Genomic DNA, 57,671 nt, shown 5'->3' on the forward strand with positions numbered 1-57,671 from the left:
CATAAAAGAGCCCATCGCAAGAACAAAAAGGGCTCTTATTACAAAACGACAAAAGAGCGCACTGTCAAAACAACAAGGGGAATTTCTTTAAAAACAAAATAGAGAGCGCTAAGAAAGAGGATTGGATAGAGACGATGAAAATTAATGGCAACGAAATTCGCCCTGGCAATGTCATTGAACATCAAGGCAGCTTATGGGTCGCTGTTAAATGCAATGCTGTAAAACCAGGAAAAGGTGGTGCATTTAATCAAGTTGAAATGAAAAATTTAATCGATGGTACAAAACTCAATGAACGATTTCGTGCCGCTGAAACAGTTGAACGCGTGCGACTGGAACAAAAGGATTTTACTTTCCTTTATGAACAAGGTGAGGCTCTGGTTTTTATGGATTCCCAATCCTATGAACAACTTGAATTACAAAAAGATTTTGTTGGCGAGCGTGCCGCTTTTCTACAAGATGGCATGACTGTCACTGTTGAACTTTATCAAGAAAAGCCTATCGGCATATCACTTCCTGATCAAGTCACAGTGACGATTGCAGAGGCTGATCCTGCCATTAAAGGACAAACGGTCACCTCCTCTTATAAGCCTGCTGTTCTTGAAAATGGTATGCGTATTCTTGTGCCACCTTTTATTAATGCTGGCGAACGTGTCATTGTCGATACCAATGAGCTGATTTATTTGCGTCGTGCAAATGAAAAAGGATAAATAAAGGAAGAAAAGATGGCCCATTCTGCAATCATGAATGTCATGGTGCAAGCCGCGATGAAAGCTGGACGCTCATTGGTGCGTGATTATGGTGAAGTACAAAATTTGCAAGTCTCTTTGAAAGGACCAGCAGATTATGTAAGCCAAGCCGATCGTAAAGCTGAAAAAATTATTTTTAATGAATTGAGCAAAGCACGGCCAACATTTGGGTTTCTGATGGAAGAATCTGAAGAAATCATTGGTGAAGATTCACAGCACCGTTTCATTGTTGACCCCTTGGACGGCACGACAAATTTTCTTCATGGCATTCCTTTTTTTGCTGTTTCCATTGCTTTAGAAAGTCAAGGAAGAATCGTTGCTGGTGTTATTTATAATCCTGTGAGTGATGAACTTTTCTCCGCTGAACGCGGTGGTGGTGCTTTTTTTAATGACCGGCGCTGTCGGGTTTCAGCACGTAGAAAATTAGAAGATTGCGTTATTGCCACAGGTATGCCTCATTTGGGCCGTTCAGATCATGGTGCCTATCTTATTGAATTGCGCAATGTAATGGCAGAAGTTGCGGGCCTTCGTCGTTTTGGAGCAGCGGCTCTTGATTTGGCTTATGTTGCTGCTGGAAGAACCGATGGATTTTGGGAAGATAATCTACAAATTTGGGATATGGCCGCTGGAATACTGATGGTACGCGAAGCTGGTGGTTTTGTCACCGATAAAGAAGGAGGCGACGCGATATTTCGCAAAAAGAATATCATCGCCGGCAATGAACGCATCCGCAGCAAATTAGAAGAAACACTCAAAAAAGGTCTTTAAACCTCAAAAGAAGCGTTTCCCTAAAGGCAAGATTTGAGAGCATCACTCTCCACTTTCTAAACAAGAATGTTGTTGGTTCGCAAAACTGATAATTTTATCACCAATAAAGCAGGCGGAAACGCGATATTTCGCAAAAAGAATATCATCGCCGGCAATAAACGCATCCGCAGCAAATTAGAAGAAATACTCAAAAAAGGTCTTTAAACCTCAAAAGAAGCGTCTCCCTAAAGGCAAGATTTGAGAGCATCACTCTCCACTTTCTAAACAAGAATGTTGTTGGTTCGCAAAACTGATAATTTTATCACCAATAAAGCAGGCGGAAACGCGATATTTCGCAAAAAAATATCATCGCCGGCAATGAACGCATCCGCAGCAAATTAGAAGAAACACTCAAAAAAGGTCTTTAAACCTCAAAAGAAGCGTCTCTCTAAAGGCAAGATTTGAGAGCATCACTCTCCACTTTCTAAACAAGAATGTTGTTGGTTCGCAAAACTGATAATTTTATCACCAATAAAGCAGGCGGAAACACTCTATTTCGCAAAAAAAATATCATCGCCGGCAATGAACGCATCCGCAGCAAATTAGAAGAAACACTCAAAAAAGGTCTTTAAACCTCAAAAGAAGCGTCTCTCTAAAGGCAAGATTTGAGAGCATCACTCTCCACTTTCTAAACAAGAATGTTGTTGGTTCGCAAAACTGATAATTTTATCACCAATAAAGCAGGCGGAAACACTCTATTTCGCAAAAAAAATATCATCGCCGGCAATGAACGCATCCGCAGCAAATTAGAAGAAACACTCAAAAAAGGTCTTTAAACCTCAAAAGAAGCGTCTCCCTAAAGGCAAGATTTGAGAGCATCACTCTCCACTTTCTAAACAAGAATGTTGTTGGTTCGCAAAACTGATAATTTTATCACCAATAAAGCAGGCGGAAACGCGATATTTCGCAAAAAAATATCATCGCCGGCAATGAACGCATTCCTATAAAGCAGGAAAAAACACCTCACAAAAAACATTGATCTTTCAACTATTCGAGCCCTCTATCCTATACTTTCCATAACAGTAATATTTCCCCCATTTCAATCCAAACAGTTTAATACACCAGATTTAAAAGCCCTCAATTTTGCTAAAGCTATGATTGAAGCTACCAAGCTCGCTGCCTTTCTCTCATCTTTCTGCAACACCATCAAAAAAACCATCCCACGCACATCTTACCCCCTTACGTTTTACTCTCAACATTTTTCACCAAAACACGCGAGTAAGGGCAATTTCCATCAATTTACCCATTCATATGGTTGTCACATACCTACCTTTATTTTTCGTTTTCGAGATAGCTTATGAAATGCAAGCAGGATAGATCGTAACGAAAATCTTTTTTTCAGCAATTGCTTCCTGAAATTCTCTTGTAACCTGTTCTTGTCCTTTTTCGATAAACTCTTCCAGTGCTTCCACTTTCTTCTCACCCCAAATGATTTGTAACTTTTTTTCGCGTTTTCTATTTTTATAAGCCTATTCCAAAAAGCCAACTGATTATCAAATTTCTCATTTGCTACATTCATCCACTCTATGACTCCCAATTTATAAGTTTTCTCAAATGTTGAAGTCCCTATAAAAACAGGAGAATCTTTTTTCCTGTTTTTGTCTAACTTTTTATACTCATCGAATTTATGTTTAACCATCGAGGGACAACAATCTTTGCTAAAAGCAATATAGCCCTCTTTTACCGTATCAATCAGCATCTTATAGTGAATGAAAGCTTCTCTTGCCGCCTCATAAGTATCGGAAATATCATATAATAATGACAAGATATCCTTTTTGTTATATAATGGCACTTTATGTTCCCAAGACAGAGAATCTAAGTTATTTAATATTTTCTCCATCTCTTCATGTTGTCTATTTGTAAATATGTTGTTCTGACAACTCCCGGTAGCTACCTGCTTTCCATTCACGCTCTTAGATTTTGTTTTTTCTTATTGTCTTGTCAAATCTATGATCGTATCATCAACCACATACAACCACCAATGAAGTAATAACACCGTAGGTGCAATCCGTTCTTTGTTAATACGAGAATCTATAAACTTTTCCAGAATTATTTCATTATTTTCCATTAAACGCACTGTTTTTACATAATATTCCTTATGATAAGAAAAATTCTCTAAAAGGTCCCATACTTTTTTACAATGCTCATCAGTAAGTTCTTTTTCAAATGTATCGTACAATGAACACGCTTCTTTTTTTCCCTGAACACAAATATCTCATACCAATGGAGGACAATCTCCACTGACTTGCATATTTTTCCTAGTTTTTTTATCTCGAATATACTCCTTTCCCACTGTTTTACTCCCTCATTCCATTTTCTAATCCATTCTTGCAATATTTTTTGCGTTTCTTGAAAAAGCTTTTCGTTCCTTTTTTCAATGATTTCTCAGTATATCGCTACCTCTCGATCGTGTCGTTGCTTAAATTGTTTTTTCTGATAATTTGCTAATATAAACATTAAAGTTACAACAAAATACGCTAGAATTGCCGTACCTAACAAAACGTTTTTTGAAGCTTCCAAATACCAAAGCACTCCCATCAATATAATGAATAAAATGATACTTGTAATTGCCTCCCAACATCCCTTTCTTTTCTTCAAAAGAGATACAACTATAGGTGGTATTAAGCGTATTATTATAGGGGTTATTGAGGCTATTACTCGTTCTAGTTCAATTCCACGCATTATATTATATGCTCTCTTCTTTTAAAAATATTTGTACATAACAACAATTGTACGATTCTCTAAATAATTCAGCCTCTTAATATCATTATGTATTATTTGTGATTTTAAAATACTAGATATACAATCTATAAAAAAATAATACAAATTATAGATTTGTATAAGAATCAATATAAAACAAATTGTATTTAACAATGCCGTCCTCTTTTGTCATATGATCTCTCATAGGGTGGGTGCACCCTTAAAATCCGCAAAACGCGCGCGTTTTTATCATTGAGAGATGTGTTCCTTACCAACAACAGCCCCCCAGAAAAAGCTGAAAAAGGACGTGCAATTGTCAATAACACTCTGAAAAAGACGGACCTTTATGAGAGAACTTATTCGTGTGCAAATTGTAATTTAGCGAGGTAGGCATAGACACCGTTTTTTGCAACAAGTTGCGTATGCGTCCCTTCTTCAACGATCATCCCCTTATCCATCACCAAGATACGATCTGCTTTCAAAATTGTTGCCAAACGATGAGCGATGACTAGGGTTGTGCGATTTTGCATCAATCCTTCTAAGGCTTCTTGTACCAATTTCTCACTGTTTGCATCTAAGGCTGAAGTTGCTTCATCAAGCAGCAACAGGGGCGCATTTCGTAAAATCGCCCGAGCAATACCAACACGTTGTTTTTGCCCACCAGAAAGCATTGTCCCGCGCTCTCCGACTTGGGTATCAAAAGCATTGGGTAACGCTTCAATAAACTCAAGTGCATTGGCTGTTTTCGCCGCAGCAATAATCTGCTCTTCATGGACGTTTTCAGTACCAAAAGCAATATTATCACGCAATGTGCCATCAAAAATAGCAACCTCTTGGGGAACATAAGAAATGGCACCGCGTAAATCTTGCAAAGAAAGACGATTTGTCTCCACACCATCAAAGCGAATTTTCCCGCTGATTGGATCATAAAAACGAAGGATTAAAGAAAAAAGCGTGCTTTTTCCAGCACCAGAAGCACCAACAAAAGCCACCGTTTCTCCCGCTTTGATAGAAAAAGAAAGAGAACGCAAAACCTTCTCTTTTGGTCTGGAAGGATAACTAAAATCAACCTGATCAAAAACAATTGCGCCTTGGACAGGTTGAGCCAATGGCACGGGAACTGTTGGTGTTGAAATGGTCGGTTGTTCTTGCAACAATTCAGCAAGCCGTTCAGCAGCGCCTGCCGCTTGGATAAGTTCGGCACCAAGTTCCGATAATTGTGCAAAGGTTGTCGCTCCAAAAACGGCATAGAGAACAAATTGACCTAAAGCTCCTGCTGTCATAGTCCCATTCAAGACATCTCGTGAACCAATCCATAAAACAGCAACCACACTGCTAAAAACCAGAAAAATCGCAAAACCGGTAAAAAAGGAACGCAAAATTACAGAAGCACGTGCGGTCTGAAAGGCACGTTCAATCAACTGTGAAAAATGTGTCGCAACGCGCCTTTCAGCGGTAAAAGCTTGCACAGTACGAATAGCGCTTACCTGTTCGGTTGCCAACGCATTGGCATCTGCAACACGATCTTGTGCTGCGCGTGTGCGTGTACGAACCCTGCGCCCAAAGACAACCAATGGAATAGCAACAAAGGGAATAGCAAGCAGCACCAGCGCAGATAATTTAGCATTGGTAATAACCATCATCACGATTGCCCCAATCACCACAATCAGATGGCGTAAAGCGGTAGAAGCAGTGGAGCCAACGGCTAACTTTATTTGCGTTGTATCAGTAAGCAGCCTTGAAACAAGTTCACCAGAATGAGATTTATCAAAAAAAGCTGATGAGAGCTTCATAATATGGACAAAAACATCACGCCGTAAATCAGCAACAATGCGTTCTCCCAAGGTGATGACGCAATAATAACGGCAAGCCGAAGCAAGTGCGAGAAGCAAAGCTAAGACAAATAAAATAAAAAAATAAAAATTGATATGGCCGTGACTTGAAGTGGAAAAACCATGATCAAACATTTTACCAATAGCAACGGGCAACGCTAATGTGACAAGGGCAGCAACAGTCAAAGCCAGAAAGGCAAAGATAAACAACCAACGATAGCGTAAAAAATAAGGACGAAAAGTCGCAAGCGAAGACAATGAAGGTTTCGTCGTGGAAGATTTTATCGATTTTTCTGAATGATTGAAAAAATTCATAGGCTTTCACTCACTTTATGAGGTTATCTATAACACTTGATGCAATGATGTATCTTGAACACTTGTTTTTTGATGCGTGCTCAGTTATAGGAATGGTACTTTAATCAATTTATCAAAAAGATAAGAGAAACGCACTTAAAAAGTGAAAAAGTGCCATTTCATTTTATAAACGCAAAAGGTTTGCCACATGAAAGCGAATATTCATCCAGACTATCACAAAATTACCGTTGTCATGACGGATGGCACTCAATATACAACACGCTCCACTTGGGGGAAAGAAGGTGCTGTCCTTAATCTCGATATTGATCCAACAACCCATCCCGCTTGGACGGGTGGGTCTCAAACCCTTGTAGACCGTGGTGGACGCGTCTCTAAATTCAAAAATCGTTTTGGAAACCTCGGCTTATAAAAGCCTCCTTTTGATTGTAAAAGACTCAACAATTTTCTTGAGACGCATGGTTATTCAAAGGAAGCGCCTGTTATAAACCTCGAGGAGAATGTGTTTTTAGAATTTTTACAATGAAGATTTTTTTAAACCTTTCTCATCAGTACCAAAAACCCACTTTAAAGTGGGTTTTTTGCATATTAGAGATAAATAAAAGCTGATTATAGTTGTATAAGCAGCAATGATATAGAAAGAAAAACCACCCTCGAAACATGAGAAAAAAACGCACCCATAGCGAGATCTCAAACGCTGAGAGATTACCGATGGGGGTAGATATCCATTTAAGAAATTTTTTAAATTTCTTGGTGTGGATTAGCCATGCAAACACTTCTTTGGCCATATAAATATTTCTTTGTCATTGTGAAATCACTCAAAGAGCATGCAAAGAAAGCAATTAATCACAAAAAGAGGTCAATCCATTTGTCGTCGTAAGAAGAATGTTTAAAAAAAAGTACTGTTTTATGTACTCTTCCCAATGATAAAAACAATTACTTTTTTCTTGATAAATATAGGAGCTTTTCATGCCCTTTAAAATGGCAACCAACGTTTCTTAGCAAGATGTGACATGCCTCCATATTATGAAATAACAAAAATTCTTTGAACGCCTTTTGGCTTCTTATAACTTTTACACAAAACACTGATTTATAATGATAATTTATCATTTTTCATGTTGAATAAGAGTCCCGAATATCCTCAGATTCTCTCATTTCAAACCTGCTTATGTTGAATCAATTAAAATCATCCCCTTGCACATCACAAGTGGAATTAACGTGTGGATAAAAAAACCTTTAGAAAGGTGTAAAAACGCCTCTCAATGAATCGTCTCAATACCAAGAGCTGTCGCAACATTGGAGTCCAATAAAGAGTATGATGGCGCCGACTTGTATAAAATCTCACAAACGGCATCATTTTGTAATGCACCAGCTGATCAAAACATTCGTAAAGAATGATTAAAAATGATGTGCCAATTTCCATTGGTAGTTATGAACCAAGTGATCTCAAGATCTGCTTTTAACGCATAAGATGTATCATACAAAAACCACGTGATGAGAGAGCACTCTTAAAAGCCCCTAGAAGTGACCTTCGTTTTTCAATAGAGAGGATTTTTGATTTATTGTCTTAATTTTGTAAAATCTTTAAGCCCTTTATCTTCAAACAACGCAACCATAACTGGTTTATAAATCAACAACATATTGATTTATAATGATAGTTTATCTTTTGGCATGTTAAATAAGACCCCCGAATACCCTAAGATTCTCTCATCTCAAACCTGCTTTATGTACAATCAATCAAAATCATTTATTTACACGTCATAAGTGGGGCTGTCGTGTGGGTAAAAAACTCTAAAGAAAGGAGTAAAAATACTTCTTAATGAATCGTCTTCATGCAAAGGCTGTTACAACATTGGCGGCTGACAAAGTGTATGATGGTGCTGGTTTGCTAGGGATCGTTACGAGATATAATAAAAATCTATTCCTTATAGGAAAAACCAGTTTTTTCTCTATAACACACGCTCAAGTGCCATTGAGACACCATGAGAAATTCCCTTTATATCCTAATTTTAGAGCTGCGTAAGAAAGACAAAACAAGCCATCTCAATGCTAGAACAAAAAGGGCGTCAAGTGCACTGGAGGAGTTTTCTTGACCTTAACCAAAGACTAATCCCTTCATTCTCTGTTCGTCACGTCATTAAAGAGAAACCTAATATCAAAATTTTGCTAAACTTTCATAAACTTTTGAAAAGCAAAAAGCCTCTCATTTTGATTTGGACATCAACGAAGCGCTCTCTCAATTTATTGAAAGAGTATAAGATCATATTCAGGCGGTGCTAAACGGAATAAGAGAGTATCATACCCCCAACTAGCCCACATACAGGAAACAGAAAGAACACCTTCACCAATCGCTGTTATTAATGCGAGCGATATACCCGGCATGATCTGCTATTGCGTCATGGATTCTAAGAAATATCCAAAAGTAAAAAATAAGCACGCTATAGCACCCCAAAACGCAAAGAAATTTAGTGCAGTATGAATTGGTCTACGAAAGAATAACAGGATAAAAAAATAAGTAAAATCCGTTGTTTTAATATCCAAGTTCATATTCTCCATATTATTTTAAATATCCACGCTAATATTATACGCATTATCTTGAGCGTTTTTCGCATTATTATTAAAGAAACACTCTGTTTTGCATCTGGATTTTTTCTTTGCTGCTTGTCTTCTCAGCAGATATATTGTCCACAGCGCCCCCATTTTTAAGCTCCGATCCTATAAAATGAGTCATGGATAATTACAGCATCATAAAAGGCAAGAACACTTTATTCGTTTTAACGACAAAATAACTGAGAGCAAACGACTTCTTTTACAAACAAGCAATAAGTGACATGAAAAAGAAAAAGACCTTCATATCAAACTCTCTAATACGGCAATCACGTTATGATTTCACCCCAAAAGCCAATATCCACCTCTAAACCACACCATAAAATGATACCACGCCATGATGCCACCCCATATGAACTTTAAAGTAACATCTTCCCTTCCCCCAGCCATACTTCTCAACAGCCATTATGCTCCACCATCTTTACGCTTATGAAGAAGCAAGCCGACATCATCATACGCTTTACCGCCTCTCTATGATTTCACCCCAAAAGCCAATATCCACCTCTAAACCACACCATAAAATGATACCATGCCATGATGCCACCCCATATGGACTTTAAAGTAACATCTTCCCTTCCCCCAGCCATACTTCTCAACAGCCATTATGCTCCACTATCTTTACCCTCAGAAGAAGCAAACCAGCACCATCATACACTTTACTAGCCCTCAATGTGCGACAGCCTGTTCATTGAGACGATTGATAACAGGCATTTTTACCCCTTTCTCAATGTTTTTCCCCTCACATCAGCCCCGCTTATGACGGGCAAAGAAATGATTTTATTGAATTGAATAGAAGAAAGATTGAAATGAGAGGATTTAAGATAAGAGTATCTTGCGATATTCATCTCTCTCATTCAATAAGCAAAAAAATAAATGATCGTTATCAATCAATATGTTGATAGTGCCCATAAAGACATTCCCCTCAAGATATAAACAATGGCTAGGGAAAAAATTATGAGAAAACTTTTAAGACAAAAACCTTCCCCACCATTTTTATTATGATGGGGACACCACAAACCATACAGAAACAGGCAAAATTTTTCTGCATTTCAGCATAAAACTTATTTTCTAAGCACAAGATTGCTCATGTTCTTTTGTCCATTGTCCCAAAGCAGCCAGATGGTTCATTCGAGCACGATGACAAAAAGCCTTTTGCGCAACAGCAATATTTTCAGCTTTTCCAGCCCATGCCTTTAAGGCAGCAGCTTGCAAAGCACGTCCATAAGAAAAGGTCAATTTCCAAGGCAATGCGCCCAAAGCATTCATAGCAGACAAATGCGCCGTTGCTTCCTGATCGGATTGTCCTCCAGAAAGAAAAGCAATTCCTGGAACAGCAGCGGGAACCGTTTGTTTAAGAACCTGAACCGTTTTTTCCGCCACCTCTTCAACAGAAGCTCTGCGAGCATCTTTTCCATCAATCACCATATTGGGTTTTAAAATCATACCCTCTAAGCTAACCCGCGCCTCAAACAATTCTTTAAATACCGTATGTAAGACAGCATGTGTCACCTCAAAGCAGCGCGCAATAGAATGCTGACGCGAAACCCCATCCATCAACACTTCCGGTTCAACGATCGGCACAAGTCCAACTTCTTGACACAAAGCAGCATAACGCGCGAGCGCTTGTGCATTTTGGCGTATTGCTCCTCTTGTTGGCAAAGCCTGTGCATCAATTGCAATCACCGCCCGCCATTTAGCAAAACGTGCTCCTAAAGCATAATAGTCTTTTAACCGCTCACGAAGACCATCCAACCCTTCTGTTACCGTTTCCTGAGAAAAAGCGGCCAAAGGTTTAGCCCCACTATCAACTTTAATACCGGGTAAAGCGCCCGCCTCACGAATAAGATCTGTTAACATTTGCCCAGATGAAGCTTTTTGACGAATGGTTTCATCAAATAAGATAACACCAGAGATGGCACTTTCCATGGTTTCTTTTGCGCTAAAAAGCATTTCACGATAAGTGCGGCGATTCTCTTCATTGGATTCAACACCAATGCTTGCAAAGCGCTTTCCAATCGTCGCAGTGCTTTCATCAGCAGCCAAAATACCCTTACCAGCACTCACCAGAGCAAGTGCTCTCTCTTCAAGACGTTCATTCATAAAACATTCCTCATTATTCTGTCTTCACTTCCAAAACTGAGCAGCATAACCAATGCATTGAGTTTATAAGTTATCATTTTCCTTCATATTTTCTCAAACAAGCGCTTGAATCCTGCATGAGGGCAAGAATACCAGGAAGAACCTTCCCTTCCATCCACTCTAAGAAAGCACCTCCAGCTGTTGAAAGATAAGTAAAATCATCAGCAACACCCGCTTGATTTAGCGCAAAAACCGTATCTCCCCCTCCAGCGATAGAAACCAATTGTCCTGCCAAACTCCGTTCTGCCACATAGCGAGCAACAGCAATCGTTCCTTTATCAAAGGGAGGCATTTCAAAAACCCCAAGCGGTCCATTCCACACAAGAGTAGCAGCTTTATCAATCACAGCATTAATATTCTTAATAGAGCGTGTTCCAATATCCAGAATCATACCCTCCTCAGGAATATCTCCGATATCATAGAGACGATGTGGCGCATTTTTTTCAAAGCGAAATCCAACCATTGCATCCACAGGAAGCAGAATGGTACATTGGCATTGCTGTGCTTTTTCAATAATTTTTTTCACTGTTTCTATGAGCGCATATTCACACAGTGATTTTCCAACACGCACACCTTTTGCTGCGAGAAAGCTGTTGGCCATACCGCCACCAATCACCAAATAATCGACCTTTTCCAGCAAATGATTAAGCACAAACAACTTACTAGAAACCTTTGCCCCTCCAACAAGTGCAACCACTGGACGCGCTGGATAACCCAGCCCTTTTTCTAATGCTAGCAATTCATATTGCAAAGAACGGCCTGCGTAGGAAGGCAATAAATGGGTTATTCCTTCCACTGAAGCATGGGCACGATGAGAAACTGAAAAAGCATCATTCACATAGAGATCACCATGATCGGCTAAGGCACCAGCAAAAGAACAATCATTTTTTTCCTCCCCTGAATGGAAACGCACATTTTCAAGCAGCAAAATACCACCATTTTTCAATGCTTCAATCGCGATCTGCGCTTCTGAACCAATGCAATCTGATGCAAAAGCAACCGGCTGATTCATTATTTTTTCCAACACTGGCACAACGGGATGAAGAGAAAACTCTGGTTCCACCTTTCCCTTAGGGCGCCCACAATGAGAAAGCAGAATAAGCTTAGCATCCCGCCTTTGCAGTTCCATCAGTGTCTCTTTATGTCGTTTGAGACGCGTATCATCACAGACCTTACCCTGCGCCATAGGAACATTAAAGTCGACCCGTACAAGAACACGTTTTCCCGCAACATCAACATCATCAAGTGTACGAAACCCCATCACCGCTTCCTCTTCACTTGTCGTTGTTCAAAACAAACGCACCCATTCAACTTTTTCTCCAGACAATTTTCTTCTTATCTTCAATGAAAAAAAATCCACATCGATCTTTTCTCACTGTTTGTTTTATTTAGTTCTCACGCTTTCAAATCCTGCTCTTTCCTGTTGATGTAAAGATGTGAAAACAACACACAACCCTATCACAACACGTTCTTACACAGTCACGTACATCTTTCTATCGCACAAACAACGATCACCGAAAACAGTCTCTTTCTTTTTTCAAAAAAACTACGCCATCATGTTCTTTTATAAAACGCAACTTTAATGATTACAACAAAAAGGACCCGAAGGTCCTCTTTTATAGTGTTTTAGCAAAAGCGACTGCTGTATCACTCATGCGGTTAGAAAACCCCCACTCATTATCGTACCAAACCAGCACACGACAGAGTTGACCATCGATCACTTTCGTTTGATCATTGTGAAAAATAGCCGAATGCGGATTATGATTAAAATCACAACTGACAAGCTTTTCCTCTGTCGTATCCAAAATTCCCTTGAGAGATCCGCGTGCAGCATTAAAAATAGCTGTATTAATTTCTTCAACTGTTGTGGAGCGCTTAGCCGTAAAGGTCAAATCCACTACGGAAACATTAGGGGTTGGCACACGAATCGACACACCATCAAGCAAGCCCTTTAATTCCGGCAAAACGAGCCCTACAGCTTTCGCAGCTCCTGTTGAAGTAGGAATCATCGAAAGAGCAGCAGCACGCGCACGATAAAGATCACGATGCATTGTATCGAGCACAGGTTGATCACCGGTATAAGAATGAATGGTTGTCATAAACCCCTTTTCAATACCCACTGTGTTGTGCAAAACTTGTGCAACAGGCGCCAAGCAATTGGTCGTACAAGAAGCATTTGAAACAACACGGTGCTCTTTGTTTAAAGACTGATGATTAACACCATAAACCACGGTGAGATCAGCGCCTTCAGAAGGTGCAGAAACAAGAACACGTTTTGCCCCAGCATTTAAATGAACACTTGCTTTATCACGGGCAGTAAAAAGTCCTGTACATTCTAACGCGATATCAATATCCAAAGCTTTCCAAGGCAATTGTGCTGGATCACGCTCTGCCAACACCTTTATCAAACCACCCTCAACATCAAGAGCATCACCAACAACCTTAACAGATCCAGGGAACCGTCCATGGACTGAATCATAGCGCAATAAATGGGCATTGGTTTCCACCGATCCTAAATCATTAATAGCCACGACTTCAATATCTTTTCGCCCACTTTCCACAATAGCACGCAAAATATTACGCCCAATACGACCAAACCCATTAATTGCCACGCGAACAGTCATTTCACATTTTCCTTGATCAAATTTTAATGCAACACATGAGCATTGGCTTCCACCAATCCCAAATCCTCAACCACCACGACTTCAATATCTTTTCGCCCACTTTCCACAATAGCACGCAAAATATTGCACCCAATACGACCAAACCCATCCATTGCTATGCAAATAGTCATTTCATATTTTCCTTGATCAAATTTAACGCAACACATGAGCATTGGCTTCCACCAATCCCAAATCCTCAACCACCACGACTTCAATATCTTTTCGCCCACTTTCCACAATAGCACGCAAAATATTGCACCCAATACGACCAAACCCATCCATTGCTACGCAAACAGTCATTTCACATTTTCCTTGATCAGAGTTTAACGCAACACATGGGTGTTGATTTTCACCGATTCCAAAGCATGAACCATAATAACTTTCAAGAACTTGTCCTATCATTTTCCATAATGGTAAGCAAAATATTATATCGAAAGCAAGCAACCCCATTCATTGCCATGCTCATCATTTCACATTTTTCTTATGGATCTTTTCAAGCTCTTTTTCAACAGTCGCAATCACATTCTCACAAGTGATATTAAAATGCGAATAAAGTGTCTCCATTGTTCCACTCGCACCAAATCCATCCATACCAATAAACACACCATCACAACCGATAAAACGGTCCCATCCTTGCCGAACAGCAGCTTCAATAGCAATTTTCATTGGTGCATCTCCAATAAGAGCACGTTGATAGGAAAGCGATTGCTGCGCAAAGAGTTCAAAACAAGGCACGGAAACGACACGCGTTGGGATACCCTTTTCTTCTAATATTGCATGGGCTTTAACAGCGATTTGCAACTCTGAACCGGAAGCAAATAACGTCACTTGCGCATCATCACTGGCAGTTAATAACTCGTAAGCGCCAAGCATACAGAGATTTTCTTCTTCATGCTCTTGACGCAGAAGCGGTAAATTTTGTCTGCTCAAAGCCAAAGTAGAAGGTGTATTGCGTACTTTCAAAGCCAATTGCCAACATTCGACAGTTTCAACAGCATCAGCCGGGCGGAACACAAAGTGATTAGGCATTGCCCGCAAAGAAGCCAAATGTTCCACAGGTTGATGGGTAGGACCATCCTCACCAAGACCAATAGAATCATGGGTCATGACATAAATCACCCGCAATCCCATTAAAGAGGAGAGCCGCATAGCAGGACGCATATAGTCAGAAAAGCATAAAAAGGTTCCGCCATAAGGAATAAAACCACCATAAAGAGCAAGACCATTCATGATAGCGCCCATGGCATGTTCACGAATTCCATAATGGAGATAGCGTCCTGAAAAATCTTCAGCAGAGATACTTTTCATCTGGCTGCTTTTTGTATTATTGGATCCCGTTAAATCCGCTGAACCACCAATCGTCTCAAGAACAACCCCATTAATAACTTCAAGCGCCATTTCTGAAGCTTTACGCGTAGCAACAACGGGACGCTCTTCAACAAGTTGCTGTTTATAAGCATCAATAGCGCCATCAAACCCGCCCAACAAATCACCCCGCATCAGTCTTTCAAACTCTAACCGTTCTGCGACAGGAAGATCGGCAAATTTTTCTTCCCATTTTTGCCGCCTTTTAGCAGCGTTAAGACTAGCCAAACGCCAACTATCGAGAATATCCGCTGGAATAACAAAAGGTTCGGCATCCCACCCTAAAGCAATACGGGTTCCAGTAATCTCTCGCACCCCCAAAGGTGCCCCATGCACTTTATTGGTACCCGCTTTACTTGGTGCCCCAAAACCAATGGTTGTTTTACAAGCAATAAACGTTGGTTTATCAGAATCTCGTGCAGCCTCAAGAGCGCGTGCAATTGCGGCTTGATCATGTCCATTCACTTTGTGTGTATTCCACCCAGAAGCTTTAAAGCGTGCTATCTGATCTGTACTATCAGCAAGAGAGATCTCTCCATCAATAGAAATATTATTATCGTCCCACAACACGATAAGCTTATTGAGTTTTAAATGACCCGCAAGAGACAATGCTTCTTGCGATATCCCTTCCATCAGGCACCCATCACCTACCAACGCATAAGTATAATGACTAATAAGATCGCCAAAACGGGCATTTTGCAAACGCTCACCAAGAGCCATTCCCACAGCATTTGCCAACCCCTGTCCCAGAGGTCCAGTGGTTGTTTCGATTCCGGCAACATGCCCATATTCTGGATGCCCAGCAAGTTTTGACCCTATTTGGCGGAAATTTTTTAGATCTTCAAGGCAAATATCTTCATAACCAGAGAGATAGAGTAAGGCATAAAGCAGCATAGACCCATGCCCAGCCGACAGGACGAAACGATCACGGTTGGGCCAACGAGGATTTTTAGGATCATGGGCAAGGAATTTTGTATAAAGGACGGTAGCAATATCGGCTGCCCCCATAGGCAAACCAGGATGACCAGAATTTGCTTTTTCAATCGCATCAATAGCAAGAAAACGGATAGCATTGGCCATCTGATTTTGTTGTTCAGTATTTGTCATGAATAATAGACCACTTTGTTAAACACATCTGTTGATTGCTTCCTCCGCATTCTTTTCCATTTTTAAAGAAATACTTTTCAATTTTTTAAATTGTTAGCATGAAACTTTTCATTATCACTTAAATAACGCTCCCCTCACAGTTTTTATGCCCTATCATTTATGCCAATACGCTCAAAAAATCCAGCTTTTAATTAACATACCTCATCTGCTTTGCTTGCTAAAATGTTCTAGATATTTAAAAATAAAATTTACACAAGAAAAGAAAACGAGTGATTCGTTTTTTATAAAAGCTAATAAGGGATACCATTACCCAAAGGATAAAAGCATCATGAACCAAGAAATGACGGTTCTCCCATACGCTTTAGAAAGATTAGAAAAAGCACTAAGAACCTTAGAGATCACCATTATCAACCGCAACGCTGTTATTGATAAAAGCAATGAATGGGAAGAAGAAATTCAACGAATGAATGCGGATCGCAGCCATCTTGCTCAAGCGCTTGATAGAGCCGAAGCCCAAGTTGAACGGTTAGAGGTGGTGAATAAAGAAGTTTCCAAACGTCTCGTTAAAGCAATGGAAACGATTCGTGTTGTACTCGATAGATAAAGGTTTGAATGTATGGAAACTGTTTCCGTCACCATTGATGGTAAAGTTTATCGCATGGCTTGCGATAAAGGACAAGAGAACCATCTTATTGCACTTGCCGCTCGATTGGACCAATATATCACACATCTAAAAACCAATTTTGGTGAAATCGGTGACCACCGTTTATCGGTTATGGCTGGTATTATGATACTCGATGAGATGGAAGAAATAAAACGAGAAAAGAAAAAACTCTACGAAGATTATGAAAATCTTTTACGAATCCACAATGAAAGAGATCGTGCCATAGGAAAGATTATGCAAGATACCACGGAACGTATTGAAAAACTCACCGCTCAATTGCTTAAAGATGATCAACCCAATCTTGGCCTTGAAGAACAAGAAAATTCATAAACAAGCATATTGCCCCAGCAACAAACAAAAGACATGCCCTCTAAGAAAAAGAGCAGCGCGCATATTTCACCCAAGCTGCTATCATCGCATCAAAAATATTTCTCCATGATCCCATAACCCCATGAATGGTATTGATAAAAAATCCATGAGATACCGCCATCTTTACATTTAACATTATCCTTTTTCATTTAATAAATAAGGAAACCAGCCCTTCATTTTCTTCAGTCTCTGACCAATATTTCAACTTTTTTCAATGTTGCGGCACACTTGTCTTAAAATAACTTACTGAAAAGGATGCTAACCCCTTTCAAATAATTTTATTCCCATATGAATTCCTGTTAGGGCACATAAACAAATATTTTTTACCTCTGCGTAAGAGAGTTAAAATAAAAAAACAGTCCTCTCTTCGAATTACTCATTGAAACTCTAAAATCATGAATTATCATGACAAATCAATCTATTGACCGTATAATAGCTTATATAAAAAATTTCAAAAAGGCGAGAGACTACAAATATCCCATTGGGATACTAAAATCCGTTATAAGCACAGCATTTTCAGGATAAAGACCAACGACCAATTGAGCAAATGAAACCGCAACTGCTGCTCTCTGCAGCAATGGCTCCACATAAAATATTTTTCCCCCTTATATACGCCCCCTGTTCCCCCTATGGACTCATTAAAAAAACAAAGAGCATATTGCGCATCAATATTCAAATGCCCTTGTACCATCTTGAGAAACCGAAGCGATACGCAATAAGTTGGTAGCACCTGGTGTACCAAGAGGAATCCCTGCTGTCACAAGGAATCGGTCTCCGGTTTGGCAAAAACCTTCTTGAAAAGCAATGGCTGCCGCACGATCAACCATATCCTCTAAGTCTCGTGCATCTTGTGCAACCACACGAAGAGCAATCCCCAAACCAAAGCCAAGCGCCGTGCTGTTGCCACGATGGGTGATAAAGCAATAATCGGTCTGTTTGGGCGCTCACGTGAAGCACGCACCACCAAAGTACCTGATGCAGTATAAGCAACAATAGCTGACAATTGAAGTGTTTCGACGATCTGACAAGCCGCAAGAAAAATCACATCGAATCCTAGAGAAACAACATCATATTCTAGAAAAGTCGCATTGCTTCCTCAGGAAAATAAGGTCCCCTTAAACCGCCTTTGTGCCATCTTGAGAAACCGAAGCGATACGCAATAAGTTGGTAGCACCTGGTGTACCAAGAGGAATCCCTGCTGTCACAAGGAATCGGTCTCCAGCTTGGCAAAAACCTTCTTGAAAAGCAATGGCTGCCGCACGATCAACCATATCCTCTAAGTCTCGTGCATCTTGTGCAACCACACGAAGAGTAATCCCCAAACCAAAGCCAAGCGCCGTGCTGTTGCCACGATGGGTGATAAAGCAATAATGGGTCTGTTTGGGCGCTCACGTGAAGCACGCACCACCAAAGTGCCTGATGTAGTATAAGCAACAATAGCTGACAATTGAAGTGTTTCGACGATCTGACAAGCCGCAAGAAAAATCACATCGAATCCTAGAGAAACAACATCATATTCTAGAAAAGTCGCATTGCTTCCTCAGGAAAATAAGGTCCCCTTAAACCGCCTTTGTACCATCTTGAGAAACCGAAGCGATACGCAATAAGTTGGTAGCACCTGGTGTACCAAGAGGAATCCCTGCTGTCACAAGGAATCGGTCTCCGGTTTGGCAAAAACCTTCTTGAAAAGCAATGGCTGCCGCACGATCAACCATATCCTCTAAGTCTCGTGCATCTTGTGCAACCACACGAAGAGCAATCCCCAAACCAAAGCCAAGCGCCGTGCTGTTGCCACGATGGGTGATAAAGCAATAATCGGTCTGTTTGGGCGCTCACGTGAAGCACGCACCACCAAAGTACCTGATGCAGTATAAGCAACAATAGCTGACAATTGAAGTGTTTCGACGATCTGACAAGCCGCAAGAAAAATCACATCGAATCCTAGAGAAACAACATCATATTCTAGAAAAGTCGCATTGCTTCCTCAGGAAAATAAGGTCCCCTTAAACCGCCTTTGTGCCATCTTGAGAAACCGAAGCGATACGCAATAAGTTGGTAGCACCTGGTGTACCAAGAGGAATCCCTGCTGTCACAAGGAATCGGTCTCCAGCTTGGCAAAAACCTTCTTGAAAAGCAATGGCTGCCGCACGATCAACCATATCCTCTAAGTCTCGTGCATCTTGTGCAACCACACAATGTAATCCCCAAACCAAAGCCAAGCGCCGTGCTGTTGCCACGATGGGTGATAAAGCAATAATGGGTCTGTTTGGGCGCTCACGTGAAGCACGCACACCCGTTGTACCTGATGCAGTATAAGCAACAATAGCTGACAATTGAAGTGTTTCGGCGATCTGACGAGCCGCAAGAGAAATCGCATCGGTTCCTGTTGACTGAGGAACAGGGTGCTGCGCACCCATCTGCGCTTCATAAGTAGGATCTTGTTCGATTTGTCGTGCAATGCGGTCCATCATAAGCACCGCTTCTTCAGGATAAAGACCAGAAGCAGATTCTGCCGACAACATCACCGCATCACTCCCCGCATAAACCGCTGTAGCAACATCAGAAACTTCTGCGCGCGTTGGAACAGAGGATGTCATCATTGATTCGAGCATTTGTGTTGCCACCACAACAGGCTTTCCCGCTAAACGACAAGCTTTTATGAGTTCCATCTGCAATGCAGGAATCCTCTCTAAGGGCATTTCCACACCGAGATCTCCCCGGGCAATCATAATCCCATCAGAAATATGAATAATCTTTTCTATGTGCTCTAGGGCTTGAGGTTTTTCGATCTTAGCCATCAAAGACACTTTGCTTTTTGTCAACCGGCGCACCGCCATCATATCTTCTGGACGTTGAATAAAAGAAAGTGCTACCCAATCAACAGGCTGTTGCAAAACCGCCTGAAGATCAACCTCGTCTTTTGGCGTCATCGCACCAAAAGGCAAAATCGTATCGGGAAAACTCACGCCTTTTCGATCAGAAATACGGGTTCCAGCAACCACACGGCACACGAGTGAATGATCATCACACAGCTGTACACACAATTCTAGTTTTCCATCATCGAGCAACAGCCGATCTCCGGGCTTAACAGCGGCAAACACCTCCTTGTGTGGAAAAAAAACACGTTGCCCATTACCAAGGACATCACGATCATCCAATGTAAAGCTTTGCCCTACATGCAAATCCTCTTGCCCCTTCGCAAAACAGCCAATACGCAATTTTGGCCCCTGTAAATCCACTAAGATACCAATGGGTCGACCAACAGTTTTTTCGACTTCTCGTATTCGTTTCACCAAATCAGCCATTGTTTCACAATCGGTATGGCTCATATTCAGACGAAAAACATCCGCTCCTGCTTTAAAGAGTTTTTCAATCATTGCAGTGGAAAAAGAAGAAGGACCAAGAGTAGCGATAATTTTTACTTTACGTGTACGTCTCACGGTGGCGAATCTCCTGAAAGAGGAGAAGACTTTACAACCGAATCATTGAACAAAGACTCTTCGGTTAACTGCACCATCCAACTGGTTTGATTGCCTGTATCAATTTCCTTAAACGCAGCCTTTTGATAGCCTCTAGGGAAACAATCATGAACCCCTTCAATGGTAAATTGGCTATCTTGTACACACATGGTTACGGAACCAGACCAGCTGGCTTTTTTCTGTTCTCCCTCTGCATAAAAATAATAATAGCGTGAAGACAATGGCCCCTCAATTAAAGTTTTACACTCTGTCACTGGGACCATCCACCACCCTTCACTCACCCAACCTGAAAGCGTACGATACCCAAGAGCAACCCCTACAGACTGTTGCGTTGTATTACACACTCTAAAGTCAGCCTTTGCAAAAACAACAAGGGAAAACGAGAGCAGAATGCTCAAAAGCAAAGCCCCCAACCCTCTCCGAAAGATCCACCACTGTCTTTGAAAAACCACAAAACCACTCATATAATGCAAGCCCTTGAGACAAAACATACATTCCTTTTCTGCTCTTTTTCAAGCACCTTTTCAGTGTATAAATATCTTTTTTATTCTTTTCTGCCTTTTATAGGCAACCTTTTATCACCTTTTTATCGATATAAATATTTTAAACTTTTACAAAATATTTTAAAGTCAATTTGTAAAAAAACTGTACAGCTTGAGTCACTTTTTGTTTTTCAAGCTTTTCCAATCAAATTTATCGTCGCAACAACAGCTTAAAACATAAACTATGGAGAAAAATGCAATGAATAATACAGTGAGTGATCAAACACATGCTATATCAGTCAATCAATTACGTGCTTTTATCGAACGTATTGAACGGCTAGAAGAAGAGAAAAAAACCATTTCTGATGATATTAAGGAAGTTTATGCTGAACTTAAAGGCTCTGGTTTTGATAGTAAAGCTGTTCGCAGCATTATAAGATTGCGTAAAAAAGAAGAGCACGAACGAATGGAAGAGGAAGCCGTCATCCAGCTCTATAAAAATGCACTTGGTATGAGTTAACGCAAAAGCGTTTCTTTCCACGGAAAAGTTTAAGTTCCAACCATTGTTCTTTTTGCGCACAAGAATTTTCCTTTTCTTAACAGCACTGTCATGCGTTGCAGAAACGTGAAACCTACGAACGAATGGAAGAAGAATTGATCCGATTCTCTACAATGTCTGTAAGGAACTGTAAAGGTCTTTGGTCGTGTTTGTGGGCGTGCAAAACTCAATCGACAAAGTGAGATAAGAGAGGTTCCAAAAAATAAAGAGTTTAATAAGAGCGATATTCTTATAGAGATTGTTGATACTAAACGCCATTGAGAACATAAAATCTTTTCTCAAAATTAAAATGAAGAGAAAATGAAAAAACGAATAATGGACATGAATTTTTGCCAGAAATTTTTGCAATTTTTGCAATTTACGAGAACAACATCCGCAAGACATCAAACAATTCTAGTATGAAACGCAATTTTGGCATAAATCTTTGCAAGGACATCAAAAGTAAAAAGCATAAAATCGAAGACATAACAAGACCACACAATGTCCCTTATACCCAAAAGGGTTCTTATCTTTTCATCAACCCTTGCGTGATGAAATGCAAGAAAAAAGATGGGTGTAAATCCATTTACTATCGAGTATTTTGTAAAAATCAAAAGACGCAACACAGCATCAACATTTTGCACATTACAGATTTATGCATTACAAATTCACATACATTGGCAACCCTTGAACGCTCCCATTCGTATAACATTCTCGTAAACGGACAAGTTGAGCATAAAAAGAAAGCCTCTCAACAGTAAGAGGAGGAGCGTATTAATATTGATTTATAATGATAATTTACTATTTTGCATATTGAATAAGAGTTCCGAATATCCTAAGATTCTCTCATTTCAATCTTGTTTATGATGAATCAAATCAAACCATCCCCTTACACGTAACAAGTAGGATTATCGTGTGGATAAAAAACAGAGAAGAAAAGAGTAAAAATACCTCTTATGAATCGTCTTCATGCAAGGATTGTCGCAACATTGGGGGCTGGTAAAGCGTATGAGATGGTACCGGCTTATAGCTTCATAAGCGTTGACACGAATAAAATGAATCTCTTCATTAACAAATCAAATGAGAGATATGAAACAGAAGACCATGGCAATCACAACAAAACGAACAATTTCCACATTGATCAATGGTAAGGATGCTGGTGAACTGTCTTCCTATTACCTGCGCAATGCGGACTTTCTTCGTCCGTTCGAACCACTAAAATCTGATGATTATCATAGCCTAACAGCTTGGAAAAAGCGAGCAAATACGTTTGCTAATGAGAGTAAACAAGACCAAGCATATCGATATGCCGTACGATTAAAAAATGAACGTGCAATCATCGCTGTTGTTAACTTTACAAATGTTGTGCGTGGTGTTTTTCAAGCCTGTCATCTTGGCTTTTCTCTAGATGAAAAGCAACAAGGCAAAGGCTTCATGTTTGAAGCTTTATCTGCTCTGATACTTCAGATTTTTGATGTTATTCACCTGCATAGAGTGATGGCAAATACTCTACCGAAAAACACCAGAAGTAGAATTTTATTGGAGCGTCTTGGTTTTAAGAAAGAAGGATATGCGAAAGATTATCTAATGATTTCCGGCAAATGGAGAGACCATATTCTCACCTCGCGAATAAATGAATCGTACAAAGCCGCCAAGAAATAAGCCGCCCATTTATCCATAAAAACCCGACGCGGCTCTAAATAGTCTGTACGACAATAGGCACGCTCTACTTTACCCCCAACTGTATGACCTAGAATGATTTCTGCTACCTCAAAAGGAGGCATCGGTTGTTTCTGCTAACCAATCGCGTAAATTAGAGCGAAAACCATGCGGGCAAGCATCAAGTTCAGTTTGTTTTATATATTTTGACATGCAAGTATCAGCAAGGGAACCACGACCAGTTGCAGAAAAAAGAAATCATTACGAAAAAACAAGCGCGCTTGTTTCAAAACTTCTAATACCTCTGATGATAAAGGTACGCGAAATTCTGTTGTAGCATCACGCCTTCCTTTCATATTCTCAGCAGGGATGGTCCAGATATCACCATCAACTTGATCTTTACAAATATGACGCAAAGCCAGTTGTGTTAGGGTTGTTGTTTCGCAAAGTGTTTGATAAAAATCCGGTATCTCTTTCCAATCCATTGCTGATCTATTAATAACTTTATGCCGTTGTTTCCCCAGCAAAGCTTTTGCTTTTGCTGTAGCCTGTAAATCAACATCTAATCCCAATGTAGCAGTATGTTTGAGACAAAGATTAAGGCGGATTAGCGCTTTTTTAGCTGTCCCAGCTTTTGTATGCCAGATGGGAGCGAGTGTATTGCGTATATCTGTTTGTGTAATCTCTGAAACCGGCATACAAACTCATTTAGGGAGAATATGAAGTTTTAAAGGTGAAAACCACTCACCATTTTTACCATCTCCTTTTAATTCAGCTTTACGGCTTTCAAAAGCATCCAAAGCAATCTCTTTTAAATAATGCAGATTACGCATTGCCTCACGCTTTTTTTTGTCACGTTCTTGAATGGGGTCACGACCCTCACGTAAAATAGAATGCCCCCTCACAAAGAACAAAACGCTATTGGGTTGCCAATTCACGGGCTTGTTTTAAAGAGATATCTCTTAAAGTACCCAAGCTCATTTCACGACGCCGCCCGTGAATGGTATAGCGGTAAAGCTATTGAGCACCACCATCTTTACGCTTATAGGTGCAAACCGGCACCATCATACTATTTACCGCCCCCAATGTTACGACAGCCCTTGGTATTGAGACGATTCATTAAAGGCATTTTTGCTCCTTTCTAAACTGTTTTCTACCAATACACCAACCCCGCTTATGATGTGCAGGCACATCGTTTCACTTGATTGAATATAAGAGGACTTAAGATGAGAGAATTTTACAATATTCAAGGGTCTCATTCAACTGGTAAAACAGTAAATTATCGTTATAAATCAATGCACTGTCTAAGAGGCAACATAGCGTTCTTGGCCATTAATCACAAGGATATCTCCTCTGCCATCGGTTAGATAATGTGCGAATGTTTCTTCTTCATTTACAGTACGCTGTTAACACTGTGCTATTGGCAAAGCAGGGAGTTTTTAATTTTTGCGGGTTGCACTAAAGCGCGCTGCTTGTTGGAGTGGTTTTGCTTTTTCACCAAAGGGGTGTAAAAGTGCTTGTGCTTTAGTGATCAGTTCATCGCGTTTTTTTTGTGTTTCTTCAATGCCATAAAGACGAACAAAGGTGGCTTTTTGCACCGTTTCATCTTTCCCTGCGGTTTTGCCTAGAACTTCACTGTTGGCGGTTACGTCTAGAAGATCGTCCGTTAATTGAAAGGCTAAACCAAGATAGGTTCCAAAAGAAGCAAGTTGTTCTACCAATTCTTTTGCTGCATTGCCGATGATTGCTCCTGCTTGACAGGCAAAACTTATAAGAGCGGCTGTTTTCATACGTTGGAGCGTTATGATGTTGCTGCTCTCTTGCGGTTTTTTTTCTGCTTCAAGATCAAGCATTTGCCCCCCTACCATACCACCAAGCCCTGCGGATTGGGCAAGAGCTGTGATCAGTGTTATTCTGTTTTCCAAAGAGAGTGCGCAGGCTTTATCGGCAATGATTTCAAAGGCAAATGTTAATAAGGCATTGCCTGCGAGAATCGCTGTTGCTTCGTCAAATGCTTTGTGAACGGTGGGTTGTCCACGTCGAAGTATGTCGTTATCCATGGCGGGAAGATCATCATGAATGAGCGAATAACAGTGGACACATTCTAAAGCACAGGCAACATCAACAGCTTGTTCAGGAGGGATATCAAAAAGTGCCGCACTTTGTATCACAAGAAAGGGACGTAGCCGTTTTCCACCATTTAAGACACCATAACGCATCGCTTTGAGAAGGATTTCAGGGCGAGCAATTTCACCATTTTGAACGTGATCATTTAACAGTGTGTCGAGCCTATTTTCAACGCTGTGACCATGTTTTGCAAGAAGGGTGATAAATTCGTGCATTCTTGCTTCCTTTATTTTTTTGCAAAATGAGATAACAAGAGAAAGGCTATCGTTTTTTCTTATTTGAGGCAATTTGCATAAGTTTTTTTACGAAAAAATCAATTTCTCTTTTAAGCTTTCAAACATACTGTATGCCGGAGTTATGTTAAAGCCAAATAAAAAATGAAGTAAAAATTTTATGAAAAGGCTTTCATGAAGAGAGAAAACTGTTTTTTCTGGGAAGAGTCTTACCACTTTTGACATTGCCTCTTTTTTCTTATCAGTGTATAAGGGTCTCAAGTATCGAGTTTATGATTTTTGAGAAAGGCTCTGTCATTTTGGCATTGCCTCTTCTTTTTAGTGGATTTGGAGTGTCTCTTTATGGCTGTACCTAAACGAAAAACCTCTCCCTCAAAGCGGGGTATGCGCCGTTCGGCTGATGCCTTGAAGGCGCCAACTTATATCGAGGATAAAAATTCTGGTGAATTGCGTCGTCCTCATCATATTGATTTGAAGACCGGCATGTATCGCGGACGTGTCGTTTTGCCTGCCAAAGATTGAAATTCTTCTCATCATCAGTAAGGTTTCTTTCATTCTCGCAGAGATTATTTGCACGATAGTGCTTGCTTTTGGGCTGTTCTTTTCAATGGCGTTGTGAGGAGGATAGCCTTTTGCTTGTGTGGGGGATTTTCTGATAGCTTTTTTGTTTTTTTGCGTGATGATACAATCATTGTCTATGCGCTTTGTCGCAGTATGTAGCTCAAGTAGTATATATTTTGTTTTCCATTTCGAAGAACAAAACGCCATTGGGTTGCACATTCTACGGGCTTGTTTTAAAGAGACATTTTTTAAAGCACAGAAGCCCATTTCACGACGGTGTCCATGGATGCTATAGCGTACAAGCTATGGAGCACCACCATCTTTACGCTTATAGGTGCAAGCCGCCAGCACCATCATACTCTTTGCCAGCTCCCAATGTTGCGACAGCCTTTGGTATTGAAACAATTCATTAAAGGAATTTTTGCTCCTTTCTTTAGAGTTTTTTACCCACACGATAACCCCGCTTATGACGTGCAAATAAATGATTATGATTGATTGAATATAAGAGGATTTGAGATGAGAGAATCTTACAATATTCGGGGGTCTCATTTAACAGGAAAAATGATAAATTATCGTTATAAATCAATATCTTGTATGAACACTGAGCGCTCTAGGAGCTTTGTTGCTCTTATCAGTGTTCATAAAGCTGAGGCTCTTTGTTTTTAGAGAGATGATGTGACAATTCTTATCCATTATCGTATATGCTTTAAGAATTCGGTCAAAGAGCTCTCTATCGCTTGTGATGAAATCAAAGGAGCAATGGGATTGTTCTTTTCAATCCTAAAAGTGCTTTTAGAGTGACAAAAGAAAAATGAAGGTATCAATTTTGTTAAGGAATATTGACTTCGTTGCGAAATGTTGACAGCGATAAATTCATACTGCATGAATTGCACCAACAGACGCTGGAGGGTAATATTTGGCTATATTTCCCTTCAAATACTCTTTTATCACTAAAAGTTTTTTGAATGCAAAAATAAAATCAGTAAGGTACTGATTTTATTTCATTATCAATATTAACTATGCAGCGTAAACGGCTTTGTCACTTGCGTTTGTTTGCTCTTTCTTTGTTTTAAATTCACGCTTTGGTTTGCTTGAAAGATGCATCTCGATAAGATTGATCGCTTCCGTTTCAGAAAGATTGTTAATGACAGCAATTTCACGGGCCATTCTTTCAAGCGCAACGGTATAAAGTTGACGTTCAGAATAAGATTGTTCAGGTTGTAGGTTTGAACGGAAAAGATCACGCACCACTTCAGCGATACAAATAAGATCTCCCGAATTGATTTTCGCATCATATTCTTGAGCACGCCGTGACCACATGGTTCGTTTAACCCGTGCTTTCCCATAGAGAACTTTTAATGCGCGTTCAACAGAGTCACCCGCAGATAATTTGCGCATTCCAACGGCAAGAGCTTTTGCAATTGGAACTTTGACATCCATTTTATCCTTCGCAAAATGAATAACAAAAAGTTTTAATTTATGTCCTGCAACTTCTTGATCTTCAATCGCTATAATCTGCCCTACGCCATGGGTAGGGTAGACAATATATTCAGAGGTTGCAAATCCTTTAGCATTAGAGGGTGTTCCGTGTTGGGATGCCATATTTTAGTTTACTCCCTTTATGACCAACAAATGTATCGGAAAACAGGCTATAGACCTGAACGCTGAAGTTCTTTAACTAAGTTATTATATTAATTAAGTGAGCATAAAAGCCGCGTACTTTTAAATCCAACAAAAATAAATTGCTTTTACAACAGAAAAGCAATGAGAAATACTTAGAAAGATGATCATGTTAAAAGAACACTAACATTAAAGATCAAAAGAATCAATCATTTCACTTGAGAATTTTTCTTTTTGTCAAAGAATGTTCTCAACTTTTAAAGGGCAAGAGGATATAGTCTTATTACTCTTCGCCGCTTCCTGGATTTTCTGAAAAATACTTTTCTAATTTATTTGGAACGCCATCCATTTCTTTTGCTTGAGGCAAAGGATCTTTTCTGGTGGTTAAATTAGGCCATTTTTTCGCATAATGAAGATTAAGCTCTAACCATTTTTCAAGCCCCGGTTCCGTATCAGGTTTAATGGCTTCCGCTGGGCATTCTGGTTCGCAGACACCACAATCAATACATTCATCAGGATGAATGACAAGCATATTCTCACCTTCATAAAAACAGTCAACAGGGCAAACTTCAACGCAATCCGTATATTTACAATGAATACAGTTGTCGGTTACTACATAAGCCAAGATCGAACTCCATTTTTATTTTAATGCTCTTTGGAGGAAAGTATCTGTGTTTTTTTATTGTTCGTGAGTTGATCGCGGAGCGCTGCTAATTTTGCAAAAGGTGAATCAGGATCAGAGCGTTTTCCTTTTTGAAAGGGTTTACTCTTCATAGATTTGCTATGGGGAGCGTTAGATTTGTAGGAATGTTTCCTCGGCGATATTGTTTCTTGGGGCGGGGCATCTGTGTTTGCCCCTTTCTTAAAAGTTCTTTGTGGTTTGTTTTGCCACTTATGTTCCAATTTTTCACGCTTCTTGTGTGAAGAGTGATGCAATGGGTGATGGTAATGCCATAGTAAAATCACTTGTTCTTCTTCTATAGCTTGGTTTTGTCGGGCAAAATTGCCAACAGGTTCAGCTGCCGGTAAGCCATCTGTTGTATTGGGTTGTGTTTCAAGACAGGGAGACAGAGCGCTTTTGGCTTCCCCTCTGGTTTCTAAGGTTTTCATGTTTTGCCATTGATCACCAACACATTCTGCCGCAGGAATGTCTTGTATTCTCGCGCCTGTATGGGCAGAGACTTCGTGTGTAAGGAGGTGTTGTTGAAAATTAGCTTTGCTCATGGGACGAGAGTGATAGCCCAGCCCTTTAAGAATTTCTTCCATATCAGTTCCATTGGCGCCAAGAATAGACATCATGGCTGTTGTGACAAAAAAACTTTTGCCATCATAGGCGCCTTCGGGTTTGGGATCATCCCCTTGTTTCCAATGAAGAGCAGGGCGGATGAGATTGGCAAGACGTTCTAACATATCAATGCGTACAGCACGTTTTCCTAGGATTCGGTAACCGGCTAACTGATAAAATTTGCGGTTATAGGTAGGATTAACAACCAAGGAGGTACGTCCAGCTGAGAGTGCTGCAAAAATTTCACCCATACCTGCTTGATCCTGCCCTTCATTTTGAAGATTCCATAATAACGTAATGGCTTGCACGGGAGCAGGCTTAATCATGGCAGCAACATAAATATGAAAAGCACCAAAACGTACGCCTAATTGCCGCAGCACTGCACGCGATTCTTGATTAAGGTTTTTAACAATCGTAGCAACTTCTCGACGCGGTAATATTCCTAAGCTGTGGACAAGTTGTAAAGCAAGATCCTGTGTTGAATGCGTTAAGTGATCAGCATTGCGTAAATCAAAAAGCGGTTTTAAAGCCGTTTCAAAATGAAACGTAACAAAACGCTCCAATCGTTTTGTTACATTATCACGCGCTTCTCCCGTTAATTGCGTATCGGCTAAAACAAGCAGTTTGGGTTTTAAAAAATCCTCTGTTGCAATAAGTTGCCCTACCGGTTGGCCAATCCAGCGGACAATGCCATCAGAACTCAGTGTAAAATCTCCATTAGAGCAAGCGCAAAAACGTGTTGCACGTTTGGAGAAGGCAAGAATCAAATCGTCATTATCTGCGAAGTTATGCGTTTCAAGGGCTGGATCGCTGTTGTTTTTGTTGGCATAAAAACGAAACCCTTCAAACTTACCCTTTCCATGTTTTTCAATAAGAATATCATCCTGAAGAATATCATTTTGTTGAATAATCTTGCTATCCATGATTATTTTCTTTCTCAGTTTTACACTGGTAAAAAGCTTATTCTCGACAATCCCATCATGTTGATCCTTTAACATGTTTGTCGTGGTTGCTTCAATCATTCTTGTGGTTTTTTGACGCTTTAATTTTAAAGCTTTCTTTTTTCATTTTATCTGTTGCTCATAGTTTTATTACACCTATTGGTTGTATTGTGAAATTAGAAGAATAAAATGAATTTTTTATGAAAAAGAAAAGAGCGTCACAATTTAGACAAAATAGTATCTATTTTTAACGTCCTTTTTATTTTTTTCTAATCTGTCACAAAAATACTACAAAGAAAGCTTGCTCGTGTATTTTTGCTGGTGAGAGGCATAACCCCTATCACCGTTTTGCTATTGAATTCCTGTTTTTTCATAGGAAGTTTTACCATGATGATAAAAAAACAATTGCGATTATAAAAATACACGCTAAAGTAGCAGCCATATAAAAAACAACTTTTAAGTTCTTTTTGAGGAAGAACGATGATGTCGTTGCCAAATCAATTTTGATAATTTTAATCGCAAGGGGTTATTATGGGTCATCTTTCAAATGCTGTGTATAAAAGCAGCAAAAATTATAGTGATGCAGACAAAAGCTTGGGACGTAATATGATGCGTTCTGCTATGCAAGCGCCTTATCTTGAACGACAAAAAGAGCATGATTTGGCTCTGCGATGGAAAGACAAACACGATGATGAGGCTATGCATCAAATTGCCGCGGCGCATATGCGTTTGGTGATTGCGATTGCTAACCGTTTTAAACGTTTCAAAATGCCATTGGGAGATTTGGTGCAAGAAGGGTATGTGGGCCTCTTAGAGGCAGCAGCCCGTTTCGAGCCTGATCGGGAAGTGCGTTTTTCAACTTATGCAACTTGGTGGATACGTGCTTCTATTCAAGATTATATTTTACGAAATTGGTCTATCGTTCGAGGGGGAACCAGTTCTTCGCAAAAAGCACTCTTTTTTAATCTTCGACGTTTGCGGGCGAAATTGGTACAAGATGATAGCGCTCTTTCAAAACAAGATATTTTTCGCACAATCGCTGAAAAACTCGGTGTTTCCGTGCGCGATGTTGAAACAATGGATTTTCGTTTTTCTAGTTCTGATAACTCCTTGAGCGTTTCAGTTTCTGAAAATAGTGATAATTCCGTTGCCAAAATGGATGCTCTTGTCGACGATAGTCCGCTTCCTGATGCTCTCATTGAGCAGGTGATTGATGGGCAACGGCGGACACAATGGCTTTACGATGCATTGCAAATTCTTAATGAAAGGGAGCTTGAAATTATTCGTTTCCGTCGCCTCAATGAAGAGGGGGCGACATTGGAAGTTTTGGGTGAAAAATTGGGGATTTCAAAAGAGCGGGTGCGCCAAATTGAAGCACGCGCTTTGCAAAAGTTACGCTCTGCTCTGCTGACAGTAAATTCAGCAGAGGCTTATGATGTATAAGAATTTAAGGATCTTTCGAAAACATTTGCATTGGGTATGAGACATTGGGGAAAGGGAGAACATGATGAAGCTGATGTTAACAGCTATCAGAGTGTTGCGGGGGGTGTTTCACAGTGTTAAGGGGTCAAATATGCCAAGGAATAAGCAAAAAGCGCAAAGAGAAGCAAATCAAGAAAGAGCGGAGAAGTCTCCCTCTACTGTGTGACAAGTTTAACCTTTGATCCTCCATTTAAAGTTTGGGTTGGAGAAAAGCCATTAAGAATGCGAAAGAGTTGTTCTTTATGTGGAACATGGGCCATTTGATTGGCAAGGCTTGCAATGCTTTCTCCTTGTTTTACGCTTACAACATGAATCCTTAAAGGCTTTAGTTTTTTTAACTGTGATGATGACAGGGGATGAAAACTTTGTATTATTTTTTCAACAACTGCTGCAAAATTTTGCGAATCATGGGGAGCTGCTGTGAGAAAACGAAAGATGTGATTGTTGTGTAAAATGACAATTATATCAAATTGCCATTGCTGATTTGTCGCACGGGCGCGTGCTCCAGAAAAACCTTCGATCGTAATGGTATGGACAGACGATTCATCTAACCCTGCAATCCAACCGCTTTTTAAATAATCGCTTGCCGACATTCCAGGAGAATATGGTACAGCATCAAAACGAAGGGCGATGTTCTCTGGTCCGCTGGCTAAAACCGTATGCATTGAATTTTCCATCGTGAAATTGTTTGGAACGGAAAAAGTTATGCGCAATTGTGGGTGAATAAATTGGTTCCCTCGGACAAAGCCTGTATGAGAATTGCCCCCAAAAACCATACCATCAAGGTTTTTGAGAAAAGAATCACGATCTGTGTTTCCCTTGTACATTGTACTAATTTTACGCGCTTTCTCTCTGGCAAGACGAATGCGTCGTGGCGTGGTGGGATGGCTGGCGAGAAAGTCTAACGAAGCATTTTGTGCCCCTGAAATATTACGAAAAGCACTATAGGCTTCCATCGATTGGAGAAAGCGTGGAAAAGCAAACGGATTATATCCTGCTTGTGTGAGATTTTCTAAGGCAAGCGAATCAGCTTCTAATTCTTGATTGCGTGAGAACTGCGCAAGTTGTTGCTTGTTGTTAAGCGGACTGTAAGAGTTGCTTGTGGAAGGGGAAAGAGAGCGTGGTGTCAGGTGGCTTGCCATCTTCAATTCGGCTTGTTTTTTGAGACGTAAAATGCCATGATGGGCAGTAATATGGGCTATTTCATGGGCTAAAATGCCAGCAACCTGTGAAGAATCATTAGCCAATGCCAGCATACCACGCGTGATATAAATAAAACCGCTTGGCAGTGCAAAGGCGTTAACACTGTCTGAGTCTAAAATCGTTATAGAATAGCTTTGCTGAGAATCGTGTGATATACTAGTGAGTTTGTACACAATATCCGCCAACATACGTTCAAGTTTTACATTATGATAGGCACCGCCATATATTTTTAAAATACGTGCGTGTTGTAGAGCGCTTAATGTGACATAGATATTGTGTTTTCCGGTATGTTTGATTGTTCCAGAAGAACCTGAAGAGAAAAGCGTATCGTTTTGAGAAAGATGTGTATGACAAGCAGAAAGGAGAAGCATGAGGCTTATGAGAAGCACTTTATATCTTCTGGTGCAAAAAAGAAAATTTCGTTGAAAAATGGGGTGCCGGAAAATGGGGTGTCTTTGGTAGTTATGCACCGTGTTTTCTGAGTGTTCTTTGGAAAAATTCATTTGTATCTGGTATGTATATTGACAATAAAGGGCCGTTTCACAGTGAAGATCGTTTCGCCTATATCACGGTTATTGTTTATACAAAATGGCTATTTTATAAAAATTCTATAAAAGGAAAGCGTACGAAAGGCAAAACATGGGATGACAACATTTACAATATTGTTAAATGGAGATGTTTGTATCACTGATCGTTTGCGCCATCAAATTCGTAATAGTCGCGTGATTGCTGCTGATGGTGGAATGCGTCATGCCGCAGCTTTAAAGGTGAGGCCTGAATTATGGATGGGCGATTTTGATTCATCTGATCAAGCTTTAATTCGTCAATATAATGATGTTCCACGTGAAGTTTTTCCCACTGATAAAGATATGACCGATAGTGCACTTGCATGTGAGAGAGCACTACAAAATGGTGCTGAGCAACTTATTTTGTGTGGTGCTTTGGGAGGTGAAAGAATCGACCATAGTCTTTCTCATATGACACAAGCATTGACTATTGCTGAAAAAGGTATTTCAGTCTTGTTAACCAGTGGTCTTGAGGAAGGATGGCCGCTTTTGCCACAACCTTTTTCATGTGATTTACCTGATGGGTGTTTGTTTAGTATCATCGGTTTTACTGATTTACGAGCGTTAACCCTTTCGGGTGTAAAATGGCCGCTTGATAATAAAAATGTGCCTTTTGGCTCTTCATTAACACTTTCTAATCATATTTGTGGAACCTTTTCTTGCTATTTAGGTTTTGGAAAAGCTATATTATTGGCGTCTGTACCTATTTCGTAAAGCTCTTCCGGTATATTTGAATAAGGCAGAGGGGGGCATCGTGATGAAGTACCGGCCATGAATGATATATTTATGTAGTGACCTTGAGAAGGAGAGTGTTAATATGGTGAAATCTATTTTAAAAATAGCTGTTGTTTCAGCTATTGGTCTTAGTACAGTAGCATGTTCGGTGAGTGACCAGCGCGTTGCTCGTTACGGTGTAGGAGGGGCAGCTATAGGCACCTTGGCCGGAGCGGCAATTGGTGGAAGTAAACCTGGAGCAGCTTTGACGGGTGCTGCGTTTGGTGCTCTTGCTGGAACAATAACAGGGGCTGCGGTAAATCAGCAAAAACAGCAAAAACAGGCCGCCGCTCAGCAGGTACCAATGTGTACATACCGTAATTATAGAGGACAAATTTATCAAGTCCCTTGTACTCAGAGAGTACGGACATCGCACAGAGTACGAGCATCGCAGACAACACATATGCCAACACTGTGTGTTTACCGTGATGGAAGAGGCATGATGTATAAGGCACCTTGTCATAATCGTGCGCATTAATGGCGGTGCCGTTGCTGCGGCTTGACCGCATCTTCCTCACTTTTGGAGCAACTCCCTTGCTTAACCAAGCTTGCTTATCGGTTGAGCAAGGGGCGCGTATCGCGCTGGTGGGCCGTAATGGCTGTGGAAAATCAACCCTGTTAAAAATTGCTGCGGGAATGATTGAACCGAGTGAAGGCGAAATTTTTCGCCATCCACGCGCCACTGTGCGTTATGTTGCGCAAAACCCTGATTGTTCAGGGATTGAAGATGTTCACGCTTTTGTGGAAGAGGGACTCGATCATGTGCCCGATGTGCAGTGGATCAATACACTGCGCACCAATCTTGGTTTTTCAGGAACTGAAAAATTAGCGACGCTTTCTGGTGGTGAGAAGCGGCGCGTTTCGCTGTTGCGCGCTCTTGCGGCAAAACCAGATATTCTGCTCTTAGATGAACCAACCAACCATCTTGATCTGCCAACAATTGAATGGCTTGAAGGTGCTCTCTATGCTTTGCCTTCAGCGATTGTGGTGATTTCCCATGATCGGCGCTTTTTAGAAAATGTCACACGTTCAACCGTGTGGCTTGATCGGGGAATGACCAAAAGACTGGAAATGCGTTTTTCGCAGTTTGAAAATTGGCGTGATAAGGCACTTGAAGAAGAAGCGCGGGATCAACATAAATTGGCACGGCAAATTGTGCGTGAAGAACAGTGGTTACGCTATGGGGTAACGGCACGGCGCAAACGTAATGTACGTCGTTTGGGGGTGTTGAAAGAACTAAGACAGCAGCATCAAACCTATAAAGGGCAACCAGGAAGTGCTCTTTTGGCAGCTGCGAAAAGCCATGATTCTGGTCAATTGGTGCTTGAAGCAAAGCGTATTGCAAAATCCTATGGTGATCGCGTTATTGTGAAAGATTTCTCTTTGCGCATCCAACGGGGGGATCGAATCGGTTTGATTGGTCCCAATGGTATTGGAAAAACAACATTGCTTTCTGCTCTGACCGGCAAGGAGGCGGTGGATAGTGGCACGGTAAAACATGGATATAATCTTTCCGTAGCTCTGCTTGATCAACAGCGTACTTTAAATGAAGAAGAAACGTTAGCACATTATCTAACCGACGGCAGAGGGGATACCCTTGTGATTAATGGCCAAGAACGCCATGTTGTTTCTTATATGAAGGATTTTTTGTTTTTACCCGAACAAGCACGCACTCCACTCAAAGAATTTTCGGGTGGAGAAAGAGCTCGTCTCATTCTTGCCCGTCTTCTTTCACGGCCAGCAAATTTTTTAATTCTCGATGAACCTACCAATGATTTGGATATGGAAACATTGGATTTGTTGCAAGAGTTTATTGCCGATTTTGCTGGAACCATCTTGCTGGTTAGTCATGACAGAGATTTTTTAGATCGAACCGTAACACATATGTTGGCACCTCAAGGGGACGGTCAGTGGATTTTATATGCCGGCGGCTATAGTGATATGATAGCGCAAAACAAGCAAGCGGCACTGTTAGGGCGTAAAGATAAAGAATTATCACGGCATAAGATGCTCGCAAATTCCCATACGCTGGAGCAGGAAAAACACGTCTCATCGACAAATCGTAGCATTGTGGGGCGGGAGAAAACGACGCTGCGTAAACTCTCTTATAAACAGGTTTATGCGCTGGAAAAATTGCCTGAACAAATCGATGCTTTGCAAAAGGAAATAAAAAAAATTGAACAAGAACTCTCTGATCCAACACTCTATTGCAATGATAAAGAGCGTTTTGAGCGTTTATCAACAGCACTGGAAGAGAAGAAAAATGCTTGTGCGCAGAAAGAAGAAGAATGGTTGGAACTGGAATTGTTGCGCGAAGACATTGAGTGTGAGAAGCCATAACACGCTTTAGAGTTAATTTTTGCGAAGATTTTTATAGATTTGACTGCGTGTTTCTTTTTCACGGTGTGTTTGTTTTTTGCATCATCTTTATGCGATGGTGCATGGATTAGAGAAGACGTTTGTGCGCAAAAGGAAGAGGAGTTAGAACTGGAATTGTTGCGCTACAATCCATTGTTTTGCATACGGAATGAGCCCCTTGAATATTGTAAGATTTTCTTATTTTAAATCTTTTGATATTGAATCAAGTAAAATCATATGTTCGCACGTTATAAGCGGGGTTGGCGCATAGATAAAAACGCTCAAAAAAGGAATAATAAGCCTTCTTATGAATTGTCTTCATGTGAGGGTGCGACATTGGGGGGTGACAAAGAGTATTATGGTGCTGACTTTTACCTTCATAAGCGTAAAGATGGAAGTGATCAATAGCTTTTATACGCTATACCATTTACAGATGACGTCGTGAAATAGGCTTTGGTGCCTTAAGAAAGGTTTCTAAAAAAACTGTGAATGGACAACCCAATGGCGTTTTGTTTTACACGAGGGTCGTGTTCCCATTAAAGAATATGAGAAACAAAAGCGTCGTGGTGGTGTTGCCAATGATATCTTTCTGTCCGTTACTGAAGAGGTTAGAGGCGATGCGCTCTTTCACATATTAGAATTGTGCCGGTGATTGCAAAAGATGTGGAACTTGAGGTGTGCTCATGATGCGGTCCCCATGATGCGGTCCCTTGTGTAAAAGCCCGTCATGGTAGAGAATTGGGATAATGAGGGGGAGCGCAGTGATGGTGGCGTGTGGCGCTAGCAACACATTTATTTATAACGATAATTTACTGTTTTGCACGTTGAATGAGACCCCCGAATATTGTAAGATTCTCTCATCTCAAATTATCTTATGTTCAATCAATTAAAGTCACTTACTTGCACGTCATAAGCGGGGTTGGTGTGTGGGGTGAAAACCGTTTAAAAAGGAACAAAAATGCCTTTAATGAATCGTCTCAACACCAAGGGCTGTTGCAACATTGGGGGTCGGTAAAATAGTATGATGGTGCCGGCTTGCTCCTTCATAAGCGTAAAGATGGGGGTGCTCAATGGGTTTACCGCTATACCATTCACGGGCGGCGTCGTGAAATGGGCTTGGGTGCTTTAAGAGATGTCTCTTTAAAACAAGCCCGTGAATGTGCAACTGGGTGGCGTTTTGTTCTTCGTGAGGGGCGTGACCCCATTAAAGAACGTGACAAACAAAAGCGTGAGGCAATGCGTAATCTTCATTATCTCAAAGAGATTGCTTTAGATACTTTTGAAACTCGTAAAGCTGAGGACGCGATAGTGAAGGTTCGTGTTGATTGAGAGCGTGAAGCAATGCGGAAGAGACAGAGCAAAAGTTTTTCGCTATTCCAGTTTTCTCCAACGGTTTCTTTCACCCCTGTCCAAAGCGTGTCTGGATATAATCACTCAAGAGAGACTCAAATTCTTCAGCAATATGGCTGCCACGCAAAGTTTTTACCTTTTGTCCTTCAATGAAAACAGGCGCTGCTGGACTTTCTCCCACACCAGGCAAAGAGATTCCAATATCCGCATGTTTTGATTCACCAGGTCCATTGACAATACAGCCCATTACAGCCACCTTCAAACTTTCGACACCAGGGTATTTTTCACGCCAAACGGGCATATTTTTGTACAAATCGGCTTCAATTTTTTGTGCCAATTGCTGAAACACTGTAGAAGTTGTACGACCACAACCAGGACAAGCCGCCACTACAGGCAAAAACTGCCGAAATCCCATCACTTGCAACAGTTCTTGCCCCACCTTCACTTCTCGTGTCCGATCTCCACTGGGTTCAGGAGTCAATGAAATACGGATGGTATCTCCAATTCCTTGCTGTAACAAAACACCCAGAGCGACAGAAGAAGCAACAACCCCCTTTGTTCCCATTCCTGCTTCTGTCAAACCCAAATGGAGCGCATAATCACAACGCTCTGCTAAAGTACAATAGACAGCAATAAGATCTTGGACATCACTCACTTTAGCAGAAAGAATAATGTGATCACGCCCCAACCCAAGCTCTTCAGCGAAAGTAGCTGAAAGCAAAGCCGATTGCACAATAGTTTCCCGCATCACCTCAACCACAGATAAGGGATTTTTCTGCTGAGCATTTTCATCCATAAGCCGTGTTAATAACGCATTATCAAGGGATCCCCAATTCACACCAATACGAATAGATTTACGATATCGACAGGCAATCTCAATAATTTCGGCAAATTGCCGATCTTTTTTGGCACCAAATCCCACATTTCCAGGATTAATGCGATATTTTGCAAGGGCCTCAGCACAAGCAGGATGTGCGGCTAAAAGCTTGTGCCCAATATAATGGAAATCCCCCACCAATGGCACAAAAAAGCCTAACCGTTCTAATCTCTCCCGTATTTTTGGCACAGCAGCAGCAGCTTCATCACGATCAACGGTGATGCGAACCAATTGCGAACCCGCCTGCCAAAGAGCAGCAACTTGCGCAACAGTTGCATCAACATCGGCCGTATCGGTATTGGTCATAGACTGAACAACAATGGGATTATTGCCACCAACCATCACACCACCCACGCCAACAGCGACAGACCGACGACGTTCAAAAGGTTTAGACAAAGGATAGACTGTGCTCATCAAGCCCTCAAATTAAAACTTAGCATCTACTGAACACCATGTATGGTAAGACTCACCAAAGGACACTCTAAAAAAATGAAGAGATTGCGTCATTAAACCACAACTCTTGACTTTCACCCCATGCCGACAAGCAGCACCATCAATGCAACCTTTCAATTTTCAAGCCATTATAGCAAAATCCCACACATAATAGCAATTTTCGTAGAATAATGTAAGAGATGAAGGAGTTAACAAATGTGTTTATTTTCAGCCCATACAAAAAATGCTAAAATGGGAAAATATATTGTACAATTAAAAAACAAACTCACGTCCATGCACCCTTGGCATTCACGTAATAGTAACTTTGAGAATATCTCCAATATATTTGAAAGATGGAAACAAAAAAGCTATCATACGCTGCACCACTTCCATAACCACGCTATACAATTGAAGAAAAAATCCAAAGACAACCCTAAAACAACTATTGCATTGGCAACAGGGGTCGTTTTAACGAGCTTTTTTCTGATACGTAAATTAACAACACGTCGACAATAAAAGTTTTCAATGCCCATTTTGAATTGGGCATTTTCTACATTCCTGCAAAAACCACATACAGAACATCAGAGTTACTTTTATACACAAAAAAGAGTTTAAAGAGATCAAGGACAGTCAACCAAATAAAATCTTCTAGAGTAAATACCCACTTGCTATACGTAAAAGACGCAAAAATCAAACTTACAAAACCCAAAATCTTACCCTCCAGGAACATGTTGTGAAGTATCCACATAAGTAACCACAGACATTCCAGGGATGAGCTTTTCAGCTCCTTCCTGTCCAGGATCTAAAGCAATGCGCACCGAAATACGTTGCGCAATTTTAATGAAATTACCAATTGCCGTATCTGTTTTTAACAGTGAAAATTCTGAACCTGTCGCAGGAGCAAAACGAACCACACGCCCTGTTAATTTTTTATTGTTCAATGCATCAACAGAAAAAATAACCGGTTGTCCCACACGCATCTGAGAAAGTTGGGTTTCCTTATAATTGGCAATCACCCAAATATCATCAGAAATGACGGACACCAACTGCGTACCAGGCAATACATATTGTCCTACCCGCGCGCCAACCAACCCAATAGATCCTGTTTTAGGAGAGAGAATTTTTGTACGATTCAAGTTAATCTTAGCTAATTCAACGCCCACCTTTGCTTCCGCAAGTTCTGACTCTAAACTTTTTCGTTCAAGATCCAACTGTTTTTGTAATTGACGCTTTGTCTCAAGAGCTGTCAACAATTGTGAAAGAGGACGAGAAGCAGAATTTGTAGGATCACCAAAACCTAACTTTCTGTTTTCAGAAAGAACATTGGTGAAAGCGCGCGACCGCGTCAATTCTGCTTCTGCTGTATTAATCTCCCCTTGCAAAAATTTATCCTGAAAAACGATGCTTTCAAGTTTTGCATTTTTTGCATCGAGAACAGCCTGTGCTCGTGCCAACTGTTGACGAAACAGAGCATCATCGAGTTCAAAGAGCAGCATTCCCTTTTCAACACGTTGATAATCTTGAACATAAATCCGCGCAATGACCCCAGAGATCTGTGAACTCACGAGCGTCACATTGCCTTTAATGGACGCATTATCGGTTACTTGGATTGTACTTACAAAAGGAGGGAGTTTCCAAGCCCATAAAATCAACAAAACCCCCATAACACCTGAAAAGAACGCAACAAGTGTTGCTCTTGACCGTAATGCTTTTATCATTTTTTGCACCCCTCCTCACACATATCATCCTGCTTTATGGATTTACACAAAGAGCATGACTTAACAAATATTTTGATAAGAAAAACAGCAAAAACAATGATGGCAATATAAAAATAAATTCGAAACACATCATCATAAGCGAAAATATTTGCTGCTAACTTAAACTTCTCAATAAGCCTGGCTGCCCCTTGTCCATCTCCTAAAATATTAGCAACGGAAACACCATAAAAAGGCGACAATAAGGCATTCATCTCAACAGAAAGAGCTGGATCTGTTACAATAATATTTTGTGTCAAGAATTCAAAATTTTTATGGGCAAAGAAAAACTGCAAACTACCAAAAAGAGCAGACCCCATCAACCCGCCTGTCACTTGTGTGAGCAAAAAAACAGTAATAAAGCTTAAAACATAACGTGGTCCTTTCTCACCAGATATCACAAATCCCTTAAAAAGAGCAGCGGGCAAAAAAAGTGTATAACTAAAGCTAATTAACCCTTGGCTTAACATCATATCCTGCGGGCACGTGAATTGGTTCACATGGCTATCTAAATAAGTCCCCAGCGCCAAACAGCCCAAAGAGACCAAATAGAAATAATCCTCACACCCTGCGCGTAAGAAAAAGACACAAATCCCTCCTCCTAAAAGAGCACCCAATATCACGGCAAGATACATAGGCATCACTTCACGATTTGACAAACCAAAAAGATTAAAAAACTCTGCTGCTAAAGTTGACCGTTCTAATAAGAAAACATGAAAAACCAATAAAATGAGAACAGATTGCACAATTTCTTTACTGAACAGCCAACGTAAATCAATCAATGGCTTTTCTCTATTCAGTTCAATAATAATTGCCATGACCAAAGAAGACACAGCAAGCACAAGTCCCCAACCGATCCAAGGGGCTTCATACCACCAATACAATTTTCCAACGGACATAACCACCGCATTGATGCCAAGACCAAAAGCAATCAAACCGTAACTTAGCCAATCCAATTTCTGAATGACTTTATTGCGTACCACAGGGGTTAATGGAAGAGAAAAAATACAGCCCAAACTTATAAGCACCAATCCCATTTCTAATGCCGAAAGACTAGAAAACCCACCATTTTCCAATAAATCTGGTGAAATCAAGCGCGAAAGGGGAACAGCTAAAGCTGCATTCATATAATTCAAACTAAGACCAATAGTATATTTTTTTGCTGGAGCAAAAGCTTCCATCATATAAAGGAGCGCAAGTGAAGCCAAAGGCGCTGCAGCAATACCAGCGAAAAAACGAATAATCAGTGCCGAACGCAAGTCCGTTACAAAGAGCTGCAAAACACAAACCAAAACGAAGCCAAGAATTGATAATTCGGCAAAAGCCCGCAATCCGAACTGGTAGCGAATTTTGATCAACATGATAGCAACACTAACATTTGGTGCCATATAAGCAGCAACCAACCATGTCGTTTCCGCTAGAGTTGCATGGAAATCCCCCGTGAGATGGACAATATTAGACTGGACAATATTTGCCCCTAAACCATAAGCCCATTGCAAAATAAAAGAAGCCAAAATATAGACAAAACATTTTGGCAAGGGTCCTGCGAACACACGACCTGGATGCGGAAAGGGCTTTCCTCCTCTTTTAGCGGACACAACCGTACTTTTTTTTCCGCCCATGTCGCTTTTTCCCGTATAATCCTTTACGCCTCTCTCATCCTAGCACCATCTGCCAATTGATGAAAAAACCCTTCTATCTCACAGTTTACCATATCATCGTCCCCCTCTCCCCAAGCTGCTCGCGCTTGCAAAATCTGCTGTTCCAATACATCAAAAGAAAGATGCTCAACAGCAACAACATGTTCGACCAAAAGAGAACAACCCGAAAAGGTAATATTCGCAACGCCTCCACAAACAGCGAACAATTTTTCTTCTGAAGAGGTACGAACACGAACACTGCCCAACACAATACTTGCTAGCAGAGGCGTATGATGCGCCATAACTGTCAGAGCACCGGACGCTGAAGGAAGAACAACCGATACCACTTGCTCTGAAAAGACAATTTTCTCAGGCGATATAAGCTCAAACAAAAAATGCTCTTCTTTATTCTGTTCCACAAAAATCTCCACGAAGCTCGAGACAAGGAATTTTTATTCTCTTCACAACAAGCATCCATTACCAATTTGTTCTTAGGCAGAAGCCTCTGCAATAAGACGCTTTCCTTTTTCAATGGCTTCATCAATCGCACCAACCATATAAAAAGCCGCTTCTGGCAAGTCATCATAATCACCAGCACAAAGCCCCTTAAAGCCTTTAATTGTTTCTTCTAAAGGCACGAGTTTTCCAGGTGAACCCGTAAAGGCTTCAGCAACATGGAAAGGCTGCGAAAGGAAACGTTCAATTTTACGTGCCCGCCCCACCAGCAATTTATCATCTTCAGAAAGCTCATCCATACCAAGAATAGCAATAATGTCCTGGAGTGCTCGATAGCGTTGCAAAATCGTTTGCACTTGACAAGCGACAGTATAATGCTCTTCCCCTACAATCATTGGATCTAACATACGAGAGAAAGAATCCAATGGATCAACGGCGGGATAAATGCCCTTTTCAGCGATTGACCGTGAAAGAACCGTTGTTGCATCCAAATGGGCAAAGGATGTTGCGGGCGCTGGATCGGTCAAATCATCAGCTGGCACATAGATAGCCTGCACAGAAGTAATAGACCCTGTTTTCGTACTGGTAATACGCTCTTGCAAAGCCCCCATATCGGTTGCCAAAGTTGGTTGATATCCAACAGCAGAAGGGATACGCCCCAAAAGCGCGGAAACTTCAGCACCAGCTTGCGTAAAACGGAAAATATTATCCACGAAGAAAAGAACATCCTGCCCTTCATCACGGAAACTTTCTGCAATCGTCAACCCGGAAAGAGCAACGCGTGCCCGCGCTCCTGGTGGTTCATTCATTTGCCCATAAACGAGGGCACATTTTGACCCTTCCGTTGAACCATTATTCTCTCTTGGATTCACATTCACATGGCTTTCGATCATTTCATAATAGAGATCATTTCCCTCACGTGTACGCTCTCCCACACCAGCAAAGACGGAATAACCTCCATGGGCTTTAGCAATATTATTAATAAGCTCCATAATAAGAACGGTTTTACCAACGCCAGCACCGCCAAATAGGCCAACTTTCCCCCCTTTAGAATAAGGTGCGAGCAAATCAACAACCTTAATACCGGTGACAAGAATTTCTAACACGCTTGACTGCTCAACATATTCAGGCGCATCTTGGTGAATAGAGCGCATTTTTGTTGCAACAATGGGGCCAACATTATCAACGGGCTCTCCAATCACATTCATAATACGACCAAGTGTTGCCTCTCCGACAGGCACACTGATCTGTGTTCCTGTATCAAAGACCTTTTGCCCACGTTTTAGCCCATCTGTAGTATCCATAGCAATTGTACGGACGGTATTTTCACCCAAATGCTGCGCAACTTCTAGCACCAGTCGATTGCCTAAATTATCTGTTTCTAATGCATTGAGAATATTTGGCAAAGCACCTTCAAACTGCACATCAACAACAGCACCAATCACCTGTTTGATCTCACCAACAGCGCCTTTTTCACGAACATCTTGAAAACTTGCTCGAGCACCTTTTTGCGAAGAAGGACGCTTGAGATCAGAAGAGTCCTTAACATTCTTTGGAGATTTTGCGGTGGCTTTTTTAACGCTTAAACGAGCAGCTGTTTTCTTTTTTTCACCTTTTTCTGCTCCCTTGCTTGACGTCACTGCTTTTACCATCAATCTTTACCTTTTCTATTTAAAGCGCTTCAGCGCCTGCAATAATTTCGATCAATTCTGTTGTGATTTGTGCCTGACGTTGACGATTATAAGCCACCGTCAATTTATTAATCATTTCACCCGCATTGCGTGATGCATTATCCATAGCAGTCATCTTCGCACCCATTTCACCCGCAACATTTTCAAGCAAAGCCCGAAAGATTTGCACGGAAATATTGCGCGGCACCAGCGCCTCTAAGAGAGAAGCCGCATCGGGCTCATAATCATAAACCATAGCCCGTAGATTTTGACTTTCCTCTTTTTTCTCAACACTTCCTCGTGTCCCCATAATCTCTTTCGCACAAGCCATTGGAATCAAACGAAACGCTGTTGGTCGTTGATTAATCACTGAAACAAATTCAGAATAAAACAGCGTACAAACATCAAAAGCTTCCTCATTGAACAGGTCAATAATCCGCTGACTAATCACCGCTGCTTCAGAAAAACCAATCCGTTTGACAGAATGCAAATCAATATGATCAATCATCAAGGCTTTATAGTCACGCGATAAGATATCGGCACCCTTTTTACCCACGGTTAAAATTTTAACAATTTTATTAGCAGCAAGCAGTGTTTTAATCTGTTCACGGGCACGCCGCGCGATTTGTACATTAAAAGCACCGCACAATCCCCGTTCAGCAGTACACACCACCAAAAGATGCACATCATCCCGCCCAGTTCCGCGCATGAGAGGCGGCGCATCAACCGCATCGATATCAGCAGCAACATTTGCCAAAATAGCAGCCATTCGCTGCGCATAAGGACGTGCAGAATGCGCAGCCTCTTGTGCACGGTGCAACCTTGCTGCCGCAACCATTTGCATGGCTTTGGTAATCTTCTGGGTTGCCTTAACCGAAGCGATACGGTCTCTAAGATCCTTCAACGACGCCATTCGAGCATTCCATCAATTCATCACGAAAAATTCTTCGCATAAGACTTAAGAACCATGAGCAACTTATCCTTAAGTTCATCGGTTAATTGTTTTTTGTCAGCAATTTCCTGCAAGAGATCTTGGTGATCACCCCGCAGAAGGGTTAAAAGTCCCTGTTCAAACCGCGCGACATCACGAACCGCTAAAGGATCAAGATAACCATTCACTCCAGCGAAAATAACTGCAACCTGCTCTTCTGTTTTCAGAGGAGAAAATTGCGGCTGTTTCAATAACTCTGTTAAACGCGCTCCACGGTTTAAAAGACGCTGCGTTGAAGCATCCAAATCGGAACCAAATTGCGCAAAAGCGGCCATTTCGCGATATTGCGCCAATTCACCTTTGATGGAACCAGCAACTTGTTTCATCGCTTTAATTTGCGCAGCAGAACCAACACGCGAGACAGAAAGACCAACATTTACAGCCGGACGAATTCCTTGATAGAACAAATTGGTCTCCAAGAAAATTTGTCCATCGGTAATGGAAATAACATTGGTAGGGATATAAGCAGAAACGTCATTTGCCTGCGTTTCAATAACAGGCAAAGCGGTCAAAGATCCGGAACCATTTTCCGCATTGAGCTTTGCCGCCCGCTCCAAAAGGCGCGAATGAAGATAGAACACATCACCAGGATAAGCTTCACGACCGGGTGGACGACGCAGCAAAAGGGACATCTGGCGATACGCGACCGCCTGTTTGGAAAGATCATCATAACCGATTAAAGCATGTTGACCATTGTCACGGAAATATTCACCCATTGCGCAACCAGCAAGAGGAGCAAGAAATTGCAATGGAGCAGGATCAGAAGCGGTCGCCGCAACAATAATGGAATATTCAAGGGCTCCACGCTCTTCTAAAACTTTAACAAACTGTGCCACAGTTGAACGTTTTTGCCCAATAGCAACATAAATACAATAGACTTTATCTTTGTCGTGCCCCGCCCCTTTTTCGTGGAACGGTTTCTGGTTTAAAAATGCATCAAGCAAAATCGCCGTTTTTCCTGTTTGACGATCACCAATCACCAATTCACGCTGTCCCCGTCCAATGGGAATGAGGGCATCAATAGCTTTCAATCCGGTTGACATCGGCTCATGTACAGACTGACGTGGAATAATTCCTGGAGCTTTAACATCAACACGACGACGTTCTGTTTCTTTAATGGGCCCTTTACCATCTATAGGATTTCCCAATGCATCAACAACACGCCCAAGCAGCGCAGGACCAACCGGAACATCAACAATAGTGCCCAACCGTTTAACGGTATCACCTTCACGAATATCGCGATCTGACCCGAAAATCACCACCCCAACATTATCGACTTCCAAATTCAGCGCCATCCCGCGCACACCATTGGGAAAGGACACCATCTCCCCTGCTTGGACATTATCCAAACCGTAAACGCGGGCGATACCATCCCCCACAGAGAGAACCCAACCAATCTCTGAAACTTCAGCCTTTTGGTCAAAGTTTCTGATCTGCTCTTTGAGAATTTTTGAAATTTCAGATGGTCTAATATCCATCAGCTAACCTCTTTTTTCAATGCAAGCTTAAGCGAAGATAATTTTGTTGCAAGAGACGTATCAATCTGAGACGACCCCACACGAATGATCAATCCACCAAGGATTGTTGGATCCACAAGGGTGTAGTGCAAAACCTTTCCCCCAACGACACCTTCCAATGCCACCCGCAACTCTTGCTCCTGTTGAGAACTCAACGGACAAGCAGAAACAATCTGTGCCGAAAATTCCTTACGAAAGAGCGCAACACGACGTTGAAAAGCATGTAAAATACCAGACAAGGCAGCAAGCCGACGGTTCATTGCGATAACGCGCAAAAAATCACCAAAAATCTGACCAGCGCGCTCATCATCAAACTTGAGAGACCGCACGACAGCACCCATCGCTTTCACTTGCTCTTTTGCTGAAAAAAATGGACTTTTCACGAAGTGCTTTAAGTCCTCATTTTCATCTAAAACAAGTAAAAAAGATGCCACTGCCTTTTCAACCTTTTCAACAACCCCTGCTTCTTCAACGAAATCAAAAAGCGCTTGCGCATAGCGTTGATCTACCAATGACAGCGGTATAAGAGAAAATGAATCCGACACGAAATACCGCCTCTTTCCCTTGAGCGACTCTCTGATAACTATCAGATGAAATAAATCAGACACTCCAAATTTTAAGAATCTTCTCCTTAAAACCTAGAACAAAAAAACTTTTCGGTTTCTAGCATAGACGTCATCGACTCGCAACACTCCAAATCGATGCTTTTTGAAAATTTTCAATAAAATATTCAAAATATTTTTTAAAAACAATTTTTCAGAATATGCAGGTGAGAACCATCGTTTTTCTTATGTTTCTCTTTGGCACCTTCTGAGAGATTTTTCAAGTCTCTTTCCGTGCTCTACAAACATTCTAACAGCAAAGATAAAAAAATCTTCCTTTCTATAAGATGCTCTTTCACCAAAAAAGCTATCGCTTCTCAAAAAATGTACCCTGTCAAACCGATATACAAACAACAAACAATCTCTATTCCCTTCAAAAAACAGGAAAAGGATCTTTTTATTCTGTTTTCTTAAACAGCCCTTCCCAATAAATTGCCCCATGATATTATCATACTCCCATATTTTTAGAGAAAACTTTGCGGATCAATATCAATTTGCACCCGAATAGAAGAAGGCATTTTAGGTGCATTTGCAAGCATTGCACGAATAAAGCCCTGTATATCAAAAGAACGGTGCCCCTGTAGCAAAAGACGAAAACGATAACGCCCCCGAATCAGAGCCAATGGTGCTTCCGCCGGTCCCATAACCAAGAGATCTTTCTCCCGTGGTGCCACTTGGCGCAAGATGCGTGCATAATGCTCTGCTGCCTGACGTTGTTGTGAAGACACAATTAAAGCGGCAAGCCGCCCATAAGGTGGAAGATGATAATGCTGCCGTACAGCAATCTCATGGCTATAAAAATCCTCACATTGTTGGCAAAGCAAAGCCTTTATGACGGGATGATCAGGTTGATAGGTTTGCAACAATCCCACACTTTCTATCCCCATACGCCCTGCTCTTCCTGTCACCTGAGACAAAAGCTGAAAGGTACGCTCTGCTGCACGCAAATCACCATTGGCAAGACCAAGATCAGCATCAATCACCCCAACCAGCGACAGCCCAGGAAAATGGTGTCCCTTAGCAACAAGCTGCGTGCCAATAATAACATCCACATCACCATTGGCAATTGTTTCCAATTCACGTCGCAACTGACCAATCCCACCTTTAAGATCCGTTGAGAGAATCAACAACCGCGCTTGTGGAAAAAGCTCTCGTGTCTCCTCAGCAATTCTCTCCACCCCCGGACCACAAGCAACCAGATGATCTAAAGTCCCACATTCAGGACACGCTTCTGGAATGGGTTGATGATATCCACAATGATGACACTTAAGTTGCCCTTGCAATCGATGCTCCACCAACCAACTTGAACAATCGCTACAATGAAACCGATGCCCACAAATCCGGCACAAAGTTAAAGGTGCATAACCACGCCTATTGAGAAAAAGCAGTGCCTGCTCACCTTTTTCAAGAGTTTGTGTCAAAGCCTCTTCAAGAAGAGAAGAAATAAAACGTCCCTTTTGCACACCCCCTTTACGCATATCCACCACCCGCAGCTTTGGAAGTGCCGCCGCTTTAAAGCGTGAAGGCAAATGCACCTTTTGATAACGTCCCGACAAAACATTTGCCTGACTTTCAATCGACGGTGTTGCTGAAGATAAAATAACAAGAAAATGCTCGAAAGAGCCCCGTGCCACCGCCATATCACGTGCATGATAAAAAACGCGCTCTTCTTGTTTATAAGCACCATCATGTTCTTCATCAACAACAATCAAGCCAAGCTCTGAAAAGGGAAGAAAAAGTGCCGAACGCGCTCCCGCCACAACCCGCACCCGCCCTTCTGCCACTTGCCGCCACACACGTTCGCGACGCCGTGGTGCCAAATCGGAATGCCACTCAGCAGCAGCAGCTCCAAAACGCGTATAAAAACGATCTAAGAATTGTTGTGTTAAAGCAATTTCCGGCAAGAGAATCAAAACCTGCTTACCGCCCATAAGCGCCTGTGCAACGGCTTCAAAATAAACTTCCGTCTTTCCTGATCCTGTTACCCCATCAAGCAAAAAGACTTGAAATTGAGAAGACAAAACAGCTTCTCGCAAAAGCCGTGCAGCCTCCTTTTGTGCGCCCTCCAACTGAGGAGGGCAAAAATCGGCATCCGGCATCCCCACAACAGCAGGAGGCGAAACCATAACCTCTTCAAAAATTCCCAGCGCTTTTAACCCCTCAACAACAGAAACAGAAGTTCCCGCCGCATGTGCAAGACCAGAACGCGTCCAAATTCCACCATCGCGCACCAACTCTAAAACCCGCACTCGCGCTGGTGTAAGACGCTCCACATCTCCTCCACAATACCGCAAACCAGGCATTTGTGCTTCAGGTTCTAAAGCAGCCGGCACACACAACACCAATCGTGCAACCAATCCAACAGGGGTTATCGTATAACGGCTTACAAAACGCAAAAATGCTATCATTTCCGCCTTTAATGACGGGCAATCAAAAACATGAAGGAGAGAACGGAGTTTTCTCCCTGCCACAGAGGCAGCACCGTGCTCATTTTTAACCGTCTGCTCTCTAACCTCCACAACAATACCACAAACTTGGCGCCCCATCACTGGAACACGCACAAAACAGCCTATTTCCACCTCCATAGAAGGCGGAACCTCATAACTATAAGCCTGATCAACAGGCAGAGGCACCAACACCGAAACAATCTTCCTCTCCCGCACGGCTTCTGTCACATTTGTCCTCATCTTTTGTCTCAAATTTTATCCAAACCTCTTATACAAGATGCAACTAAAAATGGCTGCGCACTTATTTCCTAACATCCGTTAATGCAACATCTTTACAGGACGTATCCTTCACCCTCCAACGACACCTCACCAATGCACCAATCACCGCTAAACCACAAAAAAACAGTCCCCTCTTCCCCATAGCAGATGCACACCAATAACGATAAGCATACACAGTAAAAAGAAACACCAAAAGAGGAACAATTTCTCTGTTACATGTTCCATCATTTTCTCTAGAAACTCCACACGAACTCTTTTAATCCATGTGTACGTATTTTATCTTCATACTGCTTTTCCTATAACAACATTACAGAAAACCATTTCCCTGCTCTATTTTTCCCCTCCTTAGTCAAAAGCATCATTGTCTACAGCAGCTTCATACGAACTCTTTTAATCCGTGTATACGTATTTCATATTTGCATATTTAATTTTAATATTCACACTCTATAATATTTACATCACTTGTCTTGTAAGAGCTTTGGAGAAAACCTTTGATCTTTTTTACTATCCTCTTTTTATCGAAAACATCTTTTCTACAACAAGTATTCCCCACACCTCTATTGAAAATAAACAAAAACGCCCCCCTTCATAAAAACAAAGTTTGATCCGTTTCAGCATTAATGAGCATGAATAAGAATGCCCTAAGAATTGACACTATAAACAATTCTCTCCTCAATTTTGCTCTCTTTGCAAATTTATGTCATGACCTATAAGAGAATAATTCTTCCCCTTGCTTTTGCCATCAACAATAGCGCATAACAAAGAATAGGGTAAAAAATGAGAGACTTTGAAGTCACGAGCTAAAAAACGAGGAAATTTGATATGAAATTTTTTGTGGACAGTGCTAATATTGAAGAGATCCGAGAATTACAAAATTTAAGCCTCGTTGATGGTGTCACCACAAATCCCTCTCTTATTCTCAAATCGGGACGCGATATTTTTGAGGTTATAAAAGAAATTTGTCGCCTCATTGAGGGACCTGTTTCTGCTGAAGTAACAGCAACGCAATTTGAAAATATGATGCAAGAAGCCGCTGTTTTAGCAAAAATTGCCGATAATATTTGCATAAAACTTCCCATAACGCTTGATGGATTAAAAGCCTGTAAAGCCCTTACCACACAGGGATTAAAAACAAATCTTACTCTTTGTTTTTCAGCCAATCAAGCCCTCTTAGCCGCCAAAGCAGGAGCCACATTTGTCTCACCTTTTATCGGCAGGCTCGATGATTGTTCCATAGACGGCACTGAACTTCTTCATGAAATTCGCACGATCTACGATAACTACGGTTTTGCCACACAAATTTTAGCAGCCTCAATCCGCACCATTAACCATGTCAAAGAAGCGGCACTAAGCGGCGTGGATGTTGCAACTGTTCCACCAGCAATCTTAAAAACACTGGTCAAACACCCGCTAACCGATAAAGGTTTACAAATCTTCCCAAAAGATTGGCAAAAAACCGGAAAAAACATCGCTTAATGATTTGCAAGATCTTTTGAAAGCATCAGTAAAATCTCTTCAGCGAGTTCTTCCGCCACACGCTTTTGCGCATCTTCTTCTGCTTGCAAAGTTGCATATTCTTGGCGAAGTCGTTCAAAAGAGGTACTCATACTGACCGTACTTTCAGTAAGAAGCACATCTTTCATATCTCGCAAAACATAGGAAACTTTACCCATCACCGTTCCAACAGAAGGACGCCTCTCTCTTTTCCTATCGCGATCAACCTCTATCTCTACAGAATCTCGTGTAAAGGTGGATGTTTTCAATGCCAATTGATAAGCTGGAGTCAAAGGTTTACCTCCATTCCCATAAAGAAGAAACAACAAATGATTGCGAACCATTTGACCAAAACGATCTGACGGTTCTGCAACGACAATAGAAGCCAGTTTTTCGGAAAGGCTCAAAGACCTTTGCTTTGCAGACGAATCATCAAAAACAGACCCCATAGAACCTATTGTTGTCGAAATCTGCGATTCGTGTTGATAAAGCGGTTCAATTTTGCACCCACACAAAAGCGTAAGAAAACCAGTTAAGCCTAAAAAAATAAATTTCCTAAACAACGACATTAACAATCCTTTTGGGCACAATAATCATTTTCTTGACCGCTTTTTCAACAAGCTGCGCCTTTACAAAATCAAGATTTAACACAGCTTCTTCAATCATTGCTTCACTCGCTGTTGCCGCCACTGTTACCTCACCACGTTTTTTACCATTAATCTGTACCGGCAAAGTATAGCATTCTTCAACGATTAATGCGGGATCATAAACAGGCCACGCAAGCTCACAAATCAAAGATTTTCCACCTAAAGCAGCATGACACTCTTCCGCCAAATGAGGCATGATAGGCGCAATCAGCGCAAGAAAAAAATCCATCGCTTGACGCAAAGCAGCCTTCATCTCACCTTCAATATTCTCTACATTATTTAATAAAGGTGCCATAATATTCAAGAACTCATAAAGGCGTGCAATGGCACGATTAAAGGCAAATTTTTCCAAATCATCTTCGACAGCACAAAGGATACGATGGGCTACCTTTGAGAGTTCCAAAGCTTCTCCCTGCTGCCCTGCGCATGGTGCAATGTCCTTTAACACTGGAGCACTCACAGCCACACAGCGCCAAACACGTTGTACAAAGCGGTGTGCCCCCTCAACACCAGATTCCGTCCAGATGACATCGCGTTCAGGAGGAGAATCTGACAACACAAACCAGCGTACAGTATCAGCCCCATAGGATGCGATAATATCATCAGGATCAACAACATTCCTTTTTGATTTTGACATTTTTTCAATCAAACCAATTGTCACTTCACTTTTATCGGACAATTTGTAAGCCTGACGTTTTCCATCTTTTTCAAAAATTGCAATTTCCTCTGGTGAAATCCACCCCTGATCATCTCGATAGGTTTCATGAACCACCATCCCTTGAGTAAAAAGACCCTTAAATGGCTCATCGATCGTCACATAACCCATTATTTTCATAGCCCGCATAAAAAAACGTGCATAAAGGAGGTGTAAAATTGCGTGTTCAATTCCACCAATATATTGTTGCACAGGCAACCATTCTGTTGTTGCGTTTCTGTCAACGGGCTCTTGTGCAAAAGGCGCGGTAAATCGTGCATAATACCAAGAAGAGTCAACAAATGTATCCATGGTATCGGTTTCACGCCGTGCCTGCTGACCACAGGTAGGACAAGCAACGCTCTGCCATGTTTTATGGCGATCAAGAGGATTGCCCGGTTGATCAAAAGTCACATCATCAGGCAACACCACAGGCAAATCAGCACGTGGCACCGGCACCACCCCACAAGACGGACAATGAATCATTGGAATCGGACATCCCCAATAACGCTGCCGTGAAATTCCCCAATCACGCAATCGAAATTGCACGGTTTTTTGCCCCTGAGACTGCCCATGAAGCATTTGCCCCTCAAGTCTTTTCGCTGCCTCTTCAAAAGCTTGCTGTGGTGTTAAACCATCCAAAAAACCTGAATTGATCATCACACCATCACCGGTATAAGGCGTTTCTCCAATCACAAAATTGTCTCTCTCAACTCCTTTTGGCAAAACCACCGGCTTTATGGGAAGATCATACTTACGTGCAAAATCAAAATCTCTCTGATCATGGGCAGGACAACCAAAAACAACCCCTGTCCCATAATCCATCAATACAAAATTGGCGATATAAACAGGAATATGCACCGTTGAATCAAAGGGATGAATAGCCAAAAGCGATGTACGAAACCCTTGTTTTTCAGCGGTTTCAAGAGCTACAATTGTCGTTCCACCACAGCGACATTCTTCAATAAAAGCCTCCAGCGCTTTATCTTTTTGTGCAAGGGATTTTGCAAGAGGATGATCGACAGCCAACGCCAAAAAAGAAGCGCCAAAAAGCGTATCAGGCCGTGTTGAATAACAGACAACTTCGTTAAACGTCTCACAAACCTCATCAGCAGGCTCTGTTGACGTTAAAGCCCAACGAATGAGCAAGCCTTGTGACTTACCAATCCAATTTTTTTGCATAGTGCGCACTTTTTCCGGCCACTGTTCAAGCTTTTCAAGACCAGCCAAAAGATCTTCACTAAAATCACTAATTTTGAAAAACCATTGCGTCAATTCACGCTGTTCAACCAATGCACCAGAACGCCATCCCCGCCCATCAATCACCTGTTCATTTGCCAGCACAGTGTGATCAACCGGATCCCAATTCACCTTCGCCACTTTGCGTGCAACCAAACCTTTCTGGTAAAAATCAAGAAACAGCATTTGTTGGCGATGATAATAATCCACATCACAAGTAGCAAACTCTCGTGACCAATCCACAGAAAGCCCTAATTGCTTTAATTGCCCCCGCATCACTTCAATATTTTGATAGGTCCACGCCTTTGGATGCACTTTATTTTGCATAGCAGCATTTTCAGCTGGCATGCCAAAAGCATCCCACCCCATGGGGTGCAGCACATGAAACCCCTTTGCACGTTTATAGCGTGCAACAACATCCCCCATGGCATAATTGCGCACATGGCCCATATGAATGCGCCCAGAAGGATAAGGAAACATCTCTAAAACATAATATTTTTCACGGTCGTTCTCTTGAACGGTCTGAAAAATTTTCTTTTCATCCCAAATTGCTTGCCACCTTTGTTCGCGAGCACGTGGATTATAGCGTTCGCTTAAATGAGAATGTTCAATTGCCATTGTCATGATACTCTTTATAAAATTGAACTAAAAACTTGTTTTTATGCTTGACCATGGATTAACCTCATCGTCAATATTTTCAATCACTATTTTATTAAGTATCTTACAAAACACTTATAAGCAATTGCTATAAATCATTGTTCAATCCTTTTAATAAAAAGAAAAAGAGTACATTTATGCACACAGAAAACAACCCCTCCCCTCACCCCTCCATTGAAGCATGGAAAAACCTTCAAAACGACATTGCAACAACATGTCAAAGCTATAACCGCTCCCCAGAAGAAGTCCAACTTATTGCTGTTTCAAAAACTGTCCAAGCAGAGAATATTCGCCCCATTCTGCAAGCAGGACAGCGCCTTTTCGCAGAAAACCGTGTGCAAGAAGCTGCTGAAAAATGGCCTCACCTGCGTCAACAATTTGAAAAGATTGAACTTCACCTCATCGGTCCTTTGCAATCCAATAAAACAGCAGAAGCTGTTAAAATTTTTGATGTCATTCAAACCGTTGATCGTGAAAAAATAGCCAAAAGCTTAGCAGAAGAAATGCAAAAACAGAACAAACACCTCCCCTGCTATGTCCAAGTTAATATTGGCTTAGAGCCGCAAAAAAGTGGTATCACACCAGAGGAAGTTATCCCCTTTGTTGCCCAATGCAAAAATCACTATGGTCTTAATATTATCGGCCTTATGGCAATTCCCCCCGTACAAGAAAACCCTGGTCCCTATTTTGCACTGTTAGCAAAATTAGCCAAAAAAGCCAATCTTGCCAAACTTTCAATGGGCATGTCCAATGACTTTAAAACAGCTCTACAATTTGGCTCTAATGTCGTTCGCATTGGCTCTGCTTTATTTGGACAGCGCCCTGTTTAACGCATCTCCACCAACAGTGCTATAAAACAAAAAATGCTACAATAAAGAACCCATTTATCATGATAGAACAATACAGATGCGCTACACATGAAGCGAAAAAGGACCGCACGATACAACAATAGCAAAAACGCGATAAACCATGGCAAAACCATTGCATACAGTTATTGCGAAGATTCCCGTTTTAAAAACCACCAATGCCATCAACCACTTCAATCCAAAAAAACGGTGCACTCCTTGCCAGTGGCGTAAGACAAGTAAAAACAGACTTAATATGGACGTAAATACGACACCCAAATTCTCAGTAAACCGATTAGCTCAATAAGCCCCTAAATGCTCGAGAGAATTTTAACAACTATATGAATAAAACCATGAAGCAATCATACAGACAGCATAGCACAAAAATTTTCTGCTCACTAAAAAGAATAACAGGCAGTAATTACCTGTAAAAAGAACAACCAAGCAAAGTAAGCAGAAAAAGTCTTAAAACGTATCTATAAGACAACATATTGATTTATAAAGATAAATATTCATTTTTAACTTGTATCATACCCCCGAAACTTGAAAGATTGTTCTATCTTAAATCATTTCATTTTGCATCAACTGAAGCACTTGCTGACACATCACAAGCGGAGCTGGTGTGTGGATAAAAAACTCTAAAAAAGGGATAAAAATACCTGTTATGAATCGTCTCACTACCAACAGCTGTCGCAACATTGGAGCTGGTAAAGAGTATGATGGCGCCGGCTTTACCTTCATAAGCGTAAAGATGGTGGTGCTCAATGGCTTTACCGCTATACCATCCACAGATAGCGTCGTGAAATGGGCTTGTGGGCGGGTGCTTTAAACGACACCAATTCTTATGCAAACCCATTGGTTAGCCTCTAAAGAACCCCATTAAACACCAAAAGCCATATAACAGTCTGACAATAATCCGTAAAAACAACAAAAAAAGAGAAATTTTCCATACACGACAGAATAAAAGGCGACAAATAATCAATCAAAAAAATACAACGATTACCCCGCACATACACACAAAACAAGAGAAACGAGACTTCGCTCGATATGCACCTCCCTTTCTTTGCGCTTTTTTAAACATCTTCACCAAGAATATTAATTTTCAAAATGTTCTATTTGCTTTTATTAATTTACAAAAAGAATATTATATTAATATATAAAATATTTTAAAATATTATAAATAAAAATATCATTTATTACACAATGTGTATGTATATTTATACAAAAAATATATTTAATTATTTGCAGATATTCTTTGTTCTATAATAAAATTATATTTGACAGCTTAAAAATAAAAATGATAAGCATTTGCATGTATCATAATGATACGTTGATTCCAAAATAAACAAAGGAGGATTTATATGCGTAATTTTGGTTCAGGTTTAGTTTATACTATAAATGATTCAACACCTGTTTATGCAAGAGCATGTAGCTTTAATGATTTTACCTCTCACATGGGTT

44 protein-coding genes and 10 pseudogenes (1 of these 54 cut by a window edge) are annotated in these 57,671 nt (G+C 41.1%); 21 read left to right on the forward strand and 33 right to left on the reverse strand.

Features of this window, described 5'->3' with window-relative positions:
- Positions 1-134 precede the first annotated feature (134 nt).
- From efp to NMK50_RS10465, 5 genes and pseudogenes are all read left to right on the forward strand, one after another.
- Complete coding sequence (gene efp, locus NMK50_RS08885) at positions 135-707, forward strand: elongation factor P (RefSeq protein WP_254770154.1); 573 nt, start codon at positions 135-137, stop codon at positions 705-707.
- 15 nt (positions 708-722) lie between these two features.
- Positions 723-1,514: an inositol monophosphatase family protein gene (locus tag NMK50_RS08890; protein WP_254770155.1), complete on the forward strand. Its 792-nt coding sequence runs from the start codon at positions 723-725 to the stop codon at positions 1,512-1,514.
- A gap of 72 nt (positions 1,515-1,586) precedes the next feature.
- A complete protein-coding gene (locus NMK50_RS10455) occupies positions 1,587-1,718 on the forward strand; it encodes a hypothetical protein (RefSeq protein WP_256481403.1) in 132 nt (43 codons plus the stop codon).
- A 296-nt stretch (positions 1,719-2,014) separates the two neighbouring features.
- Positions 2,015-2,125: pseudogene (locus NMK50_RS10460) on the forward strand (inositol monophosphatase); the annotation flags it as partial.
- A gap of 93 nt (positions 2,126-2,218) precedes the next feature.
- Positions 2,219-2,329, forward strand: a pseudogene (locus tag NMK50_RS10465) (inositol monophosphatase); the annotation flags it as partial.
- A 482-nt stretch (positions 2,330-2,811) separates the two neighbouring features.
- Here the strand turns inward: NMK50_RS10465 and NMK50_RS08895 are convergent.
- From NMK50_RS08895 to NMK50_RS08905, 3 genes are all read right to left on the reverse strand, one after another.
- Entirely contained in the window at positions 2,812-3,462 is a 651-nt protein-coding gene (locus NMK50_RS08895) for a hypothetical protein (RefSeq protein ID WP_254770156.1), read from the reverse strand.
- A gap of 21 nt (positions 3,463-3,483) precedes the next feature.
- The gene (locus NMK50_RS08900) at positions 3,484-3,732 is read right to left on the reverse strand and encodes a hypothetical protein (RefSeq protein WP_254770157.1); all 249 of its coding nucleotides are present in this window, start codon (positions 3,730-3,732) and stop codon (positions 3,484-3,486) included.
- An 877-nt stretch (positions 3,733-4,609) separates the two neighbouring features.
- On the reverse strand, positions 4,610-6,400 hold the full coding sequence (locus tag NMK50_RS08905) for an ABC transporter transmembrane domain-containing protein (RefSeq protein ID WP_254770158.1): 1,791 nt from the start codon (positions 6,398-6,400) through the stop codon (positions 4,610-4,612).
- A gap of 187 nt (positions 6,401-6,587) precedes the next feature.
- Here NMK50_RS08905 and rpmE point away from each other — a divergent pair, with 187 nt between their 5' ends.
- Complete coding sequence (gene rpmE / locus NMK50_RS08910; protein WP_241437670.1) at positions 6,588-6,809, forward strand: 50S ribosomal protein L31; 222 nt, start codon at positions 6,588-6,590, stop codon at positions 6,807-6,809.
- A 1,829-nt stretch (positions 6,810-8,638) separates the two neighbouring features.
- Here rpmE and NMK50_RS08915 read toward each other — a convergent pair.
- From NMK50_RS08915 to tkt, 7 genes and pseudogenes are all read right to left on the reverse strand, one after another.
- Positions 8,639-8,779, reverse strand: a complete 141-nt coding sequence (locus NMK50_RS08915) for a hypothetical protein (RefSeq protein ID WP_254770159.1) — start codon at positions 8,777-8,779, stop codon at positions 8,639-8,641.
- 1,293 nt (positions 8,780-10,072) lie between these two features.
- The gene (locus tag NMK50_RS08920; protein WP_254770160.1) at positions 10,073-11,104 is read right to left on the reverse strand and encodes a class I fructose-bisphosphate aldolase; all 1,032 of its coding nucleotides are present in this window, start codon (positions 11,102-11,104) and stop codon (positions 10,073-10,075) included.
- Positions 11,105-11,177: 73 nt separating this feature from the next.
- Complete coding sequence (locus tag NMK50_RS08925; RefSeq protein WP_254770161.1) at positions 11,178-12,404, reverse strand: phosphoglycerate kinase; 1,227 nt, start codon at positions 12,402-12,404, stop codon at positions 11,178-11,180.
- A 355-nt stretch (positions 12,405-12,759) separates the two neighbouring features.
- Positions 12,760-13,767: a type I glyceraldehyde-3-phosphate dehydrogenase gene (gap, locus tag NMK50_RS08930; RefSeq protein WP_254770162.1), complete on the reverse strand. Its 1,008-nt coding sequence runs from the start codon at positions 13,765-13,767 to the stop codon at positions 12,760-12,762.
- 29 nt (positions 13,768-13,796) lie between these two features.
- Positions 13,797-13,937, reverse strand: a pseudogene (locus NMK50_RS08935) (glyceraldehyde 3-phosphate dehydrogenase NAD-binding domain-containing protein); the annotation flags it as partial.
- Positions 13,938-13,962: 25 nt separating this feature from the next.
- Positions 13,963-14,106 (reverse strand): annotated as a pseudogene (locus tag NMK50_RS08940) (glyceraldehyde 3-phosphate dehydrogenase NAD-binding domain-containing protein); the annotation flags it as partial.
- 165 nt (positions 14,107-14,271) lie between these two features.
- Positions 14,272-16,278 (reverse strand): transketolase, encoded by a 2,007-nt coding sequence (gene tkt / locus NMK50_RS08945; RefSeq protein ID WP_254770163.1) that lies wholly within the window; start codon positions 16,276-16,278, stop codon positions 14,272-14,274.
- A 328-nt stretch (positions 16,279-16,606) separates the two neighbouring features.
- On the opposite strand from tkt, the gene NMK50_RS08950 reads away from it, so the two are divergent.
- Together NMK50_RS08950 and NMK50_RS08955 are read left to right on the forward strand one after the other, a co-directional pair.
- Positions 16,607-16,882 (forward strand): DUF4164 domain-containing protein, encoded by a 276-nt coding sequence (locus tag NMK50_RS08950; protein WP_254770164.1) that lies wholly within the window; start codon positions 16,607-16,609, stop codon positions 16,880-16,882.
- A 12-nt stretch (positions 16,883-16,894) separates the two neighbouring features.
- Entirely contained in the window at positions 16,895-17,272 is a 378-nt protein-coding gene (locus tag NMK50_RS08955; RefSeq protein WP_254770165.1) for a cell division protein ZapA, read from the forward strand.
- A 704-nt stretch (positions 17,273-17,976) separates the two neighbouring features.
- On the opposite strand, the pseudogene NMK50_RS08960 reads toward NMK50_RS08955, so the two are convergent.
- From NMK50_RS08960 to NMK50_RS08980, 5 genes and pseudogenes are all read right to left on the reverse strand, one after another.
- A pseudogene (locus NMK50_RS08960) lies at positions 17,977-18,371 on the reverse strand (pyruvate kinase alpha/beta domain-containing protein); the annotation flags it as partial.
- Positions 18,372-18,426: 55 nt separating this feature from the next.
- A pseudogene (locus tag NMK50_RS08965) lies at positions 18,427-18,815 on the reverse strand (pyruvate kinase alpha/beta domain-containing protein); the annotation flags it as partial.
- 55 nt (positions 18,816-18,870) lie between these two features.
- Positions 18,871-19,259 (reverse strand): annotated as a pseudogene (locus NMK50_RS08970) (pyruvate kinase alpha/beta domain-containing protein); the annotation flags it as partial.
- Positions 19,260-19,314: 55 nt separating this feature from the next.
- Complete coding sequence (pyk, locus tag NMK50_RS08975; RefSeq protein ID WP_254770166.1) at positions 19,315-20,751, reverse strand: pyruvate kinase; 1,437 nt, start codon at positions 20,749-20,751, stop codon at positions 19,315-19,317.
- Complete coding sequence (locus NMK50_RS08980; RefSeq protein ID WP_254770167.1) at positions 20,748-21,281, reverse strand: DUF1036 domain-containing protein; 534 nt, start codon at positions 21,279-21,281, stop codon at positions 20,748-20,750. The genes pyk and NMK50_RS08980 overlap by 4 nt, the downstream gene beginning before the upstream one ends.
- Before the next feature lie 250 nt (positions 21,282-21,531).
- Between NMK50_RS08980 and NMK50_RS08985 the strand changes: the two genes are divergently transcribed.
- Together NMK50_RS08985 and rimJ are read left to right on the forward strand one after the other, a co-directional pair.
- Positions 21,532-21,792, forward strand: a complete 261-nt coding sequence (locus tag NMK50_RS08985) for a DUF2312 domain-containing protein (protein ID WP_254770168.1) — start codon at positions 21,532-21,534, stop codon at positions 21,790-21,792.
- A gap of 1,122 nt (positions 21,793-22,914) precedes the next feature.
- Positions 22,915-23,472 (forward strand): ribosomal protein S5-alanine N-acetyltransferase, encoded by a 558-nt coding sequence (rimJ, locus tag NMK50_RS08990; RefSeq protein ID WP_254771231.1) that lies wholly within the window; start codon positions 22,915-22,917, stop codon positions 23,470-23,472.
- Here the strand turns inward: rimJ and NMK50_RS08995 are convergent.
- Together NMK50_RS08995 and NMK50_RS09000 are read right to left on the reverse strand one after the other, a co-directional pair.
- Positions 23,391-24,598 (reverse strand): annotated as a pseudogene (locus tag NMK50_RS08995) (tyrosine-type recombinase/integrase). The gene rimJ and the pseudogene NMK50_RS08995 overlap by 82 nt on opposite strands.
- 310 nt (positions 24,599-24,908) lie before the next feature.
- Positions 24,909-25,811, reverse strand: coding sequence for a polyprenyl synthetase family protein (locus tag NMK50_RS09000; protein ID WP_254770169.1), 903 nt, complete (start codon positions 25,809-25,811; stop codon positions 24,909-24,911).
- 360 nt (positions 25,812-26,171) lie between these two features.
- On the opposite strand from NMK50_RS09000, the gene rpmF reads away from it, so the two are divergent.
- A complete protein-coding gene (rpmF, locus tag NMK50_RS09005) occupies positions 26,172-26,351 on the forward strand; it encodes a 50S ribosomal protein L32 (RefSeq protein ID WP_241437692.1) in 180 nt (59 codons plus the stop codon).
- A gap of 209 nt (positions 26,352-26,560) precedes the next feature.
- On the opposite strand, the pseudogene NMK50_RS09010 reads toward rpmF, so the two are convergent.
- From NMK50_RS09010 to NMK50_RS09025, 4 genes and pseudogenes are all read right to left on the reverse strand, one after another.
- Positions 26,561-26,800: pseudogene (locus NMK50_RS09010) on the reverse strand (integrase); the annotation flags it as partial.
- Between the two features lie 607 nt (positions 26,801-27,407).
- Complete coding sequence (locus tag NMK50_RS09015) at positions 27,408-27,992, reverse strand: CarD family transcriptional regulator (protein WP_254770170.1); 585 nt, start codon at positions 27,990-27,992, stop codon at positions 27,408-27,410.
- 301 nt (positions 27,993-28,293) lie between these two features.
- Positions 28,294-28,635, reverse strand: a complete 342-nt coding sequence (gene fdxA, locus NMK50_RS09020; RefSeq protein ID WP_254770171.1) for a ferredoxin FdxA — start codon at positions 28,633-28,635, stop codon at positions 28,294-28,296.
- A gap of 20 nt (positions 28,636-28,655) precedes the next feature.
- Complete coding sequence (locus NMK50_RS09025; protein ID WP_254771232.1) at positions 28,656-30,218, reverse strand: hypothetical protein; 1,563 nt, start codon at positions 30,216-30,218, stop codon at positions 28,656-28,658.
- Positions 30,219-30,767: 549 nt separating this feature from the next.
- On the opposite strand from NMK50_RS09025, the gene NMK50_RS09030 reads away from it, so the two are divergent.
- Positions 30,768-31,679, forward strand: coding sequence for an RNA polymerase factor sigma-32 (locus NMK50_RS09030; RefSeq protein ID WP_254770172.1), 912 nt, complete (start codon positions 30,768-30,770; stop codon positions 31,677-31,679).
- Positions 31,680-31,873: 194 nt separating this feature from the next.
- On the opposite strand, the gene NMK50_RS09035 is transcribed toward NMK50_RS09030, so the two are convergent.
- Positions 31,874-33,424 (reverse strand): M48 family metalloprotease, encoded by a 1,551-nt coding sequence (locus NMK50_RS09035; RefSeq protein ID WP_254770173.1) that lies wholly within the window; start codon positions 33,422-33,424, stop codon positions 31,874-31,876.
- Between the two features lie 141 nt (positions 33,425-33,565).
- Between NMK50_RS09035 and NMK50_RS09040 the strand changes: the two genes are divergently transcribed.
- The 5 genes and pseudogenes from NMK50_RS09040 to NMK50_RS09060 all read left to right on the forward strand — a co-directional run.
- Positions 33,566-34,201, forward strand: a complete 636-nt coding sequence (locus NMK50_RS09040) for a thiamine diphosphokinase (protein ID WP_254770174.1) — start codon at positions 33,566-33,568, stop codon at positions 34,199-34,201.
- A gap of 103 nt (positions 34,202-34,304) precedes the next feature.
- Positions 34,305-34,739, forward strand: coding sequence for a YMGG-like glycine zipper-containing protein (locus NMK50_RS09045; protein ID WP_254770175.1), 435 nt, complete (start codon positions 34,305-34,307; stop codon positions 34,737-34,739).
- The gene (locus NMK50_RS09050) at positions 34,739-36,601 is read left to right on the forward strand and encodes an ABC-F family ATP-binding cassette domain-containing protein (protein ID WP_254770176.1); all 1,863 of its coding nucleotides are present in this window, start codon (positions 34,739-34,741) and stop codon (positions 36,599-36,601) included. The genes NMK50_RS09045 and NMK50_RS09050 overlap by 1 nt, the downstream gene beginning before the upstream one ends.
- Positions 36,602-36,856: 255 nt before the next feature.
- A complete protein-coding gene (locus tag NMK50_RS10650; RefSeq protein ID WP_374112174.1) occupies positions 36,857-37,027 on the forward strand; it encodes a hypothetical protein in 171 nt (56 codons plus the stop codon).
- Between the two features lie 550 nt (positions 37,028-37,577).
- Positions 37,578-37,918, forward strand: a pseudogene (locus NMK50_RS09060) (Arm DNA-binding domain-containing protein); the annotation flags it as partial.
- A 100-nt stretch (positions 37,919-38,018) separates the two neighbouring features.
- Here the strand turns inward: NMK50_RS09060 and ispG are convergent.
- From ispG to NMK50_RS09110, 9 genes are all read right to left on the reverse strand, one after another.
- Positions 38,019-39,260, reverse strand: coding sequence for a flavodoxin-dependent (E)-4-hydroxy-3-methylbut-2-enyl-diphosphate synthase (gene ispG / locus NMK50_RS09065; RefSeq protein ID WP_254770177.1), 1,242 nt, complete (start codon positions 39,258-39,260; stop codon positions 38,019-38,021).
- Positions 39,261-39,991: 731 nt separating this feature from the next.
- A complete protein-coding gene (locus NMK50_RS09075; RefSeq protein WP_254770179.1) occupies positions 39,992-40,996 on the reverse strand; it encodes an HlyD family secretion protein in 1,005 nt (334 codons plus the stop codon).
- Positions 40,993-42,654: an MFS transporter gene (locus tag NMK50_RS09080; RefSeq protein ID WP_254770180.1), complete on the reverse strand. Its 1,662-nt coding sequence runs from the start codon at positions 42,652-42,654 to the stop codon at positions 40,993-40,995. The genes NMK50_RS09075 and NMK50_RS09080 overlap by 4 nt, the downstream gene beginning before the upstream one ends.
- Before the next feature lie 23 nt (positions 42,655-42,677).
- Positions 42,678-43,091 (reverse strand): F0F1 ATP synthase subunit delta/epsilon, encoded by a 414-nt coding sequence (locus tag NMK50_RS09085; protein WP_254770181.1) that lies wholly within the window; start codon positions 43,089-43,091, stop codon positions 42,678-42,680.
- A gap of 72 nt (positions 43,092-43,163) precedes the next feature.
- Positions 43,164-44,780 (reverse strand): F0F1 ATP synthase subunit beta, encoded by a 1,617-nt coding sequence (gene atpD / locus NMK50_RS09090; protein WP_254770182.1) that lies wholly within the window; start codon positions 44,778-44,780, stop codon positions 43,164-43,166.
- A 19-nt stretch (positions 44,781-44,799) separates the two neighbouring features.
- Positions 44,800-45,711: a F0F1 ATP synthase subunit gamma gene (locus NMK50_RS09095; RefSeq protein WP_254770183.1), complete on the reverse strand. Its 912-nt coding sequence runs from the start codon at positions 45,709-45,711 to the stop codon at positions 44,800-44,802.
- Between the two features lie 20 nt (positions 45,712-45,731).
- Positions 45,732-47,267, reverse strand: coding sequence for a F0F1 ATP synthase subunit alpha (gene atpA / locus NMK50_RS09100; protein ID WP_254770184.1), 1,536 nt, complete (start codon positions 47,265-47,267; stop codon positions 45,732-45,734).
- Entirely contained in the window at positions 47,267-47,851 is a 585-nt protein-coding gene (gene atpH, locus NMK50_RS09105) for an ATP synthase F1 subunit delta (RefSeq protein WP_254770185.1), read from the reverse strand. Before atpH ends, atpA begins: the two co-directional genes overlap by 1 nt.
- Positions 47,852-48,372: 521 nt before the next feature.
- Positions 48,373-50,595: a primosomal protein N' gene (locus NMK50_RS09110; RefSeq protein WP_254770186.1), complete on the reverse strand. Its 2,223-nt coding sequence runs from the start codon at positions 50,593-50,595 to the stop codon at positions 48,373-48,375.
- An 861-nt stretch (positions 50,596-51,456) separates the two neighbouring features.
- Between NMK50_RS09110 and fsa the strand changes: the two genes are divergently transcribed.
- Entirely contained in the window at positions 51,457-52,110 is a 654-nt protein-coding gene (gene fsa / locus NMK50_RS09115; protein WP_254770187.1) for a fructose-6-phosphate aldolase, read from the forward strand.
- Here fsa and lptE read toward each other — a convergent pair.
- Complete coding sequence (gene lptE, locus NMK50_RS09120) at positions 52,107-52,697, reverse strand: LPS assembly lipoprotein LptE (RefSeq protein ID WP_254770188.1); 591 nt, start codon at positions 52,695-52,697, stop codon at positions 52,107-52,109. The genes fsa and lptE overlap by 4 nt on opposite strands.
- Positions 52,684-55,326: a leucine--tRNA ligase gene (gene leuS / locus NMK50_RS09125; RefSeq protein WP_254771233.1), complete on the reverse strand. Its 2,643-nt coding sequence runs from the start codon at positions 55,324-55,326 to the stop codon at positions 52,684-52,686. The genes lptE and leuS overlap by 14 nt, the downstream gene beginning before the upstream one ends.
- Before the next feature lie 176 nt (positions 55,327-55,502).
- On the opposite strand from leuS, the gene NMK50_RS09130 reads away from it, so the two are divergent.
- The 3 genes from NMK50_RS09130 to NMK50_RS09140 form a co-directional block, all read left to right on the forward strand.
- Positions 55,503-56,195 carry a YggS family pyridoxal phosphate-dependent enzyme gene (locus tag NMK50_RS09130; protein ID WP_254770189.1) on the forward strand — a complete coding sequence of 231 codons (693 nt, stop codon included), beginning with the start codon at positions 55,503-55,505 and terminating at the stop codon, positions 56,193-56,195.
- Between the two features lie 637 nt (positions 56,196-56,832).
- Entirely contained in the window at positions 56,833-57,039 is a 207-nt protein-coding gene (locus tag NMK50_RS09135; RefSeq protein WP_254770190.1) for a hypothetical protein, read from the forward strand.
- A 532-nt stretch (positions 57,040-57,571) separates the two neighbouring features.
- Positions 57,572-57,671, forward strand: the beginning of a protein-coding gene (locus tag NMK50_RS09140; RefSeq protein ID WP_254770191.1) for a hypothetical protein. The gene runs 170 nt beyond the window's last position; only the first 100 of its 270 coding nucleotides appear in the window; the start codon lies at positions 57,572-57,574; its stop codon lies beyond the right edge, outside the window.

Source organism: Bartonella harrusi, assembly GCF_024297065.1.
Lineage (GTDB): Bacteria > Pseudomonadota > Alphaproteobacteria > Rhizobiales > Rhizobiaceae > Bartonella > Bartonella harrusi.

What these genes read in the sequence shown, in the direction of transcription:
- efp (WP_254770154.1), top strand. Translation starts at nt 135, where the DNA reads ATGAAAATTAATGGCAACGAAATTCGCCCTGGCAATGTCATTGAACAT.
- NMK50_RS08890 (WP_254770155.1), top strand. Translation starts at nt 723, where the DNA reads ATGGCCCATTCTGCAATCATGAATGTCATGGTGCAAGCCGCGATGAAA.
- NMK50_RS08905 (WP_254770158.1), bottom strand. Translation starts at nt 6,400, where the DNA reads ATGAATTTTTTCAATCATTCAGAAAAATCGATAAAATCTTCCACGACG.
- rpmE (WP_241437670.1), top strand. Translation starts at nt 6,588, where the DNA reads ATGAAAGCGAATATTCATCCAGACTATCACAAAATTACCGTTGTCATG.
- NMK50_RS08915 (WP_254770159.1), bottom strand. Translation starts at nt 8,779, where the DNA reads ATGCCGGGTATATCGCTCGCATTAATAACAGCGATTGGTGAAGGTGTT.
- NMK50_RS08920 (WP_254770160.1), bottom strand. Translation starts at nt 11,104, where the DNA reads ATGAATGAACGTCTTGAAGAGAGAGCACTTGCTCTGGTGAGTGCTGGT.
- NMK50_RS08925 (WP_254770161.1), bottom strand. Translation starts at nt 12,404, where the DNA reads ATGGGGTTTCGTACACTTGATGATGTTGATGTTGCGGGAAAACGTGTT.
- gap (WP_254770162.1), bottom strand. Translation starts at nt 13,767, where the DNA reads ATGACTGTTCGCGTGGCAATTAATGGGTTTGGTCGTATTGGGCGTAAT.
- tkt (WP_254770163.1), bottom strand. Translation starts at nt 16,278, where the DNA reads ATGACAAATACTGAACAACAAAATCAGATGGCCAATGCTATCCGTTTT.
- NMK50_RS08950 (WP_254770164.1), top strand. Translation starts at nt 16,607, where the DNA reads ATGAACCAAGAAATGACGGTTCTCCCATACGCTTTAGAAAGATTAGAA.
- NMK50_RS08955 (WP_254770165.1), top strand. Translation starts at nt 16,895, where the DNA reads ATGGAAACTGTTTCCGTCACCATTGATGGTAAAGTTTATCGCATGGCT.
- NMK50_RS08980 (WP_254770167.1), bottom strand. Translation starts at nt 21,281, where the DNA reads ATGTTTTGTCTCAAGGGCTTGCATTATATGAGTGGTTTTGTGGTTTTT.
- NMK50_RS08985 (WP_254770168.1), top strand. Translation starts at nt 21,532, where the DNA reads ATGAATAATACAGTGAGTGATCAAACACATGCTATATCAGTCAATCAA.
- rimJ (WP_254771231.1), top strand. Translation starts at nt 22,915, where the DNA reads ATGGCAATCACAACAAAACGAACAATTTCCACATTGATCAATGGTAAG.
- NMK50_RS09000 (WP_254770169.1), bottom strand. Translation starts at nt 25,811, where the DNA reads ATGCACGAATTTATCACCCTTCTTGCAAAACATGGTCACAGCGTTGAA.
- rpmF (WP_241437692.1), top strand. Translation starts at nt 26,172, where the DNA reads ATGGCTGTACCTAAACGAAAAACCTCTCCCTCAAAGCGGGGTATGCGC.
- NMK50_RS09015 (WP_254770170.1), bottom strand. Translation starts at nt 27,992, where the DNA reads ATGGCATCCCAACACGGAACACCCTCTAATGCTAAAGGATTTGCAACC.
- NMK50_RS09025 (WP_254771232.1), bottom strand. Translation starts at nt 30,218, where the DNA reads ATGGATAGCAAGATTATTCAACAAAATGATATTCTTCAGGATGATATT.
- NMK50_RS09030 (WP_254770172.1), top strand. Translation starts at nt 30,768, where the DNA reads ATGGGTCATCTTTCAAATGCTGTGTATAAAAGCAGCAAAAATTATAGT.
- NMK50_RS09035 (WP_254770173.1), bottom strand. Translation starts at nt 33,424, where the DNA reads ATGAATTTTTCCAAAGAACACTCAGAAAACACGGTGCATAACTACCAA.
- NMK50_RS09040 (WP_254770174.1), top strand. Translation starts at nt 33,566, where the DNA reads ATGACAACATTTACAATATTGTTAAATGGAGATGTTTGTATCACTGAT.
- NMK50_RS09045 (WP_254770175.1), top strand. Translation starts at nt 34,305, where the DNA reads ATGGTGAAATCTATTTTAAAAATAGCTGTTGTTTCAGCTATTGGTCTT.
- NMK50_RS09050 (WP_254770176.1), top strand. Translation starts at nt 34,739, where the DNA reads ATGGCGGTGCCGTTGCTGCGGCTTGACCGCATCTTCCTCACTTTTGGA.
- NMK50_RS10650 (WP_374112174.1), top strand. Translation starts at nt 36,857, where the DNA reads ATGTTCGCACGTTATAAGCGGGGTTGGCGCATAGATAAAAACGCTCAA.
- ispG (WP_254770177.1), bottom strand. Translation starts at nt 39,260, where the DNA reads ATGAGCACAGTCTATCCTTTGTCTAAACCTTTTGAACGTCGTCGGTCT.
- NMK50_RS09075 (WP_254770179.1), bottom strand. Translation starts at nt 40,996, where the DNA reads ATGATAAAAGCATTACGGTCAAGAGCAACACTTGTTGCGTTCTTTTCA.
- NMK50_RS09080 (WP_254770180.1), bottom strand. Translation starts at nt 42,654, where the DNA reads ATGGGCGGAAAAAAAAGTACGGTTGTGTCCGCTAAAAGAGGAGGAAAG.
- atpD (WP_254770182.1), bottom strand. Translation starts at nt 44,780, where the DNA reads ATGGTAAAAGCAGTGACGTCAAGCAAGGGAGCAGAAAAAGGTGAAAAA.
- NMK50_RS09095 (WP_254770183.1), bottom strand. Translation starts at nt 45,711, where the DNA reads ATGGCGTCGTTGAAGGATCTTAGAGACCGTATCGCTTCGGTTAAGGCA.
- atpA (WP_254770184.1), bottom strand. Translation starts at nt 47,267, where the DNA reads ATGGATATTAGACCATCTGAAATTTCAAAAATTCTCAAAGAGCAGATC.
- NMK50_RS09110 (WP_254770186.1), bottom strand. Translation starts at nt 50,595, where the DNA reads ATGAGGACAAATGTGACAGAAGCCGTGCGGGAGAGGAAGATTGTTTCG.
- fsa (WP_254770187.1), top strand. Translation starts at nt 51,457, where the DNA reads ATGAAATTTTTTGTGGACAGTGCTAATATTGAAGAGATCCGAGAATTA.
- lptE (WP_254770188.1), bottom strand. Translation starts at nt 52,697, where the DNA reads ATGTCGTTGTTTAGGAAATTTATTTTTTTAGGCTTAACTGGTTTTCTT.
- leuS (WP_254771233.1), bottom strand. Translation starts at nt 55,326, where the DNA reads ATGGCAATTGAACATTCTCATTTAAGCGAACGCTATAATCCACGTGCT.
- NMK50_RS09130 (WP_254770189.1), top strand. Translation starts at nt 55,503, where the DNA reads ATGCACACAGAAAACAACCCCTCCCCTCACCCCTCCATTGAAGCATGG.